This is a genomic window from Caballeronia arvi (assembly GCF_001544695.2).
GTDB lineage: Bacteria > Pseudomonadota > Gammaproteobacteria > Burkholderiales > Burkholderiaceae > Caballeronia > Caballeronia arvi.
Genome location: NZ_FCOM02000006.1, coordinates 111995 through 168681 on the forward strand (window position 1 = coordinate 111995; position 56687 = coordinate 168681).

53 protein-coding genes (2 of these 53 running past the window's edge) are annotated in these 56687 nt (G+C 64.0%); 26 read left to right on the forward strand and 27 right to left on the reverse strand.

Annotated elements, in window-relative coordinates:
* The 3 genes from AWB74_RS09595 to AWB74_RS09605 all read right to left on the reverse strand — a co-directional run.
* On the reverse strand, positions 1–36 hold the beginning of the coding sequence (locus AWB74_RS09595) for a response regulator transcription factor (RefSeq protein WP_061146528.1). 627 nt of this gene lie to the left of the window's left edge; the window shows 36 of its 663 coding nt (coding positions 1–36); it begins with the start codon at positions 34–36; the stop codon falls past the left edge of the window.
* Positions 26–1876: a PAS domain-containing sensor histidine kinase gene (locus AWB74_RS09600; protein WP_061146529.1), complete on the reverse strand. Its 1851-nt coding sequence runs from the start codon at positions 1874–1876 to the stop codon at positions 26–28. Before AWB74_RS09600 ends, AWB74_RS09595 begins: the two co-directional genes overlap by 11 nt.
* A gap of 150 nt (positions 1877–2026) precedes the next feature.
* The gene (locus AWB74_RS09605) at positions 2027–2407 is read right to left on the reverse strand and encodes a response regulator transcription factor (RefSeq protein ID WP_061146530.1); all 381 of its coding nucleotides are present in this window, start codon (positions 2405–2407) and stop codon (positions 2027–2029) included.
* A 199-nt stretch (positions 2408–2606) separates the two neighbouring features.
* Here AWB74_RS09605 and AWB74_RS09610 point away from each other — a divergent pair, with 199 nt between their 5' ends.
* Positions 2607–3830, forward strand: a complete 1224-nt coding sequence (locus AWB74_RS09610; RefSeq protein ID WP_061146531.1) for an MFS transporter — start codon at positions 2607–2609, stop codon at positions 3828–3830.
* A gap of 92 nt (positions 3831–3922) precedes the next feature.
* Complete coding sequence (locus tag AWB74_RS09615; protein WP_061146532.1) at positions 3923–4873, forward strand: LysR family transcriptional regulator; 951 nt, start codon at positions 3923–3925, stop codon at positions 4871–4873.
* Here AWB74_RS09615 and pssA read toward each other — a convergent pair.
* Positions 4863–5471 carry a CDP-diacylglycerol--serine O-phosphatidyltransferase gene (gene pssA, locus AWB74_RS09620; protein ID WP_061124152.1) on the reverse strand — a complete coding sequence of 203 codons (609 nt, stop codon included), beginning with the start codon at positions 5469–5471 and terminating at the stop codon, positions 4863–4865. The genes AWB74_RS09615 and pssA overlap by 11 nt on opposite strands.
* Positions 5472–5643: 172 nt before the next feature.
* Between pssA and AWB74_RS09625 the strand changes: the two genes are divergently transcribed.
* The 7 genes from AWB74_RS09625 (at position 5644) to AWB74_RS09655 (ending at position 13346) form a co-directional block, all read left to right on the forward strand.
* Positions 5644–6132, forward strand: coding sequence for a MerR family transcriptional regulator (locus AWB74_RS09625; protein ID WP_061146533.1), 489 nt, complete (start codon positions 5644–5646; stop codon positions 6130–6132).
* On the forward strand, positions 6129–7685 hold the full coding sequence (locus tag AWB74_RS09630; protein WP_061146534.1) for an MFS transporter: 1557 nt from the start codon (positions 6129–6131) through the stop codon (positions 7683–7685). Before AWB74_RS09625 ends, AWB74_RS09630 begins: the two co-directional genes overlap by 4 nt.
* A gap of 51 nt (positions 7686–7736) precedes the next feature.
* Entirely contained in the window at positions 7737–9344 is a 1608-nt protein-coding gene (locus AWB74_RS09635; protein ID WP_061146535.1) for an acyl-CoA synthetase, read from the forward strand.
* Between the two features lie 7 nt (positions 9345–9351).
* Positions 9352–10173 (forward strand): cytochrome c, encoded by an 822-nt coding sequence (locus AWB74_RS09640; protein ID WP_061146536.1) that lies wholly within the window; start codon positions 9352–9354, stop codon positions 10171–10173.
* A gap of 83 nt (positions 10174–10256) precedes the next feature.
* Positions 10257–10961: a GntR family transcriptional regulator gene (locus tag AWB74_RS09645; RefSeq protein WP_061146537.1), complete on the forward strand. Its 705-nt coding sequence runs from the start codon at positions 10257–10259 to the stop codon at positions 10959–10961.
* Positions 10962–11017: 56 nt separating this feature from the next.
* Positions 11018–12448, forward strand: a complete 1431-nt coding sequence (locus AWB74_RS09650) for an MFS transporter (protein WP_061146538.1) — start codon at positions 11018–11020, stop codon at positions 12446–12448.
* A gap of 19 nt (positions 12449–12467) precedes the next feature.
* Complete coding sequence (locus AWB74_RS09655; protein WP_061146539.1) at positions 12468–13346, forward strand: isocitrate lyase/PEP mutase family protein; 879 nt, start codon at positions 12468–12470, stop codon at positions 13344–13346.
* 1 nt (position 13347) lies between these two features.
* Here the strand turns inward: AWB74_RS09655 and AWB74_RS09660 are convergent, their stop codons facing one another.
* The 4 genes from AWB74_RS09660 to katG all read right to left on the reverse strand — a co-directional run bounded on the left by AWB74_RS09660 (position 13348) and on the right by katG (position 17646).
* Positions 13348–13746 (reverse strand): RidA family protein, encoded by a 399-nt coding sequence (locus tag AWB74_RS09660; RefSeq protein WP_061146680.1) that lies wholly within the window; start codon positions 13744–13746, stop codon positions 13348–13350.
* Positions 13747–13773: 27 nt separating this feature from the next.
* On the reverse strand, positions 13774–14598 hold the full coding sequence (locus AWB74_RS09665) for an isocitrate lyase/PEP mutase family protein (RefSeq protein WP_061146540.1): 825 nt from the start codon (positions 14596–14598) through the stop codon (positions 13774–13776).
* An 84-nt stretch (positions 14599–14682) separates the two neighbouring features.
* Positions 14683–15162, reverse strand: coding sequence for a YbjN domain-containing protein (locus tag AWB74_RS09670; protein ID WP_143749180.1), 480 nt, complete (start codon positions 15160–15162; stop codon positions 14683–14685).
* Positions 15163–15372: 210 nt separating this feature from the next.
* Entirely contained in the window at positions 15373–17646 is a 2274-nt protein-coding gene (gene katG / locus AWB74_RS09675) for a catalase/peroxidase HPI (protein ID WP_061146542.1), read from the reverse strand.
* Positions 17647–18114: 468 nt separating this feature from the next.
* Between katG and AWB74_RS47195 the strand changes: the two genes are divergently transcribed.
* On the forward strand, positions 18115–18417 hold the full coding sequence (locus AWB74_RS47195; protein ID WP_061146543.1) for a toxin-antitoxin system TumE family protein: 303 nt from the start codon (positions 18115–18117) through the stop codon (positions 18415–18417).
* The gene (locus tag AWB74_RS09685) at positions 18414–18896 is read left to right on the forward strand and encodes an HVO_A0114 family putative DNA-binding protein (protein ID WP_061146681.1); all 483 of its coding nucleotides are present in this window, start codon (positions 18414–18416) and stop codon (positions 18894–18896) included. The genes AWB74_RS47195 and AWB74_RS09685 overlap by 4 nt, the downstream gene beginning before the upstream one ends.
* Here AWB74_RS09685 and fae (AWB74_RS09690) read toward each other — a convergent pair whose 3' ends face one another.
* Positions 18897–19430 carry a formaldehyde-activating enzyme gene (fae, locus tag AWB74_RS09690; protein ID WP_061146544.1) on the reverse strand — a complete coding sequence of 178 codons (534 nt, stop codon included), beginning with the start codon at positions 19428–19430 and terminating at the stop codon, positions 18897–18899.
* 333 nt (positions 19431–19763) lie between these two features.
* Between fae (AWB74_RS09690) and AWB74_RS09695 the strand changes: the two genes are divergently transcribed.
* Complete coding sequence (locus tag AWB74_RS09695) at positions 19764–21059, forward strand: MFS transporter (protein ID WP_061146545.1); 1296 nt, start codon at positions 19764–19766, stop codon at positions 21057–21059.
* Between the two features lie 397 nt (positions 21060–21456).
* Here the strand turns inward: AWB74_RS09695 and AWB74_RS09700 are convergent, their stop codons facing one another.
* Entirely contained in the window at positions 21457–21828 is a 372-nt protein-coding gene (locus AWB74_RS09700; RefSeq protein ID WP_061146546.1) for a BON domain-containing protein, read from the reverse strand.
* Positions 21829–21914: 86 nt separating this feature from the next.
* Positions 21915–23030 carry a porin gene (locus AWB74_RS09705; RefSeq protein ID WP_061146547.1) on the reverse strand — a complete coding sequence of 372 codons (1116 nt, stop codon included), beginning with the start codon at positions 23028–23030 and terminating at the stop codon, positions 21915–21917.
* Between the two features lie 303 nt (positions 23031–23333).
* On the opposite strand from AWB74_RS09705, the gene AWB74_RS09710 reads away from it, so the two are divergent.
* On the forward strand, positions 23334–26144 hold the full coding sequence (locus tag AWB74_RS09710) for a LuxR C-terminal-related transcriptional regulator (protein ID WP_061146548.1): 2811 nt from the start codon (positions 23334–23336) through the stop codon (positions 26142–26144).
* A 27-nt stretch (positions 26145–26171) separates the two neighbouring features.
* Here the strand turns inward: AWB74_RS09710 and AWB74_RS09715 are convergent, their stop codons facing one another.
* Together AWB74_RS09715 and AWB74_RS09720 are read right to left on the reverse strand one after the other, a co-directional pair.
* Entirely contained in the window at positions 26172–27323 is a 1152-nt protein-coding gene (locus tag AWB74_RS09715; protein ID WP_061146549.1) for an acyl-CoA dehydrogenase family protein, read from the reverse strand.
* Between the two features lie 8 nt (positions 27324–27331).
* Complete coding sequence (locus AWB74_RS09720) at positions 27332–28525, reverse strand: acyl-CoA dehydrogenase family protein (RefSeq protein WP_061146550.1); 1194 nt, start codon at positions 28523–28525, stop codon at positions 27332–27334.
* A gap of 230 nt (positions 28526–28755) precedes the next feature.
* Here AWB74_RS09720 and AWB74_RS09725 point away from each other — a divergent pair, with 230 nt between their 5' ends.
* Genes AWB74_RS09725 through AWB74_RS09750 form a run of 6 tightly spaced genes read left to right on the forward strand, consistent with a single transcriptional unit; the run spans position 28756 to position 34757 of the window.
* Positions 28756–30660, forward strand: a complete 1905-nt coding sequence (locus AWB74_RS09725; RefSeq protein WP_061146551.1) for a feruloyl-CoA synthase — start codon at positions 28756–28758, stop codon at positions 30658–30660.
* Between the two features lie 21 nt (positions 30661–30681).
* Positions 30682–31821, forward strand: a complete 1140-nt coding sequence (locus AWB74_RS09730; RefSeq protein WP_061146552.1) for an acyl-CoA dehydrogenase family protein — start codon at positions 30682–30684, stop codon at positions 31819–31821.
* 35 nt (positions 31822–31856) lie between these two features.
* Positions 31857–33044 carry a lipid-transfer protein gene (locus tag AWB74_RS09735; RefSeq protein WP_061146553.1) on the forward strand — a complete coding sequence of 396 codons (1188 nt, stop codon included), beginning with the start codon at positions 31857–31859 and terminating at the stop codon, positions 33042–33044.
* Positions 33044–33481 carry a MaoC family dehydratase N-terminal domain-containing protein gene (locus AWB74_RS09740; RefSeq protein WP_061146554.1) on the forward strand — a complete coding sequence of 146 codons (438 nt, stop codon included), beginning with the start codon at positions 33044–33046 and terminating at the stop codon, positions 33479–33481. The genes AWB74_RS09735 and AWB74_RS09740 overlap by 1 nt, the downstream gene beginning before the upstream one ends.
* 15 nt (positions 33482–33496) lie before the next feature.
* Positions 33497–33913, forward strand: a complete 417-nt coding sequence (locus tag AWB74_RS09745; RefSeq protein ID WP_061146555.1) for a MaoC family dehydratase — start codon at positions 33497–33499, stop codon at positions 33911–33913.
* A gap of 22 nt (positions 33914–33935) precedes the next feature.
* The gene (locus AWB74_RS09750; protein WP_061146682.1) at positions 33936–34757 is read left to right on the forward strand and encodes an SDR family NAD(P)-dependent oxidoreductase; all 822 of its coding nucleotides are present in this window, start codon (positions 33936–33938) and stop codon (positions 34755–34757) included.
* Between the two features lie 96 nt (positions 34758–34853).
* Here AWB74_RS09750 and AWB74_RS09755 read toward each other — a convergent pair whose 3' ends face one another.
* From AWB74_RS09755 to AWB74_RS09805, 11 genes are all read right to left on the reverse strand, one after another.
* Positions 34854–36524, reverse strand: coding sequence for a purple acid phosphatase family protein (locus AWB74_RS09755; protein ID WP_061146556.1), 1671 nt, complete (start codon positions 36522–36524; stop codon positions 34854–34856).
* Positions 36525–36625: 101 nt separating this feature from the next.
* Entirely contained in the window at positions 36626–37774 is a 1149-nt protein-coding gene (locus tag AWB74_RS09760) for a CaiB/BaiF CoA transferase family protein (RefSeq protein ID WP_061146557.1), read from the reverse strand.
* Positions 37775–37873: 99 nt separating this feature from the next.
* Complete coding sequence (locus tag AWB74_RS09765; RefSeq protein WP_061146558.1) at positions 37874–38563, reverse strand: GntR family transcriptional regulator; 690 nt, start codon at positions 38561–38563, stop codon at positions 37874–37876.
* Positions 38564–38613: 50 nt separating this feature from the next.
* Positions 38614–39849, reverse strand: coding sequence for a metal-dependent hydrolase family protein (locus AWB74_RS09770; RefSeq protein WP_061146559.1), 1236 nt, complete (start codon positions 39847–39849; stop codon positions 38614–38616).
* A gap of 15 nt (positions 39850–39864) precedes the next feature.
* On the reverse strand, positions 39865–40863 hold the full coding sequence (locus tag AWB74_RS09775; protein WP_061146560.1) for a 4-hydroxyproline epimerase: 999 nt from the start codon (positions 40861–40863) through the stop codon (positions 39865–39867).
* A complete protein-coding gene (locus AWB74_RS09780) occupies positions 40860–41762 on the reverse strand; it encodes a dihydrodipicolinate synthase family protein (protein ID WP_061146561.1) in 903 nt (300 codons plus the stop codon). The genes AWB74_RS09775 and AWB74_RS09780 overlap by 4 nt, the downstream gene beginning before the upstream one ends.
* 19 nt (positions 41763–41781) lie before the next feature.
* A complete protein-coding gene (locus AWB74_RS09785) occupies positions 41782–43029 on the reverse strand; it encodes an NAD(P)/FAD-dependent oxidoreductase (protein ID WP_087038922.1) in 1248 nt (415 codons plus the stop codon).
* Positions 43026–44336, reverse strand: coding sequence for an MFS transporter (locus AWB74_RS09790; RefSeq protein WP_061146562.1), 1311 nt, complete (start codon positions 44334–44336; stop codon positions 43026–43028). The genes AWB74_RS09785 and AWB74_RS09790 overlap by 4 nt, the downstream gene beginning before the upstream one ends.
* A 128-nt stretch (positions 44337–44464) precedes the next feature.
* Positions 44465–45109 (reverse strand): M12 family metallopeptidase, encoded by a 645-nt coding sequence (locus tag AWB74_RS09795; RefSeq protein ID WP_235024528.1) that lies wholly within the window; start codon positions 45107–45109, stop codon positions 44465–44467.
* A 162-nt stretch (positions 45110–45271) separates the two neighbouring features.
* Positions 45272–46654, reverse strand: coding sequence for a sensor histidine kinase (locus AWB74_RS09800; RefSeq protein ID WP_061146564.1), 1383 nt, complete (start codon positions 46652–46654; stop codon positions 45272–45274).
* Positions 46644–47321 (reverse strand): response regulator, encoded by a 678-nt coding sequence (locus AWB74_RS09805; RefSeq protein ID WP_061146565.1) that lies wholly within the window; start codon positions 47319–47321, stop codon positions 46644–46646. Before AWB74_RS09805 ends, AWB74_RS09800 begins: the two co-directional genes overlap by 11 nt.
* A 168-nt stretch (positions 47322–47489) precedes the next feature.
* Here AWB74_RS09805 and AWB74_RS09810 point away from each other — a divergent pair, with 168 nt between their 5' ends.
* Genes AWB74_RS09810 through AWB74_RS09820 form a run of 3 tightly spaced genes read left to right on the forward strand, consistent with a single transcriptional unit; the run spans position 47490 to position 50199 of the window.
* Positions 47490–48506, forward strand: coding sequence for an ABC transporter substrate-binding protein (locus tag AWB74_RS09810; RefSeq protein WP_061146566.1), 1017 nt, complete (start codon positions 47490–47492; stop codon positions 48504–48506).
* 10 nt (positions 48507–48516) lie between these two features.
* Positions 48517–49314: an ABC transporter ATP-binding protein gene (locus AWB74_RS09815; RefSeq protein ID WP_061146567.1), complete on the forward strand. Its 798-nt coding sequence runs from the start codon at positions 48517–48519 to the stop codon at positions 49312–49314.
* Between the two features lie 24 nt (positions 49315–49338).
* Positions 49339–50199, forward strand: a complete 861-nt coding sequence (locus AWB74_RS09820) for an ABC transporter permease (protein WP_061146568.1) — start codon at positions 49339–49341, stop codon at positions 50197–50199.
* A gap of 65 nt (positions 50200–50264) precedes the next feature.
* Here the strand turns inward: AWB74_RS09820 and AWB74_RS09825 are convergent, their stop codons facing one another.
* The 3 genes from AWB74_RS09825 to AWB74_RS09835 are packed head-to-tail and all read right to left on the reverse strand — an operon-like array spanning position 50265 to position 52171.
* Positions 50265–50588 (reverse strand): outer membrane protein assembly factor BamE, encoded by a 324-nt coding sequence (locus tag AWB74_RS09825; RefSeq protein ID WP_061146569.1) that lies wholly within the window; start codon positions 50586–50588, stop codon positions 50265–50267.
* 60 nt (positions 50589–50648) lie between these two features.
* Complete coding sequence (locus AWB74_RS09830; protein WP_061146570.1) at positions 50649–51413, reverse strand: phosphatase PAP2 family protein; 765 nt, start codon at positions 51411–51413, stop codon at positions 50649–50651.
* Positions 51414–51460: 47 nt separating this feature from the next.
* Positions 51461–52171, reverse strand: coding sequence for a 4'-phosphopantetheinyl transferase family protein (locus tag AWB74_RS09835; protein WP_235024529.1), 711 nt, complete (start codon positions 52169–52171; stop codon positions 51461–51463).
* Positions 52172–52436: 265 nt separating this feature from the next.
* Between AWB74_RS09835 and fae (AWB74_RS09840) the strand changes: the two genes are divergently transcribed.
* From fae (AWB74_RS09840) to AWB74_RS09855, 4 genes are all read left to right on the forward strand, one after another.
* Positions 52437–52946 carry a formaldehyde-activating enzyme gene (gene fae / locus AWB74_RS09840; protein ID WP_061146572.1) on the forward strand — a complete coding sequence of 170 codons (510 nt, stop codon included), beginning with the start codon at positions 52437–52439 and terminating at the stop codon, positions 52944–52946.
* Positions 52947–52958: 12 nt separating this feature from the next.
* The gene (locus tag AWB74_RS09845; RefSeq protein ID WP_061146573.1) at positions 52959–53996 is read left to right on the forward strand and encodes an aldo/keto reductase; all 1038 of its coding nucleotides are present in this window, start codon (positions 52959–52961) and stop codon (positions 53994–53996) included.
* Positions 53993–55432: an NAD-dependent succinate-semialdehyde dehydrogenase gene (locus tag AWB74_RS09850; protein WP_061146574.1), complete on the forward strand. Its 1440-nt coding sequence runs from the start codon at positions 53993–53995 to the stop codon at positions 55430–55432. Before AWB74_RS09845 ends, AWB74_RS09850 begins: the two co-directional genes overlap by 4 nt.
* Before the next feature lie 117 nt (positions 55433–55549).
* On the forward strand, positions 55550–56687 hold the 5' portion of the coding sequence (locus AWB74_RS09855) for an MFS transporter (RefSeq protein ID WP_087038934.1). Its footprint extends 224 nt past the window's final position; 1138 of the gene's 1362 nt are visible here — the first part of the coding sequence; the start codon lies at positions 55550–55552; its stop codon lies beyond the right edge, outside the window.

Sequence of the window (56687 nt, forward strand, 5' to 3'; positions counted from 1 at the left end):
CACGTAGACCATTGCGCCGTCCTTCTCAAAGCTCATCGTCGTCCCCTTCGTTTTCGGGCAGCACGAAACACAGGCGTGCGCCGCCTTCATCGGGCGCTTCCGCCCAGATCCTGCCGCCATGCGACTCGATGATCGATCGGCAGATCGACAAGCCCATGCCCATGCCTTCGGCCTTCGTCGTGAAGAAGGCGTCGAAGAGCCGCCGCGCGTTGTCTTCGCTGATACCGGTGCCTGAATCCTGCACGGTGATCTGCACATGACCGGCGTCGCTCGCGCTCGCGCCCGTCGCGATGCGCAGCACGCGCGGCCCGTCCACGCCCGACATCGCCTGTGCAGCGTTCATGATCAGATTGATGAGCACCTGCTGCAACTGCACGCGATCGCAACTTACCGTCGGCGACGGCGTCGCGAGATCGGTGCGTACGTCCACGCGATGACGCGCCAATTCGCGCCGCACGAGCTCGATCGTCTCGCCGACGATCTCGTTCACGTCGAGCATCGCGGGCTGGCTGTCGCGCTTCTTCGCCATCGCGCGGATTCGTGCGATGACTTCGCTCGCGCGCTTGGCGTCGCGGATCATCTGCGTGATCGATTGCTGCGCCTCCGCGATCTCCGGCTGCGCGCGGTCGAGCCAGCGCAGCCCGGCGCCGCCGCTCGTGACGATCGCGGCCAGCGGCTGCGTGACTTCATGCGCGATCGACGCGGCCAGTTCGCCCAGCATCGTCACGCGCGTCACGTGCGCGAGCTCGGCGGTCGAGCGCGCGAGCGCTTCCTGCGCCAGCTTGGTTTCGGTGACGTCCATCAGCGCGCCGACGTACTCGTCGCCGTCGCTTTCCGTCGATGCGCGATGCGCGACGAAATGCACGTGCTTCACCGAACCGTCCGGCAAAAGCAGCCGATGCTCCACGTCGATTTCGGACACGCCACTTTCCGCTGCCTGATGCGCGCCGCGCACGATCTCGATGTCTTCGGCATGGGCGCGCGCGAGAATCGCATCGATGGACGGCGTCATGTCGCGCGGATAATCGAAGATGCGATACGCCTCGTCGGACCACCACATCGTGCCGGCGGGCAGGCGCGTCGCGATGCTGCCCGTGCGCGACAGGCGCTGCGCGTCGAGCAGGAACGCCTCGCTGCGCTTCAACGCATCGCGCTGGCGCTGCAATTCGGCTTCCATGCGCTTGCGTTGCGTGATGTCGTTGCTCGTCGCGAGCACCGCGCGCGGCAGGCCTTTCGCGTCGCGCAGCAAGGCCGCGCGGCTCGCGATCACGATCTCGCTGCCGTCGTGGCGCACGCGCGTGATCTCGCCGTCCCAGCGGCCCGAGCGCAACAGTTCGGCGTGGATCTGCGCGTGCGGCACAGGCGATGTCGATTGCGTCATGCGCTGGATCGGCTGACCGATCGCCTCGTTCGCCGGGAAGCCGTAGAGCGCTTCGGCGCCGCGGTTCCAGAACGTGATGCGGTCATTCATGTCGTGCGCGACGATCGCGTCGTGCGCGAGATTGAGCAGTTCGAGCTGCTCCTGCATCTTCGTCGTCGTGGCCTGATTGCGCAGCGAGAGGACGGCCGTCGTGCCGATCGCGAGCAGGCTCACGGCGCATCGCGCGAGCGCGCCGCCCGAGACGTTCTCGTCGTGCGAAAGAATGAAGCCGACGAGCGTGAGAATCACGCAGCCCCACGCCGTGGTGACGGTCGCGGCGCGATTGCCCGTCGATGCCACCAGCAGCACGACGATGACATACAGCACTGCGATGGCGATATCGAGTGGTGTGAGGGCGTCGATGAGAAACACGACGAGCGCGATGGCCGCCGCGAGCATCGACACGATGCGGATATCGTGACGCACCGGACGCGGCGCGCTTTGGAATGTCTCCATCACGGCCGGTCTGACGCCGGCGGGTGGAAACGAACGATGAACGAAACGAGCGGCAGGGTCATGGGGCGTTCGAAAAAGCGTTCGTTGAGAACATCGCGGCTTCTCGCGCGGCAGACGAACAACCGTGCGGGCCGGATGACGCACTGCATTCTAATCCTTCAAAAAGCTTGCCCTGATGCGTTCAAGGCAATCGGCGACGGCGGTTCCATCGACGGGCTTGCCGAGAAAGCAGACCGCGCCGCCGTCGATGGCCTGACGGCGCGCGGCATCGGACGCGAATGCGGTGATGAACATGACCGGCAAGTCCGGTTTCACCGCGCGCAGGCGCTGCTGGAGTTGCAGGCCGGACATGCCGGGCATGTTGAGATCGGTGATGACGCACGCGAGGCCGTCGAGCGAATCGGCATCGAAAAAGGACTCAGCCGACGGATACAGGCTGACCTCCCAGCCGAGCGAGCGCAGCAGGCTGGAAGAGGCGACGCGGACGGATTCGTCGTCGTCGATCACGGAGACTCTGGAAGGCGATTGCAAGGGCGTTGTCCTGAATTTCGGCGGGCATGAGACTGATGCGCCGCTGGATGAAGTCATATTACGCATGCGGCCGCGGCGGGAAAATCATATGTACGTATATGTGGGACGTTTCGTATGGCGGAATCGCGTGCGCGCGTGCGCTTCGAGCGCGTTCTGCGCGGGCAACGTATAGTCGCGGACTGCTCCCAAGGAACTTCCAATGTCGACTTCAACATCGACCGCACTCGACGGCGCCCGGCACGTCCCGCTGACGCGCGGCCTGATCGCGCTCTTCGCGTTCTGCTGCGGCGCGATCGTCGCGAATCTGTATTACGCGCAGCCGATCACCGAGCTCATCGCGCCCGATCTGCGCATGGCGGGCGGCACGGCGAGCCTCATCGTGTCGCTGACGCAGATCGGTTATGCGCTCGGGCTGTTCTTCATCGTGCCGCTCGGCGATCTGCTCGAAAACCGCAAGCTCATGATCGCGACCGCGCTCGTTTCGATCGCGAGCCTCGCGGCGGCCACCTTCACGCAGACGCCCGGCTGGTTCCTCGTGATCTCGCTGCTGATCGGTTTCTCGTCGGTGGCGGTGCAGATTCTGATTCCGCTCGCGGCGCATCTCGCGCCGGACGAAGCGCGCGGCAAAGTGGTCGGCACCATCATGAGCGGGCTCTTGCTCGGCATTCTGCTGTCCCGGCCGATATCGAGTCTCGTCGCGGGCCATTTCGGCTGGCGCGCGATGTTCGGCGCCGCCGCCGTGCTGATGATCGGCATCACTACCGTGCTCGCGCTGACCATTCCGAACCGCAAGCCGGATCATCGGGCGACGTACTTCGAACTGATCGGCTCGCTCGGCCATCTGGTGCGCACGATGCCCGTGCTGCGTCACCGCTCGCTCTATCAGGCGCTGATGTTCGCGTCGTTCAGCCTGTTCTGGACCGGGATTCCCGTCGAGTTGACGCGGCATTACGGGCTCTCGCAGACGGCCATCGGCATCTTCGCGCTCATCGGCGCGACGGGCGCGACGTCCGCGCCGATCGCCGGGCGGCTCGCCGACGCGGGCCACACCGTGCGCGCGACCTTCATCGCGCTGATTCTCGCGGCGCTCGCGTACCTGCCGGTCGTGATCCATCCGGGGTGGGGCGTCGGCGCGCTCGTCGTGACGGGCATCGCGCTCGACTTCGCCGTGCAGATGAACATGGTGCTCGGCCAGCGCGAGATCTACGCGCTGCACGCCGCGAGCCGCAACCGGCTGAACGCGGTGTACATGACGAGCATCTTCGTCGGCGGCGCGTTCGGCTCGGCCTTGGCGAGCCCGCTGTACGAGCGCGGCGGCTGGACGCTCGTCGCGTGCGTCGCCACCGCTTTCCCGCTCATCGCGATGGCGCATTTCGTCCTGATCGGGCGGCGGCATTCCGCTCACACCTATACGCAAGGATGACCCGGCTGTATGCACGGCTGATGGCGTGAAGCGGTTCGCGAACGTATCTTGATTCCATCGAAGACATCGACGGAATCGGGAGACAAGCGGACATGGACAAGCTCTTCAGCATGCGCGTGTTTTCGCGCGTCGCCGAGACCGGCAGCTTCAGCGGCGTCGCGAAGGACATGGATTGCAGCGTGGGCATCGTGTCGCGCGCGGTCGTTTCGCTGGAAGACGAGCTGCGCACGCGGCTCCTGCAACGCACGACGCGCCGCGTCTCGCTCACCGACAGCGGCGCGCGCTACTACCGCAAGTGCAAGACGATCCTCGCCGAAATCGACGCCGCCGACGCCGAAGCCAGCGACGCCACCACGATCCCGCGCGGCCGGCTGCGCGTGCATGCGGCGCCCGATCTGGGCCTTGCGCAGTTGATGTCGACGATCGTCGAATACCGGCGCGCGCATCCGCAAGTGACGGTCGATCTGAAGCTGCTGCCAGGCATGCCCGATCTCGTGCAGGAACAGTTCGACGTTTCGGTGCTGTCGGCGGCGGCGCTGCCGGATTCGGGCAACGCGTACCGGATCGTCGGGCGGTTTCAGCGCGTGCTCGTCGCGGCGCCCGCGTATCTGAAGCGCAACGCGGTCGAATCGATCGGCGATCTGTCGATGCACGCGCTCACGCGCATCAACGCGCCGTTCGCGCATCCGTGCGACTGGCATGCAGAGTTGGCGTTCGGCGCGTCCGGCCACGCGCAAGCCGCCGATCAGATCGTGGTGAACGATGCGCAGGCGATACGCGTCGCCTTGCTGGCGGGCGCGGGCGTCTCGGCGATGCCGCATTATTTCGTCGCCGACGACATCCGCGCCGGCAGGCTCGTGCGCCTCTTTCCGGACTATCCGCTGCAAGGCGCGAGCGTGTATGCGGTGTATCCGTCGCGCCAGCACGTGGATGCGAAGATCCGCACGTTCGTGGAGTTTTTATCGGCGTCGCTGAAGGACAAGTTCGATGCGGCGCCTGCGACCAGCCCGCCGCGCGTCGTGGCTCACGAAGTCACGGCTTAGGAATGCGGATGCGGCTGATCATCAGCGAGCCGGAAATCGCATAGATCAGCACCAGCGGATGCAGCGTGAAACCGCCGACGCGCCACGCGCCGAGCCACATGCTTTCGCCGATCGCGCCGGACCAAGCGCCGATCGTCAGCAGCAGCACGATCACGAACGACGTGGGAATCGGCGTGCCCTCGAAGTGCGTCACCTTGCCGCTCGCGCCCGACATTTCTTCGGTCGTGACGTTGTAGCGCGCGAGCCGCGACACGCCGCACGCGACGAAGTACGCCAGGATCACGCGGTCGTAGAGTCCGCGCATGCCGAATCCGTAACCGATGATCGCCGGCGCGACGCCGAACGAGATCACGTCGGCGAGCGAATCCAGTTCCTTGCCCAGCAGCGACGCCTTCTGCCGCCAGCGCGCGATGCGCCCGTCGAGCACATCGAAGACGAGCGCCGCGAACACGAGCGCGCAGGCGAGATAGATATGCAGCACGTCGGAGTCGTCGAGATAGGACATCGACGAGAAAAGCGCGCCCGTGCCGCACACCGCGTTGCCCAGCGTGAACCAGTCGGCCAGGTGGAAATCGCGGATCATCGAGAATCGTTTCATTCGTTTCGGTTTTCGTGACGTTCGGGCGGCGCCGAAGACCGGCGCCGCGAATCATTCGAGTCTATCATCGCGCCCTCTTTCGCCAGCACGCCGCATGCCCGGCAAACCTGAACGCGAACGTACAGGTTTGCGTTATACTACGCGGCATCGATCTCGTGCTTCCGTGCCCGCCATGCCAGCCACCAAGCCTGCGCTCCTCACCATCCGCGACGCCGCCGAACGGCTGCAAGTCACGCCGCGTACGCTCAAATATTACGAAGAGCGCGGACTTGTCACGCCAACGCGCAGCGAAGGCCGTTACCGGCTCTACAGCGAGCAGGATCTGGAACTGTTCGCGCGCATCTTGCGCCTGCGCTCGCTCGGGTTCTCGCTACAAGGCATCGTCGAAATGCTGAAGCGGCCAATGGAAACGCTCGGCGAAGGCCGCACGGGTTACTCGGCGGCGTCCTTGCGTGAAATCGAGGAGGCGTTGTCGCAACAGGTCGAAGCAGTCGACGCGCGCATCGCGGCCGTGCGCCGTGAGCTGAAGGAAGCGCAGGCGGTGCGCACCGAACTGGCGAGCGATCTCGATTATTTGCGGCGCAGAATCGCGGGCGAAAGCAAGGAAACGCTGCTGCAGGAACGCATGGCCGCGCGCAAGCCGCGCAAGGATGTCGAATGACTTCTGCATCTTTTCGTTATCCGAAACAAATTGTCAAACGTTTGCGCGGCGATCTGTTTCCGTGGGCCATCGCGCTCGCCACGGGCCTCGACTACTTCGACAACTCCGTCTTTTCGTTCTTCACGGGCACGATCGCGGGCGGCATCAATGCATCGTCCGATGAACTCGTGTGGGCCTCGAGCGCCTATGCCGTCGCTTCCGTGCTCGGCATCCTGCAGCAGCAATGGTGGATCGAGCGGCTCGGTAATCGACGGTATATCGCCGGATGCCTGTTCTTGTTCGCAGCGGGCGCGGTGGCGGCCACGTTGTCCGAATCGGCCATTGAACTGGCGCTCGCGCGCGGCTTTCAAGGCTATTTCATCGGCCCGATGATGAGCGCCGCGCGCATCCTGATCCAGACGCGTTTCACGCCGCAGGAGCGTCCCACCGCGACGCGCCGCTTTCTGAACATGATCCTGCTCGGCACGGCGCTCGCGCCCTTGTGCGGCGGCTATCTCGTCGCATGGGTCGGCTGGCGCGCGCTGTTCTCATGCACCGCGTTCGCTGGCGTCGCGCTCGGCGTGCTCGCGTTCTTCGCCGTGCCTTCTTCCGGGCGCGTGCAACCCGAAGCGCGCGGCGACACGCATTTCTGGCCGTACATCATCTTTGCGTTCGCGCAGGGCGCGTTGCAGATCGTCATGCAGCAAGTACGTTTCGAACTCTTCAGCACATCGCCGGAACTGGTCGTGCTGACCGTCGCCGGCCTCGCCGCGCTCGGCTGGTTCGTGTGGCAGCAGTGGCATCATCCGAAGCCGCTGCTGCGGCTTCATGCGTTGCGCGAGAAGACGTTTCAGGTCGGCATCGTGCTGTATATCGCGTTCTATTACATCAACAACGCGATGAGCTTTCTCGTCTCACGCCTGCTCGAAGGCGGGCTGAACTATCCGGTGGAGAATGCGGGGCGGCTCGTCGGCTTCACGTCGATGGCGTCGCTGGCGATGGCCGTCGTCTATTTCCGCTTTTCGTCGCGCATCAAGCACAAGAAGTGGCTGATCATGACGGGCTTCCTGGTCGCGGCGTTCATCGGCACGTGGATGATCGACATGCCGCCCGATGTCAGCATGCCGTGGCTCATCGCGCCGATGGTCTTGCGCGGCATGTTGCTGCTCTTCATCGCGCTGCCGGTCGCGAACCTGACGTTCCGCGTGTTTGCCATCGATGAATACAGTCATGGTTATCGCTTCAAGAATATCGTCAAGCAACTGACTTACTCGTTCTCGACCGCGACGATCATCATTCTCGAACAGCATCGCGTGGCGCTGCATCAGACGCGGCTCGCCGAAGCGGTCAATCCGTTCAATCCGGTCTTTCAGAGCACCTATCAAGGCTTGTTCGATAGCTTCGCGCGCATGGGCCACAGCGCAGCCGAAGCGAAGAGTCTTGCGTTCGTCGAGATCGATCGCCTCGTCGTGCAGCAGGCGAGCTTTCTCGGTTCGCTCGACGGGTTTTACTTCATCATCGGCGTCGCGCTGTGTGCGAGCGTGTTCGCGGCGTGGCAGAACAGGATCGATTGATTCGTCCCGAAGTATGATGATCGAACGATCAACCCTTCCGCACTCACGCCCATGCTCCCGCCAGGCAATTCGTACGAAGCCGTCGCAGGTCGATTCGAATGGCGCATTCCCGCGCGCTACAACATCGCGCAGGACGTATGCGATAAATGGGCCGACGGCTCCAACCGTCTCGCGCTGATCGTCGAAGCCGCCGATACATCGCAGAAGCGCTACACCTTCGACGACCTCAAACGCCTGTCCAACTGCTTCGCCAACGCGATGAAAGCGCAAGGCGTCGTGCGTGGCGACCGCGTCGCGATTTTCGTGCGGCAGTCGGTCGAAGCGGCGATCGCGCATCTCGCCGCTTATCGCATGGGCTGCATCGCGGTGCCGCTCTTCGCGCTCTTCGGCACCGATGCCATCGAGTTCCGCCTCGCGCATTCGGGCGCGAAGGCCGTCGTCACGGATGCGCAAGGCGCTGCGAAAATCGCGCAGATCCGCGACGCGTTGCCGGAGCTGCATCGAATATTCGATACCGACGCCGACTTCTGGCCCGCGATCGAAGCCGCATCCGACGACGAAACGCTCGTCGACACCGCCGCCGACGATCCCGCTGTCATCATCTACACGTCGGGCACGACCGGCAAGCCGAAGGGCGCGCTGCACGGGCATCGCATCCTGCCGGGGCATCTGCCGGGCGTGGAGATGTCGCAGCAATGCTTTCCGCGCGACGCCACGCTGTTCTGGACTCCGGCAGACTGGGCGTGGATCGGCGGACTGTTCGACGTGCTCATGCCGTCATGGCATCACGGCGTGCCGGTCCTCGCGCGCCGCTTCGACAAGTTCGATGGCGCTGACGCGTTCGATCTGCTCACGCGCAACGCGGTGAGTCACACGTTCCTGCCGCCAACCGCGCTCAAGATGATGCGCGCGACGCCGCACGCGAAACGCGAAGGTCTCGCGCTGCGCTCCGTGGCGAGCGGCGGCGAATCGCTCGGCGCGGAGTTGCTGTCGTGGGGACGCGCGATGCTCGGCGTCACCATCAACGAGTTCTATGGGCAGACCGAGTGCAACATGGTGCTGTCGTCGTGCGAGCAGTGGTTCGAGCCGCGCAACGGATGCATCGGTAAAGCGGTGCCGGGGCATCGCGTCGCGATCGTCGATGACGCCGGCGTGCCTGTGCCCAACGGCACGCAGGGACACATCGCCATTCAAAGACCCGATCCGGTGATGTTCCTCGGCTACTGGCGCGACGAAGCCGCGACCGCGCAGAAGTTTCGCGGCGACTTCCTGCTGACGGGCGATCTCGGCACGCTCGATGACGACGGCTTTTTCCGCTTCATCGGCCGCGACGACGATGTCATCACGAGCGCGGGCTATCGCATCGGGCCGGGTCCGATCGAGGATTGCCTCATCCGGCATCCGGCGGTGCGCTTCGCCGCGGTCATCGGCGTGCCGGATGCGAAGCGCACGGAGATCGTCTGCGCGGTCGTCGTGCTCAACGACGGCTTCGAACCCGGCGATGCACTCGTGCGCGAATTGCAGGAACATGTGCGCATACGGCTCGCGGCGCACGAATATCCGCGCGAAGTGCGCTTCGTCGCCGAATTGCCGATGACGGCTACCGGCAAAGTCATCCGCAAATCGCTGCGCACGCAGTTCGGCGCGGATAACGGCTAGTACGAAGATGAAACCCGGACTGAAACACGTGCTCGCGCTCGCGAGCCTGATGCTGGCGTGCGCGTCATCGATGGCCGCGAGCCTCGTCATCAACGTCGGCGGCGAGCGTTCGCTCTCGGCCGAACAACTGCTCGCGCGTCCCGACGCCGCGACGATCCGCGTGCCGAACGACGTCACGTTCCGCCGCACGATGACCTATCGCGCGGTGCCGTTGCGCGCGTTGCTCGGCATCACGGCGATGCCCGCCGACAAGGAGCTTCAGATCACCGCCACCGATGGCTTCGTCACGCACTTGCCGGCGAAGCTGCTTTTCGGCGAAGCAAGGAAGCGCGCCGAACCGTGGCTCGCGATCGAGACACAGGACGAGCCGTGGCCGCAAGTGCTGAACAGTGGCGATATCGGTCCGTTTTATCTCGTGTGGGTCGATCCGGCTGCGTCGGGTATTTCGAGCGAGCAGTGGCCCTTCAAGATCGATGCGATCCGCATCGCACCGACGCTCGCCGCGCGCTGGCCGCAAATCGCGGTCGGCAAGAACGTGCCTTCGAATTCGCCGATTCGACGCGGCCAAAGCGTGTTCGCGACGCAATGCATGGTCTGCCACAAGATCAACGGCGCCGGCGATGCATCGATGGGTCCGGACCTCAATCGCCCGCACAATCCGACCGAATATTTCCGGCCGTGGGTGCTGAAGTCTTTCATCCGCGATCCGAAGTCAATCCGCGCCTGGGCCGACATGAAAATGCCCGGCTTCGACAAGAACGCGATCAGCGACAGCGATCTCGACGCGGTCATTGCCTATCTCGGCTACATGGCCAAACAGAAAAAGTAAGCGGACACTGAGGGAAATCCCCACGTCTCATCGCGCAGACTTTGCATACAATGTTCCCGTCAGCCTAGAGAAACGGGGCCGCGATGCCGCAGAACCAACCCGCTTTGCATACAATTCTGCCCGAACCGGCGCGCTCGGCAGACGACGTCTATCTCGCGATCAAGGACGCGCTCGCCAGCGGACAGTACGGCGCGGGTCAATATCTGCGCGAGGAACAACTCGCGAAAGGCCTCGGCGTGAGCCGCACGCCGGTGCGCGAAGCGCTGCGAAAGCTCGATGCCGAAGGCTGGGTCGAAACGCGTCCGAACTACGGCGTGCGCGTGAAGGCGTGGACGTTGCAGGACGCGCGCGAGATCTTCGAAGCGCGGTTGCTCGTCGAGCCCTATCTCGCCGGACGCGCGGCGCTTTCGATCGGCGAATCGGATATCGCGCGCCTCAAGGCACTCGCCGACGCGATGCTCGCGATCACGCAACATCCATCGACACCTGAATCCTGCGAAGCCTGGTTCACCGCGAACGGCGAGTTTCACGCGATCATCACGGCCGCCGCGAACAACGCGCGCCTCGACCGCTCGCTCAGGTCGATGAAGGAAACGCCGCTCATCAAGTGGACCTTCGACACCTATAGCGACGAAGACCGCGAACGCAGCGCGCGCCAGCATTTCGAAATCGTTCTCGCGCTCGAACAGCGCAACGCCGCGTGGGCGGAAGCCGTCACGCGCTGCCATATCCTCGCCGCCGAAAAGGCGGTGCTCGACCGATACGACAGGGAGCATCGCGCGCCCTGAACGCGCGGCGGTCCGGGCCGCAACAGCATTACGACAAAGTCGACTGGAGACACGACATGCTGAGCACCGATAGCACCACCGTAAGCACCATGAGCACGATAAGCACCGTGAGCGCCGGCGCACGCCTCGACCGGTTGCCGATTTCCGGCTTTCACAAGCGCGTGCTGTGGCTGATCGGCGCCGGCATGTTTCTCGATTCCTTCGATATCTATCTGGCAGGCGGCGTGCTCGGCGCGCTCGCCAAAACCGGCTGGTCGACGATGCAGCTGAACGCAGCGTTCCTCTCGTCGACATTCATCGGCATGCTGATCGGCGCGTTCACGGCGGGCGTACTCGGCGACGCGAAAGGCCGCAAGTTCACGTATCAGTTCAATCTCGCCGTGTTCGGCCTCGCGTCGCTCGCGGGCGCATTCGCGCCGGACATGACGTGGCTCATCGTCTGCCGCTTCTTCATGGGGCTGGGGCTGGGCGCGGAGATCGTCGTCGGCTATGGCTCGGTCGGCGAATTCATGCCGCCCGCGGTGCGCGGAAAATGGTCGGCGTATCTGTCGCTGATCACGAACTCGGCGCTCTTTTTCTCGACGTTCCTCGGCTATCTCATCATCCCGTCGATCGGCTGGCGCGCGATGTTCGCGATCGTCGGCATCGGCGCGCTGATCGTGTGGGTCATCCGCAAGAAGATGCCGGAGTCGCCGCGCTGGCTCGAATCGAAAGGCCGTTACGAGGAAGCCGAAGCGATCCTGCGCGCCGCCGAAGCAGAATCGGCGAAAAAGGCGCCGCTGCCGCCCATCGACGACGCGCCGCGCATCGTCACGAAGAAGACCACGCTGCTCGAACTCTTCTCGCCGTCGCAGATTCGCCGCACCTTTGTCGCGATCGTCGTGCAGATCGCGATCAACATGGTGATCTACGGCTTCATCGTCTGGGTGCCGACGTTCCTGATGAAGCAAGGCATCGGCATGGCATCGTCGCTCGGCTATTCGACGTTGATGTCGCTGGGCGGACCGGCGGGCGCACTCGTCGGCGTGCTGATCGCCGACAAGGTCGGCCGCAAGAACGGGTTGATCGCGGTCGCGGTGCTGGCGGCAGTGATCGGCTGGCTGTACGGGCATTCCACCGGCGTCGCGATGGCGACGCTACTCGGCTTCCTTCTTTTCACGCTGACGTATCTGATGGTCGCGCTCGGTGTTGCGACGTATGTGCCCGAGCTTTTCGCCACCGAGAACCGTATGCGCGGCAACGGCATCGCCGGTTGTGCGGGGCGCATCACCGGCATTTTCGCGCCGCAGCTCGTGGTCGTGATGTACGCCACGGGCGGCGTGAAAGACGTGCTCTCGATGACCATCGGCGCGCTCGCCGTGATGGCCGTCGTGCTGGCGGTGTTCGGCATCGAGACGAACAAGCGCTCGCTGGAAGACATCGCACCTTCGCCCGATGCCGATGGCGCGCTCGCGGCGTCGGCGTTGACGCGGGAATCGCATCGTTGAAACTTTAGAGGACAGGGTTATGAGCGTTTCACATCAGGACAAGCGTCAGGCGTTGAAGGCGCGTTTCGCGCGCAAGGAGATCGTCACCGCGCCCGGCATCTTCGACATGATTTCCGCGAAGATGGCCGACTCGATGGGCTTCGATTGCCTCTACATGACGGGCTTCGGCACAGTTGCGTCGCACCTCGGCCTGCCCGACGCGGGGCTCGCCACTTACACCGATATGGTCAATCGCGTCACGGCATTCTGCGGCGGCACGAACACGCCGATGATCTGCGACGGCGATACGGGCTACGGCGGCCTGCTCAACGTCGCGCATACGGTGCGGGGTTATGAGCAGGCGGGCGCGGCGGGCATACAACTGGAAGATCAGGAATTCCCGAAGAAATGCGGCCATACGCCGGGACGCCGCGTGATTCCGCTCGAAGACATGGTGCGCAAGATCAAGGTCGCGGCGGAAAGCCGTAGCGATGCGGGTTTTCAGATCGTCGCGAGGACGGATGCGCGGACATCGCTCGGGCTCGACGAAGCGTTGCGTCGCGGCGAGGCATACGCGAAGGCCGGCGCCGATGTGTTGTTCATCGAATCGCCGGAGAGTGTGGAAGAGTTGGAGAAGATCGGGCGCGCTTTCGACATGCCGCTGCTCGTGAATGTCGTCGAAGGCGGAAGGACGCCGCAGTTGCCGCCCGCGGAATTGCAGAAGCTCGGCTTTTCGCTGGCGATTTATCCGGCGTCGGGATTTTTGGCCGTGGCGAAGGCGCTCAAGGATATGTACGGCGAAATACTCGCGCAGAAGGGCACGGAAGGCGCTTCGGGCGCGATGTATCCGTTTGCCGATATGTGCACGCTGATGGGGTTTCCGGAGGTTTGGGCGTTCGATCGCGCGCACGCCGACTGATTCACCCGGCCGCCGCCACGCAATCGATCTCGATATCGAACCCGCCCGGCCACGCCGGCACGTTGATGAAAATGCGTGCCGGCGGATTCGGCCCGAAGAACCGTGCGTACACCGCGTTGACGACAGGAAACGCATCGACCGACGTGCAGTACACATTGCACTTCAACACCTGATCGAGCGACGATCCCGCCGTTTCGACACACAGCTTCAACTGCTGAAGCACCAGTTCCGTTTGCCGTTCGATGGTCGCATTCGCCACGACTTCCCCGGTCTGCGGATCGAACGGCGGAAAGCCGGATACGTAGACTGTATCGCCGTGGCGCGTGACGGCGGAAGTCGGCGCCTTGAATCGTTCGAGATACGTGGAAAGCGGTTCGACACGGATGGTTTCGCGGGCCATGTTCATCGTCTCCTTTGAAGTGAAAAACTACGCGCGGTCCTCGAATATTCCATTGAGATCATTGCCCGCCGCCGCATCCTTGAATCCGTCGAAGCGACCATCGACGAGACCTTGCGCCGCGCGCATGAACCCGCCCCACGCCGCGCGCGCGAGCCCTCCGCCGACGCTCACGCGGCGCACGCCGAGCGCGGCCACATCGCTCAATGTGAACTCGGACACACCGCCGATCAGCAGATTCACCGGCTTCGGCCCGACCGCCTTCACCACCACCTCGATCTGCTCGCGCGTCTTGATGCCGGGCGCATAGAGACAATCCGCGCCCGCATCGGAATAGGCCTTGAGACGCGCAATCGCATCGTCGATATCGGGCTTGCCTGCGAAGAAGTTTTCCGCGCGGCCGACGAGCAAAGTATCGCCGCCGGTTTCATCGATCGCGCGCCGCGCCGCCTTCATGCGCGCCACGGCGACATCGACGGCAAACAAGGGCGACGCTGCATCGCCTGTCGAATCTTCGATCGACAAACCCGCGACGCCCGTCGCCACCGCGAGCTTCACGCTTTCCGCGACTTCGTCCGGCGTCGCGCCGAAGCCGCTTTCGAAATCCGCATTCACCGGCAAGTCGGTTGCTTCGACGATCTCGCGTAAATGCGCGAGCACGGCATCGCGCGTGACGTGATTGTCCGCGTAGCCCTGCGACCATGCGAAGCCCGAACTCGTCGTCGCGAGCGCCTTGAAGCCGAGCGTCGCGAGATAGCGCGCGGAACCGGCATCCCAGGGATTCGGCAACATGAAGCAACCAGATTCGTGCAGCGCGCGAAAGGCGGCGCGTTTCTCGGCGACGGTGCGGGGCATGGCGTGTCTCCTGTCGATGAACGAGTCGGAAAGGAGACGATACGCGATTCGCCGGAATCGCGTATGTCAGCCGAATCAGCCGCATCAGCCCAGCAGCCGAAGGTTCGCGATGCGCACGTCATCGTCGCCGGTCAGGTGCGGCGTCTGCCCGAACGCGACGAGCCCTTCGTCGTTCTTCGCAGCCATCACGTGCTCCAGCATCGACGCGTACCGATGCAGGATCGCCATGAACTGTCCCGCGATCAGGCCGAGCCGATAGCTCATCAGATATTCAGCGACGAGATCATCCTCGCCGTCGATCCAGAAAGAGCCCATGAACACTTCCGAGTTCAGCCGATGCTCGAAGTCGCGCTTGCGCCAGCGCATGGCTTCCCGCGCCGCGGGCAGATACGTGACGAAGCGAACGAATTTCCTTTCGCGTTCGAGCGACAAGAGATAACCGATTCCCGAATGTGTATGCAACACGATTTGCTGCGTTTCGGTGACACATTCCAGACCCGAGTCAGCAATATGTGTTGCAAGGCAATCAAGCGTGATTTCGTCTTCCGTCCACGTCTTTTTCATTTTGCTCTCCGATTGAATCTTGTTCTTAGCCGCGCCATTCCGTTTATTTTTTTCGAGTTCGCGCGGGCGCGCTCTCGTTCGGAACGGCTTGCCTGCATCAAAGCATTTAGCGTCGATGACCGCAATAGGCGAGAGCGATAAGCCCTGCCAAAAAAAAATGCGGCTCCGGCAGAACCGGAGCCGCATTGGCTGCCGTCGAAAGCGCGGCGGTTACTTCGTCTTCAGATCGAAGCGATCGAGATTCATCACTTTGGTCCAGGCCGCGACGAAGTCGTTGACGAACTTCGCCTGCCCGTCGCTGCTCGCATAGACTTCGGAAAGCGCACGCAACACGGAGTGCGACCCGAAGATCAGATCGACGCGGCTGCCGGTCCACTTCCTTTGCCCCGTCTTGCGATCGCGCCCTTCGAACAGATCACGGCTCGACGACACCGGCAGCCATTCCGTGTTCATATCGAGCAGATTGACGAAGAAGTCGTTCGTCAGCACGCCCGGCCGGTCGGTGAAGACGCCGTGCGCATGCGCGTTCGCTCCGGCCGACACCTTCAGCGCGCGCAATCCGCCGACGAGCGCCGTCATCTCCGGCGGGGTCAGGGTCAGCAGTTGCGCCTTGTCGATCAGAAGCGCCTCGGGCGGCACGCGCACGTTGGTCTTGACGAAGTTGCGGAAGCCATCGGCGACGGGTTCGAGCGCCGAGACCGAAAGCACGTCGGTCTTGTCCTGTGTCGCGTCCATGCGGCCCGGCGTGAACGGCACGGTCACTTTCTGGCCCGCCTTCTCCGCCGCCTGCTCGATCGCCGCGCCGCCCGCCAGCACGACCAGATCGGCGATCGAAATCTTCTTGCCGCCGGATTGCGCGCCGTTGAACCCGCTCTGAATGCCTTCCAGCGCCTTCAGCACCTTCGCGAGTTTTTCGGGCTCGTTCGCTTCCCAGTCCTTCTGCGGCGCAAGGCGAATGCGCGCACCGTTCGCGCCGCCGCGCTTGTCGGAGCCACGGAACGTCGATGCCGACGCCCACGCCGCCGAAACGAGCTCGGTCACCGACAAACCCGACGCCAGCACTTTCTGCTTGAGCGCCGCGACATCCTGATCGTCGACGAGCGGATGATCCACTTCCGGAATCGGGTCCTGCCACAGCAACTCTTCCTGCGGCACTTCCGGGCCGAGATAGCGCGCTTTCGGACCCATGTCGCGGTGCGTCAGCTTGAACCACGCGCGAGCGAAGGCATCGGCGAACTGATCCGGGTTTTCCCAGAAGCGTTTCGAAATCTTCGCGTATTCCGGATCGAGGCGTAGCGACAGGTCCGTCGTCAGCATCGTCGGCTTGATTTTCTTCGATGGATCATGCGCGTGCGGGATGGTTTCGCTCGAATCCTTCGCGACCCACTGATTCGCGCCCGCCGGGCTTTTCGTCAATTCATACTCGTAACCGAAAAGGTTCTCCCAGAAGCCTTGGCCCCACTTCGTCGGCGTCGTGGTCCAGGTGACTTCCAGGCCGCTCGTGATCGTATCCGCGCCCTTGCCGCTGCCGTAGCTGTTTTTCCAGCCGAGGCCCATGTTTTCCAGATCGGCGGATTCCGGCTCGGGACCGACGTTGTCGGCCGGGCCCGCGCCGTGCGTCTTGCCGAACGTGTGGCCGCCCGCGATCAGCGCGACGGTTTCCTCGTCGTTCATCGCCATGCGCGCGAAGGTCTCGCGGATATCGTGCGCCGCCGCCAGCGGATCGGGATTGCCGTCCGGGCCTTCCGGGTTGACATAGATCAGACCCATCTGCACCGCGCCGAGCGGGTTTTCCAGATTGCGGCCGTTGTCGGTGCGGCTGACTTCTTCGCCGTGCTTCTGTTCGTCGGCAGTGATGACGCCCTGATCTTCATCGTTGCCGGCGGCGCCTTTGCCGTAGCGGACATCGCCGCCCAGCCAGGTTTTTTCATTGCCCCAATAGACGTCCTGATCCGGCTCCCACGTGTCTTCGCGGCCGCCCGCGAAGCCGAAGGTCTTGAAGCCCATCGTTTCCAGTGCGACGTTGCCGGCCAGAATCAGCAGATCGGCCCAGGAAATATTCTGACCGTACTTCTGCTTGACGGGCCAGAGCAGACGGCGGGCCTTGTCGAGGCTGACATTATCCGGCCAGCTGTTGACCGGCGCGAACCGCTGCTGGCCGCGCCCACCGCCTCCCCGGCCATCGCCGATGCGATAGGTGCCGGCGCTGTGCCACGCCATGCGGATGAAGAGCGGGCCGTAATGACCGAAGTCGGCAGGCCACCAGTCCTGCGAGTCGGTCATCAGCGCCGCGAGATCTTTCTTGACCGCGGCGAGATCGAGGCGCTTGAACGCCTCGGCGTAGTCGAAGCCGGGGTCGAGCGGATTCGACTTATTCGAATGCTGGTTCAGAAGATCCACCCGTAGCTGCTTCGGCCACCAGTCACGGTTGGTCGTGCCGGTGCCGGCAGCATGAGTGAATGGACATTTCGATTCGCTTGACATGCGTTATCTCCTTGCGAGGACGTACCCACTAGTTGTTCTGCTACTGACTACCAAAGAGAATTCGCGGCGTGCATCGGGCGATGCGTGAATCGTCGAGGCAGGCCTTCCGCAATTTAAAAAATACGCGAGAGCAACCCTCAATAGAATGCGATTTTTGCAATGCCGCCGATAGGAGACGGCTATAAGACGGAACGCGCCTGCGTCGTGCTCGCGGTTGCTGCAGTGCAGAATGACGGGCGACGTGTCATCGCGCAATCGGCGAGCGCGTGTGACTTCGATTCGTCATCAAAGCTTCTTGCGGATCGTAGGTGCTTCGCCGGCGAGACAGGGTCTTTCAGTCTAGCAGCGTCTTGCACGCTTGGCAGATGAAATGCGCGGGCGGGTCACCGTGTCAAGTCGTCCGTTCGGGAAATGGTGGCCGGCAATGAGATGTTGGAGCATTTGACAACACACTAGGGTGTTGTCAAAATGTCCAACAGGAAAGCTATCAAGATTATCGGCTTACGCGAGAAAGTGTATCCCGGTGCGTTCGTTGAACTAAGTATATGGCAGGTTCCCGAACCCGTCTCGGGATGTACGCATCCGTATAAGTACAGGCTCGCGTACGTCATAGACGGCGAGTGCGTGCTGCGTTATGACAACGAGCGGGGAAAGGGCGATCACCGGCACTTTGCGAACGTCGAGACGCCTTACACATTCAGATCGGTCAGTCAACTGTACGCGGACTTCTACGCGAACGTGCAGGTATGGAACAGATGGAGGTCAACATGAACAAGACCGTCACAATCGACGTATGTCCGCTCGAAGATTTGAGCGCGCGAGTCGAGGTCCAACTCAAGAGCGGCAGGTTTCAAGGACAATACTTCTCCTACGCCACGCCCGAACTGCTCTTCGACACCTTTACCACGCCGCGCTGGCGGATCATCCGGGCAATGACCGGCGCCGGCCCCATGTCGATCCGCGAACTGTCGCGACGCCTCGCTCGCGACGTGAAAGGCGTGCATCGCGATGTCAAGGCGCTGCTCGAGGACGGCCTGCTCGAACACGACGAACACGGCGCCATCGTGTTTCCCTACGACACCGTGCACGTCAATTTCACGCTGAAGGCGGCCGATCTCGCGCTGCCGGGCGTGGCGGACCGCGCCGAGCCCGACGCCGCTATCGAAAGGGAACGCGCCCAACCAACGCGCAGTCCGCGCCGACGCGCGGCGCCGCGAAAACGCGAACCGGGTTCGGCGGGAAGCCGCTGATCAGCTCCAGTCGTCCATATCGTGCTTGATGCCGTGCCGGTTCGCGATCAGTTCCTCGACGCTCGGCTCGTTCTTCATCGCGCGCTGAATGGCGAGCTTCGTCGCCTCGTAATTGGTGCGGTACATGTCCTTCTTGTCGAGGTTCGCGTCCGTCGCGCACCGCGGATCGATCCACACGAGGCTGATGATGCACAGCTCGTTTGCCTGATCCTTCGGCAAGATACCTTCGATCAGACAATCGACGACGGCGTCGGCGGTCGCCGACTGCACCACGCCGCCGAACAGGTCGATGTTCCCCATGTCCTTCAGCGTCACCTTCGGAACGATCATCGTCGCGGGGCGGACCATCTGATTGCACGCCCGAATCGCGAACATGGCGGTGTGTCCTTTCGACTGCGCCATCATGTTCGCGAACGCGTGGCCGACCGGCCCGTCGACGCGGCCGATCAGAATCTCCGGCATCGCATCGGTCGCTTGGCCCGGCGCGGCCAGCACGGTTGCTTCGCCTGCGCGGAACGTCAGATCCAGACTCATGAGCACTCTCCTTCAGATTGAACGATGGTTCGAAAGACCGAAGGGACATCCACACGCAAGGACGATGCCATTCACGCAGACGAGCCCCTGACGCCGCATCCTCCGGTCGCGCGAAGACACACTGTCCGCGCGGCGTGACACATTGCGCGGCACGGCGTTTTCCCTGTCCTCCCTGTTTCGGGTGGGGCTCGAGCTCACGCAGCGCACTTAACGTGACAAGCGAGCGGCCTCGTTTCGTGCGAGCGAGCGCGGCCAGACTTTCACCCCGCGGCGTGAAAGAAGCGTGACATGAGCGTGGAATAAGCACGCCGCATCCTTGAGCCGACCCAGACCATGAATTCACTCGACGGTTACAGGCCACGCGCGGCGTGGATGACGACGCTGATGCTGATGGCGCTCGCCCTCATCAATTTTCTCGACAAGATCGTGCTCGGCATGGTCGCCGTGCCGCTGATGCGCGATCTGGGCCTATCCCCGGCGCAATTCGGCGTGGTCGCAGGAAGTTTCTTCTGGCTCTTCGCCGTATCGACGGTGCTGGTGGGATTTCTGTCGAACCGGATTCAGACACGCTGGCTGCTGCTCGGCATGGGCGTCATGTGGGCGGTCCTGCAGGTTCCGCAGGCGATCTTCAGCAGCATGGCCGCATTTCTCGTGTGCCGCGTCGTGCTCGGCGCGGCGGAAGGTCCGTTCTATCCGGTCTCCGTGCACGCGCTCTACAAATGGTTCCCCAACGAGAAGCGCAACATGCCGGTCGCGCTGGTGAATCAGGGCGCGGTCGTCGGACTGTTGCTCGCTGGCCTGCTCATTCCGGTCATCACGCATCACTGGGGATGGCGCACGAACTTCGTCGTGCTCGGTGCGATAGGCGCCGTGTGGAGCGTGCTGTGGCTGTGCGTCGGTCGCGAAGGCAATCTCGTGCAACATCCGCGAACGCTGACGGGCGCGCCCGATACGACGGTTCAGAGAGTGCCGTATCGCAAACTGCTGAGCAATCCGACCGTGCTCTGCGTGTTCTTTCTCGGCTTCGCCGGCTACTGGATGATGGGCGCGAACATGACCTGGCTGCCGACGTATCTGGAGAAGGCGCTCGGCTTCTCGGGCATCGTTTCGGGCCGCTGGTTTGCGCTCGTGATCGCCGCGGCGGCCCCGTTCAGCCTCGGGCTCAGCTGGCTGTCGCAGCGCATGCTGGTGCGCGGGGCGTCGTCGCGTAACGCGCGCGTGCGCTTGCTGTGCGCGGCGTTCATCGGCGGCGCGTGTCTGTTCTTCGTGTTGATGTTGCCGGGCCTCGCGCCGGTGCAGAAAGTCGTCGTGTTCGCTCTCGCGAGCGGTTTGCCGACCGCCTGCTTCGCGCTCGCGCCAGCGCTGCTCTCGGAACTCGTGCCGGATACGCAGCGCGGCGCGCTCATCGGCATTCATACGGCGCTCGCCAGCACCGGAGCAGCCATCGCGCCGATGCTGATCGGCCGGATCGTGCAGGCGAACGGCGGCGTGAGCGCACACGCTTACGAGCTCGGCTTTGCGACGAGCGCGATCATGCTGATCGTCGCCGCACTCGTCGCGCTGCGCTGGCTGCATCCCGAGCGCTCGCAGCGCGGCGCGGGAGAGCACGTAGCGACGAGCGCCGCCTGAGCGCGGCTGGCGTTCCATAGTCGTCAAACAGCGGTATGAGCCGGACGCGCGTAAGCGGCGCGTCCGGCTTTTTCATTTGCTTCACTCATTAGGAACTCCCCGGCGACGAGCGCGCCGTGGAGCTGCGAGCAACGATCATTGAAGACTGTCGGGTCTCATCGTTGTTCAATGGGCGGATGCTGTGTCGAGCCAGCCGCGGACGCGCGAGGCGTTCTTTGCACCGGTGTTCATGATGACCTCGCATACGACCGATACAGCCCGTAGTCGCACCGTTCATGTAGTGTTGGCACGCGGCGTGTCGCGGATCGAAACGAGGCCGACCGCGGCCCGTATATAAAGACAATCGCCCCGCGCCGATGTCAACCGGCGCGGGGCGAAGAAAAGACGAATCAGAAGCTCAGAAGGTCGAAAGAATCAGCGTATTGCGCACCGTTTTCACGCCTTGCACGCCTTGCGCCACGCGCGTCGCCTGATCCACTTGCGCCTGTTCGGGCACCCAGCCTTCCAGCAGCACATCGCCACTGGTCACGCGCACCGTGATGCCGCTTGCGCGCATCCCTTTTGCATCGGCAAGTGCGGTGAGGATGCGCCGGCGCAATGCGCGATCGGCGGCTTTCGCGGACTTGGCAGCGCCTGGCGTCGTCGATGCCGCCGTTGCCGCAGGCGACGCACCGACAGGCGCCGACGCACCATTCTGTGCACAAACATGAAACGAAGCGCTGACGGCAGCGACGCCGATCGTCAGTCGTACGGTGCGAATAAATTTCATAGTGTTGTTTGCTGCCATGATCGTTGTAGTCTGAACCACGCACTCCGCCGCGCCCGAGAGCCGCAACGAAGTGCGCACGATGCAACTCAGAAGCGATGCGAGACGCCCGCGCCGACGAGGATCTGCTTCTCGCCCGGCCCGACCGCCGTGAGGCCTGGCCAGGACGTCGTCGCGAGGCCGTTGTTCTTCATGTAGCCCGCGCGCGCGTAGAGGGACGTGCGCTTCGAAAGGGCGTGATCCGCGCCCAGCTCGATGCCCCAGGTGTTGTCGTGCACGCCGCGCGCGAGGCGCTGGAAGCCGGCGATTTCGATGGCGTCGGCGGGCGTCGCCTGGATCGTCGCGCCGAGTTCGGCGACGCTGAACGGATGCGCCGCATTGAGGCGCGCGGCGACCGAGCCCGCGGCGGGATCGTGCGGCTTGTGATACGCGTAGTTGAACTGCAGATTCACGATGCCGATGCGGTATGCCAGCGCGCCCGTGAAGTGCTCGACGGACACCGTGTTCACCGCGGCTGGCAGCCCCGGAATGCTCTTCGAGCCCGGATGCTGGAACTGATACGACATGCCCACGTAGAGCCCGTAACCCGCGTAGGTTCCGGCGATATCCAGCAAATTGCCGGCTGTCTGCGGATAAGGCTGCGTGACCGTCGCCGCGAGCGCATACATGCTCTGAAACTGGAAGCCGCTGATATTGGGCGACTTGTAGAGGATCGCGTTGCTGGAGCGTCCGCCGGGGGTGGCCGTGGCTATCGTATTGCGGTCGATGGTCGTCGCCATCGCCGCGAGCGGCGAAAGCACCTCGTTCGCGCGGAACGGATCGGACGGGTAGATCGCCCAGAACGTCGGCTGATATTGCCTGCCGAGCGTCAGCGAACCGTACTTCTCGTGCGCCAACCCGACCCACGACTGGCGATAGAACATCGCGGAGGAATCGGCGAGGAACGTGCCGTTGTTGAGGTTGTAGCCGCCTTCGAGGTTGAACACGGCTTTGAGGCCGCCGCCGAGGTCCTCGGTGCCCTTCAGGCCGAACATCGAGCCGGTGTTGCCGCCGCTGCGCATCGACCAGGACTGGGTTCCGCCGTTGTTGAACCACTGAAAGAATGTATCGGCGACGCCATAAAGCGTGACGCTCGATTGCGCCGCCGCACTGCCGGCCGCAATCGCGAGTGTCGCGCCAACGACGCCTTTCCTGATGAAACGCATGAGTGTCTCCTCGTTGTGGGAATCTGGTGTGTCCGGTGCGCTCGATCGACGCACGCCGACGCCGCACCGCCCCTTCCGATGCAGTGTTGCAGGCGATCCCGAACGCACCACTACCCGAAGCGAGTAGGCACGGGAATACCCGCATCGCGTTCGGTATCGCCGCCCATCTACCACTCACGCGAATGTCTGGCAATTGCTTTATTCCGAATTATTTGGACACACACGTACACATGTTCCCTAGCGGGCGGTTTGACTGCTGAACGTTAAAATCAGTGAAGCTCCATTGAATGACGCAGGTGTGTGATGACTGAAACGATCGTCCTTGGCAATCCGAATCATGTCGATCCTGACGCAGCGGCGGCGGCCGGCTCGCACGCAACCGGGTTCGCGTGCGCGTCACCGCGCGCGTCGACGCTCGTCCTGGGCCGCGAGCGGCTCGTCGCGCAGCTCGTCGAGGCGCGCCGCAAGCGCTGCATCGTCATGCAGGGTCCGGCGGGCTATGGCAAGACCACGGCGCTCATCGCGTGGCGCGAGGCGCTCTATCCGCTCGCGTTCCAGGTCGCGTGGCTCACGCTCGCCGATGAAATCGACGACCCCGCGCCCTTTCTCGACGCGCTCGCCGCGAGCCTCGCGCAAGTCGATCCGTCGATCCCCCGCGACGCCGCGCTGCTCGGCGGCCGCGGCACCGACGACGAAGCGATCGAGCGCACGATCATCGCGCTCGTGCGCGGCATCGCGAGCCGTCAGGGCGATCTCGTGCTCGTGTTCGACGATCTGCACCGGCTGACGGATCGTCGCTGTCATCGATCGCTGCAATGGCTGCTCGATTACGCGCCGCCGAATCTGCACGTCGTGTTCGCGTCGCGCGGGGCGATTCCGCTGTCGGTCGGGCGCATCCGTGATGCGGGCCTGCTGCTCGAACTCGACATGCGCGATCTGCGTTTTTCGATGGCGGAATCGAAGGCTTTCCTGAAATCGCAGTTCCCCGAAATCGATTCGCGCGACGCTCGCCAGATGCACGAAATGACCGACGGCTGGGTCGCGGGCCTGCAATTGATGGTGGTCGGCGCGAAGCGCAGGAAAGCGGCGCCGGCGACACTCGCAGCGGGCGATGCCTTCGCGGGCATGCGACATCTCGACGCCCACACCTTCGCGGAATATTTCGAGCGCGAAGTGCTGTCGAGCCTTGCCGCGAACGAGGTCGAACTTCTCGTGCGCATGGCCGTATGCGAGCGGCTATGCGCGCCGCTATGCGTTGCGCTGCTCGGCGGCACCGATCACGCGGACAGCGTGCTCAGGCTGATCACGCGTCTCGAAAGCGATAATCTCTTTCTCGCGCCCGCGGGTCACGATGCGCGCCACGCGTGGTATCGGCTCAATCCGCTCTTTCGCGAAACACTGCTGGAACGCTTCCGCAAGCGCAGCGCGACGCAGCAGCGGCAGGTGCATTACGCGGCGTGGCAATGGTTCCGCGAGCACGATCACGCCGATGAAGCCGTGCGCCACGCCGTGCTCGCCGGCGAGCCTGCCGCGGCGGCGGATCTCGTCGCGCGGATTGCGCGCAGCCTGCAATTGCGCGGCGACTTGCGCAAGGTCGTCGCGCTGATGCGGCTGTTGCCGCCGGCCGAGATTCAGGCGCGCATCGGCCTGCGGCTGTGGATGATCCATCTGCATCTGTACGCGCGCGAGTTCGACGCGTGCGCGGACGCGATCGAGCGGCTGCGCGGCGATCTTTCCCGCGACGATACGAATTCCCGCTATCGGCTCATGCTGCTGGAGGGCGCGCTCGCGGTCCAGCGCGACGATCTCGACGCCGCCTGCAACCTGTTGCCGCGCATGTGCGCGCTGCCTCACGACGCGCAGGGCGTGGTCGTCGGCGCGCGCAACAATCTGCTTTCGTGGATCCACGCGCAGCGCGGCGATTTCGACGAAGCGCGCCGCGTGCAGACGGATCGCGTGCCCGCGCTTGCCGATGGCACGCCGATCATGGGCACGTCCGCGGGCGTGTTGAGCGGGCGCGCGCTCGCCGGATTCAGCCATCTGCTGCAAGGCGATCTCCTGCAAACCGAGCGCGTCTGCCGCGACGTGCTTTACGAAGCCGATCAGCGCGGCAGCGCGGCGGCCGAAGCGTCGGCGCTTGCCGCGGCGCTGCTCGGCGAAGTGCTCTACGAATCCGGCGAAACCGACCAGGCGCGCAAGCTGCTCGAAGAACGTCTCGACGTGATCGAGCGTGTATCGTTTCCCGACACGGTGATGAGCGTGCTGACCGTGCTGTCGTCGGCGCACTGGCAAGCGGGTCATCGGCTCGATGCGCTCGCGTGCCTGCATCGGCTCGAAGACTACGCCACGCGGCCCGAGCTGCGCCGCGTGCTCGCGCATTGCCTGGCGCAGCGGGTGCGGCGCGATCTGCAACGCAGCCAGTTCGACGCCGCGCGGGCGCACATCGCGCGCATCGACGCATTGGCCGCGCGCGCGGGCGTGCAGGCGTCGGCGGATTTTCAGGTGATCTCGCAACGGGCGCACATCGACTGGCGCCTCGCGCATGAAGACTATGATGCGGCGGCGCACGCGCTCTCGCCGCTCATCGATCTGTGCCGCGCGCAAGGCTGGCAGCGGCGTCTCGCTTACTTCGAAACGCAAAAGGCCGTTACGGCGCATGGCCGCGGCGATGCCGTGGCCGCGCGCAAGCTGATGCGTTCGGCGATGCGCCTCGGGCATCGTCTCGGGCTCGTGCGCACGCTCCTCGATGCCGATCCTGCCGCGCTGGACCTGATCACGAGCGTGGCCAGCGACGAGTCGAACGATGCTGTGCTGCAGTTCTACGCGGATCGCCTGCGCGATGCGCACGCGCGCGCCACCGCGACGCCCGCCGCAACGAAACCCGGCGCGCGTTCGGCGGACGGCAAGTCTCAGGACATCCTGAGCGCGCGGGAATCGAAGGTGCTGAGCCTGCTCGCGCAGGCGCTGCCGAACAAGAAGATCGCCCGGACGATGGGTATTTCGCCCGAGACGGTCAAATGGCATCTGAAGAACATCTACAGCAAGCTCGGCGTGTCGAGCCGCGACGAGGCCGTTGCCCGCTCGCGCGACCTCGCCCTGGGCGACGGCGCGTGAACGCACGCGCCGGTCGCGTCTCGCGTATCAGGCGACGAGCGCGCGCGTGCCCAGGTCCATCGGCAGGTTTGCGAGCACATCGGCGTGATAGTCCGCATCGCCGAGACGCAGCGACGACGCCGTCAGATACTTGAAGTAATCGCCGACCGCCAGCTCCGCCGTGACGCCCATGCCGCCGTGCAGCTGCACGGCCTGCTCGCCGACGAAGCGCGCCGCGCGGCCCACCATCAGCTTGGCGGACGAGATCATGCGACGCCGCTCGGTTGCGTCGCCGACATCGATCGCCGATGCGGCCAGATGCGCCATCGACAGCGCGAGCTCCTTCTGCACGAGCATGTCCGCCACGCGATGACGCAACGCCTGGAAGCGGCCGAGCGGCTGGCCGAACTGCTTGCGCGTAAGCAGATACTCGCCGGTCATTTCGATGAGACGCGCCATCGCGCCCGCGCTCGAGGCGCACAGCGCGGCAATGCCACGTTCGAGCGCCGCTTCGAGCATCGCTTCGCCGCGCGCGCCATTACCGAGCATCGCGCTTTGGGGCACGCGCACCGCTTGCAACGTGACCTCGGCCGCACGTTCGCCGTCGAGCATGGGATACGCGCGCACCGACACGCCCGCCGCCGACGCCGGCACGATGAATAGCGACAGCGCCTCCGCCGACGCGTTCCACGCCGACACGATCAGCGTATGCGCGGCCTCGCCGTGCCAGACGTGCACCTTGCGGCCATCGAGCACGAAGCCGTCCCCGTTCGCCCGCGCGGTGACCGACGGGCGCGCGAAGTCATAGCGGCTTTCCTGTTCCTGAAAGGCGAGCGCCACGATCTCGCGGCCCTCCGCGATCGCGGGCAAGCACGCTTGCCGCTGCGCGTCGGTGCCTGCAAGCTCGATCAGGCCGGCTGCCATCACCGCGCAGGGAATCAGCGGTTCGCACAGCAGCGCGCGGCCGGCTTCGAACTGCACGGCGAACGTGTCGGTTGCGTTGCCGTCGAAACCGCCGTACTCCGATGAAATCGTCAGCCCGAGCAGGCCGAACTCCGCGTAGGCGCGCCAGGCGTCGCGGCTGAAACCGTCCGGGGCGCGCAGCGCCTTGCGGCGCGCGTCGATCGGATAGCGCTCGTCGGTGAAGCGCCGCAGGCTGTCCGCGAGCTGGCGCTGCTCATCGCTGTATGAAAAGTCCATCTGCCACCTCACATGTCGAGAACCGCTTTCGCGATGATTTCCTTCTGCACTTCGTTCGTGCCGCCGAAAATGGTCGGCTTGCGCATGTCCAGATAAAAGCTGCCGATGCTTGCGCCATAGCCGGGTTCGGGCGTCCAGCCGTCGAAACCGTCCGTGAGCCAGTCGGGCGAAAACGGCAACGCATTCGGCCCGGCGATATCGATATGCAGCGCCGACAACGCCTGCTGCAATTCCGAGCCGCGGATCTTGAGAATCGACGACTCCACGCCCGCGCCACGCTGCCCCACATCCGACGCAACGCGCAGCAACAGCATTTCGAGCGCCATGACTTCGGCCTCGATGCGCGCGATCTTTTCTCGCACGCGCACGTCTTCCACAAGCGGCTTGCCGTTTCTGCGCTCGCGCTGCGCCAGCGCCTTCACGTAACGCAGCTCGCGCCGGCAATTCCCGATACCGGCGATGCCCGTGCGTTCATGGCCGAGCAGATATTTCGCGTAAGTCCAGCCGTGGTTCTCCTCGCCGATGAGATTCGCGGCGGGTACTTTCACGCCGTCGAGCCAGACCTCGTTGATATCGGCGACGCCTTCGAGCGTGGGAATCGGGCGCACGGTGATGCCGGGCGACTTCATGTCGATGAGCAACATGGAAATGCCGCTCTGCTGTTTCGCCTCGGGATCGGTGCGGACCAGACAGAACATCCAGTCGGCGTGCTGCGCCAATGTGGTCCAGGTCTTTTGCCCGGTCACGATGTAGTGGTCTCCTTCGCGCACCGCCCGCGTCTTGAGCGAGGCGAGATCCGAGCCCGCCCCCGGCTCGGAATACCCTTGGCACCACCAGTCCTCCAAGGTGAGGATGCGCGGCAGAAAACGCGCCTGCTGCGCGGCGCTGCCGAACTTCATCAGCACCGGGGCGATCATGGTGAGGCCGAAAGGAAGCTGGCGCGGCGCGCCCGCGATGCCGCATTCGATGTCGAACAACAGCCGCTGCAGCGCGGTCCATCCCGTGCCGCCGCACGCCTGCGGCCAGCCGGGCGCGCCCCAGCCGCGCGAATGCAGGATGCGCTGCCAGCGCACGTGATCGTCGCGCTCCAGATGACGATGATTCAGCACCTTGTCGCGCAGATCGTGCGGGAGTCGGTCCCGCAGGAATGCGCGGATTTCATCGCGAAACGCGAGATCTTCGTTCGAATAGCTCAGGTTCATTGACTTCCTCGTTAATGACGGGCCCCTTCACAGCTTCACCATACGCGGCTCTGCGCACCGAACCGCCACCCACCTCGGGTGGTCACGCACCGGTGCGCCTTCCCCTATTCTTGGTCCAAGGGCAAACGATCTCGCCGTTCGGTGAAATCGACAAATCAAGAGCCGGAGGATGGCGCGCGGCTTCGCGGTCGCATCCGGCAACACACATCCATGCTCGGGAGACAGATGTAATGAGCACGCTCGAAGCAAGCGGCAAGGTGGCACCGTCTTATCGTCCTGTGCGGTTTCCCGAGCGAAAGACGCTCGTCGAGCGCCGCGCGGACGGCACGCTGATTCTCCGTAGCGCTCGCGCGCTGCCGTGCATCGAACAGCGTTCGTTTGCGGACTTCGTGCCGCTATGGGCCGCAAACCGCGGCGACACGCCCGCGTTTTGCGAACGCGACGCAAACGGCGAATGGCGCTCGCTCAGCTGGAGCGAACTGTGGCGGCAAGTACAGGCCGTGGCGGGCGCGCTGCTGGAGATGGGGCTGAACGCAGAGCGTCCGCTCATCCTGCTGTCGGGCAATTCGGTCGAGCAGGCCGTCGTGCTTCTGGCGGCGGAATACGTGGGCGTTCCCACCGCGCCGGTCTCGCCCCCTTATGCGCTGATGAGCAAAGATTTCGCGCGCCTCAAGGCGATCCGCGAACTGGTGCCGCCGGGCGCGATATTCGTGCAGTCGGTCACGCCGTATGCGCGTGCCCTCGCGGCGCTCGAACTCGGGAATTTGCCGGTCATCGCCGTCGACGATGCGCAGCCAGGACACTTCTCGTGGCAAGCGCTCACTCGCCATCCCCTCGATGAAGCCACGCTGCGCGCGATCGACCGCGCGCACGCCGCCGTGCGCAACGAGGACATCGCCCGCGTGCTCTTCACGTCCGGCTCTACCGGTCTGCCGAAAGCGGTCCCGCTCACGTACGGCAATCTCGGCGCGGTCGCCGCGTATTTCTCGGACAACCTGGCGTGGTTGAGCGACGCACAGCCGGTGTTTCTCGACTGGCTGCCCTGGCACCACGGTCTGGGCGGCGTGCTGAACTTCGGCCGCGCGGTCCAGTTCGGCGCGACACACTACATCGACGACGGCCGGCCCATACCCGGCATGATCGAACGCACGGTGCGCAATCTGCACGAAGTATCGTCGACTATTTTCACGACGGTGCCCTCCGCGTGGGCCGTGCTCGCCGCCGAATTCGAGCGCGACCGGAAACTCGCCGAGAACGTCTTCTCGAACGCGTGTTTCTTCGGCTACGGCGGCGCGAGCCTGCCGACGGAAGTCTGGAAGCGCATCCAGACCGTCGCGGAGCAGACGATCGGCGAGCGCATCATGTTCTGCACCGGCCTGGCATCGACGGAAACGACCGGTATGGGCACGCATTGCGGTTGGGCGACGGATACGCCGGGGAACATCGGCACGCCCGTGGCCGGCACGGAAGTGAAGCTCCTGCCGCTCGAAGGCGGCGACGGGCGCTATGAATTCCGTATGCGCGGTCCGCACGTGTTCGGCGGTTATATCGGCCAGCCGGAACTGACCGTGGCCGCGTTCGACGAGGAAGGCTTCTTCCGCTTCGGCGATGCCGTGCGTTTCGCCGATCCCGCCGATCCCGAGCAAGGCATGATCTTCGCCGGACGCACGGCCGAAGATTTCAAGCTCGCGAACGGCTCGTGGGTACGCACGGGCGCGCTGCGGCTCGGGCTCATCGACTGCTGCGCGCCGCTCCTGTCCGACGCCGTGATCTGCGGTCACGACCGCCATCATCTGGCCGCGCTGGCGTGGCCGAACGTCCCGGCGTGCCGGCGCATCGCGCCCGAGCTCGAATTGCTCGACGCGAGCGCGCTCGTCACGCATCCGCTCGTCGTCGCCGAACTGAGCCGGCGTCTCGGGCAGCAAAAGGCCGGCGGCGCGACGCTCGTCATCGAAAGGCTGATGCTGATGGCCGAGCCGCCCTCGCTCGACGCCAACGAAATCGCCGATAAAGGCTACGTCAATCAGGCCACCACGCGGGCACGCCGCGCGCATCTGATCGACGCGCTCTATCACGCGGATCCGGCTTCGCATGTCGCGTGTATCGGCGCTTCACCGCGCCACACGAACACCTAAGACCCAACCCAGGAACCTGCAATGCACATCGATCGCACCGTCTTTCGAGACGATCATGAAATGCTTCGTACTACTGCTCGCCGCTTCTTCGAGCGCGAATGCGTTCCCCGCCAGGCGGAGTGGGACAAGGCCGGCTGCGTGGACCGCGAAACGTGGCTGAAAGCCGGCAAGCAAGGCTTGCTGTGCGTATCGCTGCCGGACGAATACGGCGGTGGCGGCGGCGATTTCGGACACGTGGCCGTCATCAACGAGGAAATGACGCGCGCGGGCGTAAGCGGCCCGGGCTTCGCGGTGCATTCGGATATCGTCGCGCCGTATATCGCGCGTATCGGCAGTGAAGAGCAAAAGCGGCGCTGGCTGCCGAGCATCTGCACGGGCGAGCAGATTCTCGCCATAGCCATGACCGAGCCCGGCACCGGCAGCGATCTCAAGGCGGTGCGCACCACCGCGCGCCGCGACGGCGATCACTACGTCATCAACGGCAGCAAGACCTTCATCACGAACGGGCTCAATGCGAATCTCGTGATCGTCGTCTGCACGACGGACCCGTCGGCGGGTGCGAAGGGCGTGAGCCTGATCGTCGTCGAAACGACGCGCGACGGATTCCGGCGCGGCCGCAAGCTCGAGAAGATCGGTATGCATGCGCAGGACACGGCGGAACTCTTCTTCGACGACGTGCGCGTGCCGATCGAGAACCGTCTCGGCGACGAAGGCAAGGGCTTCGCGTATCTGATGGCCGAGTTGCCGCAGGAGCGCCTGAGCATTGCGATCGGCGCGGCCGCGCGACTGGAGACGTGCCTCGAACACACGCTGAACTACGTGAAGGACCGCCGCGCGTTCAATCAGACCGTGTGGGACTTCCAGAACACCAAGTTCAAGCTCGCCGATATCAAGGCGCAGGCCATCGCCGTGCGCCTCATGGTCGATCACTACCTCGACGCGCACATGCGGCGCCGCCTGACGCTCGAGGAATCCGCCATCGCAAAGCTCTTCGCCACCGAGTCGCTCGGCAAGGCGCTCGACGAGATGGTCCAGTTGCACGGCGGCTACGGCTACATGCTCGAGTATCCCGTCGCCCGCGCGTTCGTCGATGCACGCGTATCACGCATCTACGGCGGCGCGAGCGAGGTCATGCGCGATCTCATCTCGCGCAAGCTGTAAGGCAATCGAATCCTCAATCACTGAAGGAGAAGGACATGAGTCGCAAGGTGTTTGTCGCGGGTGTGGGCATGATTCCGTTCAAGAAGCCGGGTGCGAGCGAAACGTACGACGTGATGGGCGAAACCGCCATCCGCGATGCGCTCGCCGATGCCGGGCTCGATTACAAGGCCATTCAGCAAGCGTATGCCGGCTATGTCTACGGCGACTCGACGAGCGGACAGAAAGCGATCTATCGCGTCGGCATGACGGGCATTCCGGTCATCAACGTCAACAACAATTGCGCGACGGGTTCCACCGCGCTCTATCTCGCGCGGCAGGCGGTCGAATCGGGCGCGGTCGAATGCGCGCTCGCCGTGGGCTTCGAGTTCATGCAACCGGGCGCATTGTCGGCGAAATGGACGGATCGCGCGCCCGCGCTCGAACGCGCGCTCGATCTGACCAACAAGCTCGTCGGCCATACCGAGATTCCCACTGCGATCCGCCAGTTCGCGGGCGCGGGTCTCGCGCACATGCGCAAGTACGGCACGAAGCTCGAAACGTTCGCGCGCATCCGCGCCAAGGCCAGCGAGCATGCGGCGCGCAATCCGCTGGCCGTGTTCCGCAACGTCGTGTCGACGGAAGACGTGATGAACGCGCCCGTTCTTTGGGAAGGCGTGCTGACGCGCCTGATGGCGTGCCCGCCGACCTGCGGCGGCGCGGCGGCCATCGTCGTGTCCGAAGCCTTCGCGCGCAAGCACGGATTGCGCACCGATGTGATGATCGCGGGCCAGTCGCTCGCCACCGATTTGCCGAGCACGTATGAGTCGGCGGACATGATTCGCGTCGTCGGCTTCGACATCACGCGCACTGCGGCGCAGCAGGCTTACGAGCAGGCGGGCGTCGGCCCCGAGGACATCGACGTGGTCGAGCTGCACGACTGCTTCGCGCAGAACGAGCTCATCACGTACGAAGGGCTCGGCCTGTGCAAGGAAGGCGAAGGCGAGCGCCTCGTGCTGGATGGCGACAACACCTACGGTGGCAAGTGGGTGACCAATCCGTCGGGCGGCCTGCTGTCGAAGGGGCATCCGCTCGGTGCGACGGGTCTCGCGCAATGCTACGAGCTGACGCATCAGCTGCGCGGCACGGCGGGCGATCGCCAGGTCAAGGGCGCGAAGCTCGCGTTGCAGCACAACCTCGGCCTCGGCGGCGCGGGCGTCGTCACCATCTTCAAGCGGGCTGTGTGATGAGCATCGACAAGAAGCATATCGGCATGCGCCTGCCGGTGTACACGGCAAGCGCGGACGCGTGGCGCCTGCGCTTCTTCGCGAAGGCGACCGGCGAGACGAATCCGGTCTATTTCGACGAAGCGGCCGCGCGCGACGCGGGTTATCCCGCGCTGCCGCTGCCGCCCACGTTCCTGTTCTCGCTGGAATTCGAGCAGCCGTCGACGGCCTGGCGCGACGAGCTGGGCATCGTGCCTTCGCGCATCCTGCATGGCGAGCAGTCGTTCACGTATCACCGCATGGCGTATGCCGGCGATGTCCTGCGCTACGAAAGCCGTGTCGCGGATATCTACGACAAGAAGAACGGCGCGCTGTGGTTCATCGTCCGCGAGACGCGCGTGACGAACCAGCGCGGCGAGCATGTTGCGGATCTGCGCAGCATCATCGTTCAGCGATAAGCGGGGGACACGCGAATGAACATCATCAGTTTCGATTCGATCAAGGTCGGTGACACCTTGCCGCCGCTCACGCTGCCGCCCGTGAACCGCACGACGCTCGCGCTGTTCGCGGGCGCGTCGGGCGATCACAACGCGGTTCATATCGACACCGACTATGCGCGGCGCGCCCGCGTGCCGGACGTGTTCGCGCACGGCATGTTGTCGATGGCGTGGCTCGGGCGTCTGCTCACGTCGTGGGTCGAGCAGCGGCAGTTGCGCGCGTTCGGCGTGCGCTTCGTCGGCATTACGCAGCTCGGACATGTCATTACGTGCACGGGCAAGGTCACCGAAAAGTTCGAGGCGGAAGGCGAGCGCCGCGTGCGGCTCGAGATCCAGACCGTCAATCAGTATGGCGAAGCGCGCGTGCTCGGCGACGCCGTCGTCGCGCTCTGACTTTATCTATCAGGACATCATCATGGGAAAGCTCGAAGGAAAAGTGGCATTGGTAACCGGCTCGGGACGCGGCATCGGTCAGGCGATCGCGCTCAAGCTCGCGAGTGAAGGCGCGCGGCTCGTCATCAACGATCTCGACGCCGAGCCCGCGCAGGAAACCGTCGAATTGCTCAAGAAGCAAGGCGCGGAAGCGGTGACGTGTGTCGGCAACGTGACGGCGGCGGACTTCGCGGACCGGCTCATCGGCACGGCGATGAACACGTACAAGGGCATCGATATCATCGTCAACAATGCGGGCTATACGTGGGACGATGTCGTGCAGAAGATGACCGATGAGCAGTGGTACGCGGTCATCGACTGTCATATGACGGCGCCCTTTCGCATCCTGCGCGCCGCGTATCCGCACATCAAGGCGTTGCATGCGGCGGACAAGGAAGCCGGGCGCGAGAGCTATCGGAAGATCGTCAATATTTCGTCAGTGTCGGCGCTGAATGGCAACGCCGGGCAGATGAATTATTCGTCGGCGAAGGCGGGTGTCATCGGCATGACACGCGCGCTGGCCCGCGAATGGGGACGCTTTAACGTCAATGTGAACTGCGTCGCGTTCGGGTTGATTCATACGCGCATGACGGTGAGCACCGAAGCGGCTGAGTCCGTGAAGATCGACGGGCGCGATATTCGTGTCGGCCTGAATGCCGACATGCTGAAGGCGCACGCGCAGCGGAATCCGCTGGGCCGCGGAGGTACGCCGGAGGAAGCGGCGGGCGGTGTTTATCTGTTCTGCTCGCCGGAGTCGAATTACATCACCGGGCAGACGGTGGCGGTGGCGGGGAATCTGCAGTAAGGCTTTTTGAGTTGTTCCTTTGAGTTGGTCGTTTGGCTTGTTTGATTTGGCACGCCGCAGCGCAAGCTGGGCGTGCCGTTTTTTTTCAGGCATCTTTCACCTGCGACACGCCTTCTCCAGCACGACGGTCTCGAACAACTCATAGTCCGCGTTCGGTGTCTGATCCGCACCGGTTGCGTGGTAATAGCTCATCGTGATGGACGTCTTGCCGCCATGCTCGCCGGGATCGACATCGAAGACGGCGATGCCGTAGCCCGTGCCCGTATCGCGCTGCGCGGACCAGATCGCGTCCTCGACCGCATCGGCGACGGGACGCACGAAAGTGCCCGTCGTCGTGCCCGGCACCGGGCGGTTGGGCTTCGTGAACACTTGCGCCTGCGGCAAACCGTTGCCTGGGTCCGTGCCGTACACATCGAGCGGCGCGCTGGTCCCGCCGCCACCGAGAATCAAATGGATCGTGCCATGCGATGTATCGATCGGATCGTTCGCGCGCTGTGCCGTCGTCACAGGACGCGGCTGCAAGGTATCGACGCGCTCGCCTGTGAGCGCATCGCGCCCCGCGCCGTGATTGCAGCCGCGCACCGGATGACTGCGCTCGTAGTCGTGATCGTGGCCGCACAACACGAGATCCACGCCATAGCGGTCGAAGAGCGGCAGCCATGCTTCGCGAATGCCCTTGTCGGAACCGTTGCCCGTCTTCGATGAGCTCAACGCGTCCTGATGCATCTGCACGACGATCCAGTCGATATCGTCATCCTGCGATGCATGACGCAGCGTCTTTTCGAGCCAGCGCGTCTGCTCGCCGTTGCTGTATCCACGGATATAGAAAGACGTGCCCGGCGCAATCGACGGATTGCCCGTGCTCGCGGCAGGCACGAGCGGCGACGGTCCGGCGACGAATGCGGCGCCGTCCTGATAAATGACGTCGTCGGCATCGAGCGAAATGAACAGCACCGAACTCACGCGAAAGCTGTACCAGCGGCCGGGAAAATGCGTGCCGTTGTCGGGCAGTGTGTAGCGCGTGAGATAGGAGTCGAAGCCTTGCCTGCCATTGTTGAACTCGACTTCGTGATTGCCCGGACACGGCATCCACGGACGGTTCGCGGCCGACGTCTGTGCGTTGTTGCCGAAGTCGCGCCAGACTTCCGGCTGCTGCGCCGGATTCAGGTTCGCATAGCAGAGATCGCCGTTCAGCAGATGAAAGAGCGGCGCGAAACGTTCGACGGCCTTCACCGCAAAGCGGCTTTGCGGCGACGACAACACCCAGCCGGTGTTCGGCGTCGCGAGATCGCCGTAACTCGTGAAGCGGAACTTGCGGCGTCCGCGCGGCGCGGTGCGAAAGCTCGCGCTGAAGGGCTGGCCGGCTTTGCCGTCGTTATCGGCGGTGACTTCGTATCGATACTCGGTGTCCGGCCGCAGCTCGTGAAGACGCGCGTGATACGTGCAGACGATTTCTCCGTTCAGCCCGTCGGTATAGGTGCGCTGCACGGCATGCGCGACATGCGCGTGTCCATCGTTCGTGCTGATGCGAACGCGCGGCTTCACGGCTTGCGCAACTGACGCCCAGCTCACGATGACTTCGCTCGTCGGATCTTCGCCCCACGTGAGATGAATTTGCTCGGGCGTTCCATCGCGCTCCGTCGATTGAGCATGCGCTGGACCGCTTACGGCATGCGCCGCGGTCGCGAGCCCGGACGCGCCCGCGAACTTCAGAAAGCCACGGCGTGATGTGAGCGATGCATCGTCCTGCTGATTGTTCGAGTTCATGGACCGTTGTCTCGTTGTGGGGAAGCAAGGAGACGATATGGATGGTCGATGACCTCGACATGACAGCGCGAGATTGACGGACGAAGCTTACGATGCTGTCATCAGCTGTGCACGGCAAGCCCTAGCAATCCCGCGATCCGTTCGTCGTCAAACCCCCAATCCCGCAACGCATCCCGTCCGCCCTCGCCCCGCTGCGGCGCTGGCCGCGATATCTCCGACGGCGTAGCCGAAAAACGCGGCGCCGGCGCGGGCTGCACGACGCCATCGTATTCGACGAAACTCCCGCGCGCACGATTCTGCGGATGTTCCGGCGCCTCCGATAACCCCAGCACCGGAGCGACACAGGCATCGCTACCGTCGAACACGCGACACCACTCATCGCGCGTCCGCTCCGCAAATACCGCCGCAAAGCGTTGCCTCAGAACCGGCCATCCTTTCCGATCATGCTGCGCGGGCAGATCCGCATCGGCCAGTCCGAGCTTCTCCAGCAGCTCCGCATAAAACCGTGCCTCGACCGCGCCGACAGCCATGTAGTGTCCGTCCCGCGTGCGATAACTGTCGTACCACGGCGTGCCGCCATCGAGCAGATTGCTCTCGCGCGCCTCGCGCCAATTCCCCGATGCGACCAGGCCCCAGATCGTCGTGCCGAGTTGCGCGGCGCCTTCGATCATCGCGGCATCGACCACTTGCCCGGCACCGCCGCGTTGCACGTTGACCAGCGCCGCGACGACGCCGAGCGCGAGCAGCATGCCGCCGCCGCCGTAATCGCCGACGAGATTGAGCGGCGGAACCGGCGCCTCGCCTGCGCGCCCGATCGCCGACAGCACACCCGACAGCGCGATGTAGTTCAGATCGTGCCCTGCGCGCTGCGCGAGCGGCCCCGTCTGCCCCCAGCCCGTCATGCGTCCATAGACGAGCTTCGGATTGCGCGCGAGCGCCGCGTCCGGACCGATGCCGAGCTTCTCCATCGTGCCCGGCCGAAATCCTTCGATGACGATATCCGCCTTCGACATCAGTTCGAGCGCGATATCGGCGGAATCGGGATGTTTCAGATCGAGCGTGATGGAGCGCCGTCCACGTCCCGTCACGTTCTTGTGCTTGCCGCTGATCTTCGGCCCGAGATCGCCCGCCGCGACCGCCCGGTCGACACGCAAGACATCCGCGCCCATGTCGGCCAGCAACATGCAGCCGAACGGCGCAGGACCGATCGCCTCGAACTCCAGAACCCGAATTCCGCTCAGTACGCCCATGACGGCTTGCCTCCGGTTTGATAGATCCGTCAGTAAGCCCGATTCGTCACGACGCGGGACCACCCCGCGCGGGTGGATGGAATGAAGCCGTTCCGAGTTTCATCGTGCCATGATGGTCTCGACGACCGATATGATCTGCTGCCCCGCCGTCTTCACGTGCTGTTCGAGCAGCTTCGCGCCGAGCTTCGCATCGTGCTTGCGGCATGCATCGATCAGGCTCATGTGTTCGTCGTGCGATTGCTCGCGAATCGGCACCTGCACGACCTGAAAGCGGAAATAGCGGTCGCTGCGATCGTGCAGCACGCGCAGCATCTGCAGCGTGATATCGCGCCGCGCGGGCAGATAAAGCGTTTCGTGCAGGCGCCAGTTCAGTTGACCCCAGAGTCCTGATTCCGCGTCGTCCATTTCGCTCACGAGCCTTTCGGCTTTCGCGATTTCGGCATCGGTGATATGCGGAATCGCCTGCGAAAAGAGCCACGGCTCCAGCCGCAAGCGAATCTCGAACGTCTCCTGCACTTCCTCTATCGAAAGCTCCGCGACATACGCACCCTTGTGCGGCTCTTTGGTCAGCAAGCCTTCGCCGGTCAGCCGCGTGATCGCTTCGCGGATCGGCACGCGGCTCACGCCGAGCTCATCGGCGAGCGCTTCCTGACGCAGCACTTCGCCGGGCGCGAGATCGCCCGACAAGATGCGTTGACGAAGCGCCGTCGTGACGAGCTCGACCGTCGTCGTGCGCACGATCTTGTGCTTGGAGTCGCTTGGGCTCGGATTCGTGGCGACCGGAGGCATGGGTTGTTTCAGCGCTTGTCAGAAAGGTTGCGGCATCGTAGCACGCAGCTTCAAAGCAAAGTCTGACGCACCCACGCGCCGTTCTTCATCACGCCCGCGATGCGTTCGCCCTGTCCCGTCAGCACGCGAATATCCTTCAGCGGATCGCCATCGACGACGAGCAGATCCGCATACGCGCCCGCTGCGACGACGCCCAGCTTCCCCTTCATGTTGACGATTTCCGCGCCCAGCGCTGTCGCCTGACGAATGACTTCGAATGCGCCGACGATATCCGCGCGGATGGACAGTTCATCGCTCTGATACTGATGCATGTCGCCGAGCAGATCGGTGCCGAGGCCGATCTTCACGCCGCGCGCGTGCAGCATCGCGAGCGCTTCGAGGCCGCGCTTGCGCACCGATTCGTTCTTGTCGAGCGTGTCTTTCGCGAGCCCCATCTGCGCGCCGACTTTCGACATCGCGTCATACGTGACGAGCGTCGGCACGACATAGGCGCCGTGCTCGGCCATCACGTCCGCGGTTGCTTCATCGATGAGATTGCCGTGTTCGATCGTGCGTACGCCGAGCCTCACTGCCCGCGCGATCGCCTTCGGCGTGTACGCATGCGCCATCACATACGTCTGATGCGATTCCGCTTCCTCGACGGCGGCCTTCACTTCATCGACGGAGAATTGCAGATTGCCGATGGGATCGGTCGGCGACGCCACGCCGCCCGACGCCATGATCTTGATGTGATGCGCGCCCGCGCGCATTTCCTCGCGCACGGCACGGCGCATTTCATCGACGCCATCGACCACGCGCCCGATCGCGCCCATGTTGCGATTGCAGCCGCACGGGTCGGGGTCCGAGTTGTCGAAGCGTTCGCGAAAATCGCCGTGGCCGCCGGTCTGCGAGAGCGCCTTGCCCGCGACGAACAAACGCGGCCCCGCGATCACGCCATCCTCGATCGAACGCGAGAGCGCGTAGTCCGCGCCGCCCGCATCGCGCACGGTCGTGAAGCCGCGATTGAGCATGCCCGCGAGTATCGGTACCGCGCGCAGGATGGCGAACGTATTCGGCAAGCGGCTGTTGTTGCCGAGATGCGCGACCGATGCGATCACATGCGCGTGGCAATCGATCATGCCGGGCATCACCGTTTTGCCGCCGACGTCGATGACCTGCGCGCCGTCCGCGTGCACCGGCTCGCGCGTGACTTCGCGGATCGTGTCGCCGTCGATGACGATGGAATAGCGGCCGTCGTCGCGCTCGTGATCGGCGTCGAGCACGCGTGCGTTCTTCAGTACCAGCATGACGTGAATCTCCCTTTATTTCAGCAGGAATCCGTGCGCGAGCGGATCGCGGTCGTCGACGAAAATCGTGTTGTGGCCAGTCACGCGCGCCCATCCTTCGATCCCCGGCACGATCGCGTCGTATTCGCCGACGCGCGCGGCTTCCATCGGCACGCCTTCGAACAAGGTGCCGATGATGCTCTCATGCACGAAGCGCTCGCCGATTTTCAGTTGCCCCTTCGCGACGCGCTGCGCCATGCGCGCCGACGTGCCCGTGCCGCACGGCGAACGGTCGATGGCCTTGTCGCCGTAGAAGACCGCGTTGCGCGCGCTGGCGCCATCGACGGTCGGCTCGCCCGTCCACATGACGTGACTGAGGCCGCGTATCGCGTCGTTTTCCGGATGCACGAAGCTGTACTTCTCGTTGGCCTTTTGCCTCAACAGCGGACTCAGGCGCTGGATATCCGATGGCTTCAGCGCATGCAGACCTTCGTAACTGCGCTGCGGTTCGACGATCGCGTAGAAGTTGCCGCCGTACGCGACATCGAAACGAATCTCGCCGATGCCATCGACGTCTACGACCAAGTCTTGCGAATGCAGAAACGACGGCACGTTGACGAGCTGCACCGAGTCCACATGCTCGCCATTCATCCGATACCGCGCAATAACGAGACCCGCGGGCGTATCGAGCCGCAGCACGCCTGGTTCGCGCGGCCGCACGAGTCCATGCTCGATGGCGGTCGTCACCGTGCCGATGGTGCCGTGCCCGCACATCGGCAGGCAGCCGCTCACTTCGATGAAGAGAATCGCCAGATCCCAATCAGGACGCGTCGGCGGATAGAGAATGCTGCCGGACATCACTTCGTGGCCGCGCGGCTCGAACATCAGCGCCGTGCGAATCCAGTCGAACTCGCGCAGGAAATGTGCGCGCCGTTCGATCATGTCGCGGCCTTCGAGCGTCGGCGCGCCGCCCGCGACGACGCGCACCGGATTGCCGCACGTGTGTCCGTCGATGCAGAAGAAAGTCGATTTCATCGCGCGAGCGCCCGCACGTTGGCGATCGCCTTCTCGACGATCTCGATGGTCCGCTGCCGTTCCTCGCCCTCGAGCATCAGGCGCGGCGCTTTCACATACTCCGGATAACCCGCCGTGATGTTCTCCGCGAGCTTGATGTATTGCACGAGCTTCACGTGCGTGTCGAGATGGAAGAGGTCGATCAGCGCGCGATACAGCGCGCGCGCCTTATCGTATTCGCCGTTCACCGCGTAATTCAGCAAGTCGACAGATTCCTTCGGCATTGCATTCGCCATGCCCGAGACCCAGCCCTTCACGCCGAGCGCGACCGACTCCACGATGAGATCGTCGACGCCGCAGAACACGACGAAACGATCGCCGAAGCGCATATAAAGATCGGTGACGCGCGTCGTGTCGTAGGTCTCTTCCTTGATCGCGACGACGTTCGGCTCATCGGCGAGCTGCGCAAGCAGATCGGGACGCATATCGACGCCATAGCCGCGCGGGTTGTTGTAGATCATCAGGCCGAGCTTGGTCGAACGCGCAATCGACCGATAGTATTCGACCGTTTCGCGATCGTCCGAGCGGTACGTCAGGCCCGGAAACACCATCAAACCCTGAACGCCAATTGTTTCGGCATCCTTGGCAAATTGCGTTGCGTTCGCCGTGTTCAGTTCCGCGAGACCGGAGATCACCGGCACGCGCCCGTTCACGGTTTCGACGGCGATCTTCAGCACGGTGCGCTTCTCTTCGGGCGTGAGCTGCGCGTTCTCGCCGACCATGCCCATCATCACGACGCCGCCGACACCGTTGTCGATGAGCCGGTTCAAGCCGCTCACGATGGCATCGCGGTCGAGCGAGCCGTCCTGTTTCAGCTTCGTCGTGACCGCGGGAAATACGCCATTCCAGTTCACTTGCATGATTGCTCCTTCAAGGGGTTCAGTTATCGAAGCGTGCGATCGAATACGGTGCGAGCGGCACGCGCGGCGTGCGGCCCGCGAGCACATCGGCGACGAGCGCGGCGGTCGTCGCCGATTGCGTCAGGCCGAGATGGCCGTGGCCGAAGGCATAGACGACGGACGGCGCGCGCGGCGATGCGCCGATCACCGGCAGCGAATCGGGCGTCGCGGGACGATGACCCATCCACTTCGCGGCATCGGTATCGTCGATGCCGGGAATGAAGCGCTTGCCGAGCGCGAGCAGCGCGTCGCTGCGACGATAGTTCGGCGGCGCATTGATGCCAGCGAATTCCGCCGCGCCGCCGATGCGCAAGCCCACATCCAGCGGCGTCGCCACGAACTTGCGCTCCGCGAAGATCACTTCGCGCGTCAGTTCGATGCCGTGTCGCGGCAGCGTCGCGTTATAGCCGCGCTCGCTTTCGAGCAATACGTTGTCGCCGATCGATTTCGCCAGCGCCGCCGACCACGCGCCCGCCGCAATCACGATGCGACGCCCTTGCACGCGCTCATCGTTCGCGAGTAGAACCGTATCCGGCGATTCGACTGCGCGCGCGATGCCCGTCACGAAGCGCGCGCCGAGCGCAAGCACGCGCTCGCGCAACAGCGTGACGATGCGGCGCGGATCGCCGATATGCGACCAGTCGTCGAGAAACACGCCATGCCTGAACACCGGTGCAAGCGACGGTTCGCATTCGCGGACCTGCTGCGCGTTCAGCGCATGCCAGCGCGCGCCGAGCTCGCGCTTGAACGCCCATTCGGGCTGATCGGCGGCGAAGGCCTCATCGGTTTCGTAGACGGTGAGCGCGCCACGCCGATAGTGCATCGCGCTCGCACCGATATCGTCGAACATGGGCACGATATCGTCGTACACGCGGTTGTTCAGCAGCGCGAGCGCGTGCGAGATCGCGTGAAAGCGCGCCGGCTCGCTCGCGCGCCGAAACGCCAGGAACCACGGCAACGCCTTCGGCACGTGCTTCCAGTCGAGCGCGAGCGGACCGAGCGGGTCCATCAGCCATTTCGCGGCCTTCGTGAACATGCCGTGCACGGCGATCGGCGTGCTCTCCGTCACCGCGATGCCGCCTGCGTTGCCATGCGATGCGCGGTCGCCTTCGAAATCGCGATCGATTACGGTCACGCGCGCGCCGTCACGCAAGGCGGCCCACGCGCACGCCAGTCCGACGATGCCCGCGCCGACCACCACGACATCCGCCATTGCTTCGTTGCTCATTGCAGCGGCGCGTGCGCCGTCTCCTTGATGGTGAGGACCGTGAGCGTCGAAAGCAGCGCGGCGAGCATCACGAAATACGCGGGCGAGAGCGGCGAGCCGGTCGCCTTGATGAGCGCGATGGCGATCATCGGCGCGAAACCGCCGAATATCGCGTTCGCGATGCCGTAGCCAATCGACATCCACGTCGTGCGGATTTTCGTCGGGAAGAGCTCGGAGAGCACGGCGGGACCGACGCCCGAGAAGATGCCGATGATCACGCCGCCCAAGACCTGCACCGCACCGACCATCGCCGCCGATTTGTATTCGAGCATCAGATGGAAGATCGGATACGGCAGCGCCAGGAACGCGATACAACCGATGGCGTAGATCGGCTTGCGTCCGAAGCGGTCCGAGGCGGCGCCCCAGAACGGAATCGATACCGTCATCACGATGAGCCCGGCCGTGTTGAGCCAGAGCGCCGTCGACGTGTGAATCCCGACGTACTTCGTCGTGAAAGACGGCAGGTAGTTGAGCAGCACGTAGAGCGAGACGGTCCACACGATCACGAGACCGCACGCTTGCAGGCCGAGCAGCGCGGGCGCGCGGCCTTTCGTCTTGGGCGCTTCGTCGGAGGCGCTTTGGTAGACCGGCGTTTCCTCGCTGCGCTTGCGGATGATCCAGCCGATCGGCCCGATCACGATCGCCCCGACGATGAACGGCACGCGCCAGCCCCAGTCGAGCATCGCTTGCGGGCTGAGCAGCGTCGTCATGAGCGCGGCCGCGCCGGAGCCTAGCAGCATGCCGCCGAGCGTGCTGCACTGCTGGAAGCTGCCGTAAAAGCCGCGCTTGTTCGGCGGCGCCCATTCGACGAGAAACGCGACCGCGTTGCCCAGCTCGCCGCCGACCGAGATGCCTTGCAGCATGCGCGCGGCCACCAGCAGGATCGGCGCCATGATGCCGATGGACGCATACGTCGGCAGCAACGCCATGAAGAGCGTGGCGGCGGCCATCAGCGGCATGACGAAGGTGAGCGTCCACTTGCGGCCTTTCTTGTCGCCGAGCCAGCCGAAGATGATCGCGCCGAGCGGACGCGCCGCGAAGCCTAGCCCGAACGCGCCGAAGGTGCCGAGCATCGCGGCGAAGTCGTCGCCGGTCGGGAACATCACTTTGGCGATGACGGTCGCGAGGAACGCGTAGGTGCCGAAATCGAACCATTCGAGAATGTTGCCGACGACCGCGGCCGTGACGGCGCGGCTGGATTTGGACGAGACGCGGGGTTCGTCGCTTGCGGCGTAGGGGTTTGGAACGGTGGTGGCGCGGTCGGTCATGGTGGCTCCCTCGGGTGACGGTGGGATGCTGACCGGCCGATTGTGCGCTCATCTCAAAATTGAATCAAGGATTTTGGATCCAAAAATTGCGAACGGACGATCACCTGACCGTCGCTTGCCCCGCGTCCTTACTGCGCGGCCTGCGCGGAAACCTGAACGCGCGGAGCGCCGTAGAACATCTGCACCATCACGATATCCTCCGCGCTGAGCTGACCATTACCGTTCCAGTCCGGATTGCAGTAATTCATGATCGACGCCAGATCCCACGCGCCGATCATCATGTCGCCATAAGTGCCTTGTGCGGGCTCGTCACACGTCGATGGCGTATCCGGTCGATTCTGCTCATGCGCAAAACCGAGCGCGTGACCAAACTCGTGCGCGGCGACATTGCGGATGCAATACTCTTCGCGGCCCACGCAACTGGGACTCCAGTTCCGGAAGGTGAAGTCGAGCACCATGCCGCCCACGACGTTGTTCAGATTCGTCCCGAGGCCTTGCGTGTGCGGGCCGTTCGCGGCGTTGTCCTCGATCGAGATCCGTATGCCGTAGTAGTTCGGATCGTTCGTGCATTGCTGCCAGCCGGAAAACGTGGCGCCGGAATGCGCTTCCCAACTCGCCTCGACCGCGAGGCGGCTCCAGTTGCGTTGAGTGGCATACGTCGCGAAATCGGCATTGCTCATGTCCCAGCAGACGCCGATGGGAACCTGCTTCCACATGACAGTCGACAACGCATAACCCTTGACTGTGGTTCTGTCCTGAGCGCTGGAATTCACTGCATCGGTGTCGCTATCGCTTGCGCCGCACGCGCTCAGCAGCATTCCTAACAATAATGCAAATATCCCAAGCCCGAATCGCGCCATTTTCTTCTCCGCGGTGATCACCATGCATCAACAGAGAAGTATATTTTCTAATGCGCCACGAGAATGGAATGGTCATTACATAAGACCGTCGAAAAAAGTCGCCGTGACGATCACGCCGCGCTTCGGCGGCTCGCGATGCTTAAGCGCGATCTCCCCCCGATGCGCCTGCACGATTTCCTTCGCGATCGCGAGCCCGAGTCCCGTCCCTTCGGTATCGGAGGAGGCGCGATAAAACGGCTCGAACACGCGACTGCGCGCTTCGGCGGGAATGCCGGGACCGTCGTCGGTGACGGTCAGGGTCACACGTTGCGCATCGCGCGCGACGCCAACGGTCACATGCCCGCCCGGCTGCGTATAGCGAATCGCGTTCTCCACGACATTGAAAACCAGCGCCGACAACAACCCCTCATGCCCGATGATCCACGCCGATTCCACCAACTCCGCGCCGAGATCGATGTCCCGCTTCTGCGCGAACATCGCCAGATCTTCGATCACCGCCTGCGCGATCGAAGCCAGATCGACCTTCTGCCTCGCAAGCTGGGTATAGTCCGCCGCTTCCGCCTGCGCGAGCAGCAACAGCTTGTTCGTGAGGCCCACCATCGACCGGTTGCTTCGCTGCATGGCCGCGAGCGCTTCGGAAAGCGTCGGCTCCATTTCGCGATGCTGCCGCGCGAACTGCAACTGCGTCTCCAGCAGCGTGAGCGGCGTGCGCAACTGATGCGCCGCATCCGCGATGAAGCGCCGCTGCGCCGCCACCTGAAGCCCGAGCCTCGCGATGCACTGATTGATCGCCTCGACGATCGGCCGCAGTTCCGTATGCAATCGCTCGACGCGCAAGGGTTCGAGCTGCATCGGATCGCGGTCCATCACTTCTTCCTTCACCTTCAGAAGCGGCCGCAATTCGAATGTCAGGCCGATGCACGTCAGCGCCACGGCAAGCAACACCATCTCGATCTGCCGCACGAGTTGCGGACGCCAGAGCTCGCGCAGCATCGCATCGCGCGAGGCCTGCGTCTTGCCGACCGATACGAGCACGCGCCGGATCGCGCCGGTGTCGTACATCTGGCGCACGATGCCGACCGCGCGTATCGGCTTGCCGTGCAGATCGGCGTCGTAGTAGACCGGCGCGTCGTGGCGAGCCGACATCTCGCGCGTCGGAAAATCCGGCACGCCCGCCAGCAGACGGCCATCGTCGACGCTGACGTTGTAGAACACCTGATCGCCCTGCGGCGATGCGAACACTTCCAGCGCGGCCGGTGGAATATCGACGAGCAGGCGGCCATCGGACCATTCCACTTCGCCCGCGATCATCCGCGCGGACGCGAGCAGCGTGTTCTCCTGCACGAGATCGGCGGTGTGCCGTGCGTTGTCGTAGGCCGCCTTGCCGGTCACGAACACGTAGATCGCGAGCGGCACCAGCAGCCACCACAGAAGACGGACGCGCAGACTATTGGTCATCGTCCTTCTTGCGCAGCAGATAGCCGAGCCCGCGCAGCGTGACGATCGCCGCCGAACTGCCATCGAGCTTCTTGCGCAGCCGCGACACGTAAATTTCGAGCGCGTCCTCGCTGGGCTGATCGTCATGCGTGAAGATCGCGTCCAGAAGCGATGCTTTCGACACCGTCTTGCCGAGCCGCAAGATCAGCGCTTCGAGCACGCTGCGCTCGCGCGGCGTCACGTTGAGCGGCGCGCTCTTGAGTGTGAACTGGCGCGTGTCGATATCGAAGACGAGATCGCCGCACGCCACTTCATTGGCCGTCGATGACGTGCGCCGCCGGATCATCACCTTAACGCGCGCGACCAGCTCGCGCACTTCGAACGGCTTCACGAGATAGTCGTCCGCGCCCGCGCCGAGCAATTCCACTTTCTCGTCGATGGAACCGCTCGCGGTCAGGATCATCACCGGCGTCGCATCGCCGCGCTGCCGCAGGCGGCGCAATACGTTCTTGCCGGACAGACGCGGAAGGTTGAGATCGAGCAGCACGACATCGTATTGATTCGTGCGCAGCAGTTGATCGGCGGACTCGCCATCCTGCACGGCTTCGAGTGCGAACGACTCCTGTTCCAGCATCTTCGCGAGCCAGAGCGAGAGCGTCGGATTGTCTTCGATGAGAAGCAGCTTCATGGTGGCGCGATTGTATGGGCTTCGACGAACGATGAAGTATCGGGTTAACACCCATGATTTGCCATCGGTGCAGAAAGCTGACAGAAGGTTTTCCGTTCTTATAATCGCCGCACACATTCGAAAAGCGGGCCTTTCGTTATTCAACGGCCCACACCAAGGAGACTCCCGATGCGTACCCTGCGCCACATCGCCGCTTTGTCCGGTATTGCCTTCGCACTCGCCGCCGCTTCCGTATCCGCGCACGCGGAGAAGATTTCCATCATGGTTGGCGGCGCGACCAAGATCATCTATCTGCCCGCGAAGCTGACCGAGCAGCTCGGCTATTTCAAGGACGAAGGGCTCGACGTCGAAATCCTCTCGCAGCCCGCCGGCGTCGATGCCGAAAACGAGTTGCTCGCCGGCGCGGTGCAAGGCGTCGTCGGCTTCTACGACCACACCATCGACCTGCAAAGCAAGGGCAAGGAAGTGCAGGCGCTCGTGATCTTCGGCCAGGTGCCGGGCGAAGTGGAAATGGTGTCGACGAAGCAGGCCGACAAGCTCAAGAGCATGGCCGACGTCAAAGGCAAGACGCTCGGCGTGACGGGCCTGGGTTCATCGACGAGCTTTCTCACGCAATATCTCGCGCAGCGCGCGGGCGTGACCTCGAAGGAATACACGCTGCTGCCGGTAGGCGCGGATGCGAGCTTCATCGCGGCGATCAAGCAGGAGCGCATTGACGCGGGCATGACCACCGAGCCGACCGTCTCGCAACTGCTCAAGACCGGCGAGGCGAAAGTGCTCGTCGACATGCGCACGCTCGAAGGCACGCGCGCCGCGCTCGGCGGCACGTATCCGGCATCGAGCTTCTACGTGCAGCGCGCCTGGGCCGAATCGCACAAGGCCGACGCCGCGAAGCTCTCGCGCGCGTTCGCGAAGACGCTCAACTTCATCGCGACGCACAGCGCCGAAGAAATCACCGAGAAGATGCCGAAGGACTATTACGCGAAGAACAAGGACTTGTACGTGGGCGCGCTGAAGGCCTCGCTGCCGATGTTCACGAAGGACGGGAAGATGCCCGCCGATGGTCCCGAGACCGTGCTCAAGGTGCTCGCCGCGTTCAATCCGTCGGTGAAGGGCAAGCATATCGACCTCGCGCGCACGTATTCGAACGAATACCTGTCGGGCACGGCGACGGCGTCGAAGTGAGGCTCGCACGATGAATCAATCCACACAATCGGCTCAGCCCGCGATCGAACTGCGCAACGTGTCGTGCCGCTTCATTTCACCGGACGGCCGCGCGACCGTCGCGTTGCGCGATTTCAGCATGTCGGTGGCACGGGGCGAATTCGTCGCGATCGTCGGTCCGACGGGCTGCGGCAAATCCACGACGCTCAGCATGATCACCGGTCTGCTCAAGCCGACGACGGGCACCGTGCGCGTGATGGGCCAGCCGGTCGATGGCATCGATCCGCGCATCGGCTTCGTGTTTCAGGCCGATGCCGTGTTCCCGTGGCGCTCCGTGCTCGACAACGTCGCGGCCGGTCCCATGTATCGCGGCCGCTCGAAATCCGCCGCCTACGACGAAGCCAACGAATGGCTGCGCCGCGTCGGCCTCGACAAGTTCGGCAAGCACTATCCGCATCAGTTGTCGGGCGGCATGCGAAAGCGCGTCGCGTTGGCGCAGACGTTCATCAACAAGCCCGAAATCCTGCTGATGGACGAGCCCTTCTCCGCGCTCGACATGCAGACGCGCACGCTGATGCAGGACGAGCTGCTGCAGTTGTGGTCGGCGAATGCGGGTTCGGTGGTCTTCGTCACGCACGATCTGGAGGAAGCGATCGCGCTGGCCGACCGCGTGTTCGTGCTGACCGCGCGGCCCGCCACGCTCAAGAAGGTCTACGAGATCGACCTGCCGCGTCCGCGCATCACGTCGGAAATCCGCTATCACCCGCATTTCATCGAAATTTCGCGCGACATCTGGCACGACCTGCGCGAAGAAGTGCAGATCGGTTGAACTTGCCCACGAGGAACATCGAATATGTCTACGCCTCAACAAGCGATGCCCGCGGGCATCGATCCGGCCGCGCTCGCGCAGGTCGAACGTGAAGCGCAGAAGCGCATCAAACAGCGTCACGCGCTCGTGATCGGGCTGCGTATCGCCGTGCTCGTCTTCGTGCTCGGCGGCTGGGAACTCTCCGCACGCCTGCACTGGATCGACCCGTTCTTCTTCTCGATGCCGTCCGCGATCTTCGAGCAGATCGTCGAATGGTTCGTGGAGGGCACCTCGCAAGGACCGTTGCTCACGCAAGTCTGGGTGACGCTGGAGGAGACGATTCTCGGCTTTCTCATCGGCTCGGCGGGCGGCATCGTCTGCGGCATCGTGCTCGGCCGCAACAAGCTGCTGTCGGATGTGTTCAGCCTCTACATCAAGATCGCCAATTCGATTCCGCGCGTCGTGCTCGGCTCGGTGTTCGTGATCGCGCTGGGTCTCGGCATGGCGTCGAAAGTGGCGCTCGCCGTCGTGATGGTCTTCTTCGTCGTGTTCGCGAATGCGTTCCAGGGCGTGCGCGAGGCGGATCGCTACATGATCGCGAATGCGCAGATTCTCGGCGCGTCGCGGCGGCAAGTGACGACGTCGGTGGTGATTCCCTCCGCGCTGTCCTGGATTCTCGCGAGCCTGCACGTGAGCTTCGGCTTCGCGCTGGTCGGCGCGGTGGTCGGCGAGTTTCTCGGCTCGAAACAGGGCATCGGCCTTTTGATTTCGACGGCACAAGGCGCGTTCAACGCGAGCGGCGTGTTCGCGGCGATGATCGTGCTGGCCGTGGTCGCGCTGGCGGCGGATTACCTGCTCACGGCGGTCGAGCACCGTTTGCTGAAGTGGCGGCCCGCGGCGCATTGATGCGCCGAATCGTTCGCCCAAAGAAAAACCCCACGCGAACGCGTGGGGTTTTTCGTTTCTGGCGCTCAGCGAAGGCCGACTTCCTTCGCTCGCGTGACGTTGCAGCCCGCATGTTCGGTAAAGACCACGCGGCTTTGATTGTTGTAATACACCGCGTAACGATCGACGCCGTTCTTGCCGAACGCGTATTCCGTGCACAGCGAATGCCACGGACCCCAGTTGCCATCGGGCGGGCCGAGATTGTCTTCGACATCCGCGCGCGTCATGCCAATCTTCACGCGGCTCATGTATTCCTGCGGGTTCGGGTCCGGGATGAAGGCCGAGCAGCCGTTCAGACCGAGCAGGACAGCAAGCAGTCCCAATGCCAGAAACAGTTTCGATTTGATCATCGCTTCAGCCTTTCGCAAAAGGGCTAAAGCTACGGGCATCGAACGTAAGGTTCAATCGAACTAGTCCGAAAGTGCGCCCGCACGTCGTCGGCGCACCCATTCCGCCGCACCGATGCACGCCGCGAGCCACGCGCCGCCTGACGCGAAGCCGCCGATCACATCGCCGGGAAAATGGACGCCGAGCACGACGCGGCTCGTTCCGATCGCAAGCACGATGAAACACGCCATTGCAACGATGACCGGATCGCGGCGCGTCGGCGCGAGACGCAGCAGCACGTACGCGCACATGCCGTAGCAGACGATCGATCCGAACGTGTGCCCGCTCGGAAACGCGAAGCTTTCGGGCAGCGGCACGGAAGAGCCTGTGGGGCGGTCGCGATGCATCATCGCCTTGAGCGCCCGATTGAGCAGACCGCCCGCGCTCGTCGCCGCGGCGAGGTACACGGCGAGACCGAAGCGGCGCGCGATGATGAGCGCGGCGCAAGTGAGCGCGCACAGCAGCGTGAGGAACCACGGGTCGCCGAGATGCGTGAGAACGGCGAACCCTCGCGCGAGCGGAGCGGGCGTGCCGTCGCGCACGGCGTCGACCAGCCGCTGATCCGCCGATGAAAACGCGGTGCCATGCGCGATGCGCGTCGCAATCGCGATGAACACGGCCGCGCCGAGCACGACTGTCGACAGCGCCGCGACGACGACCGTCGAGCCGGATGCGCGGCGTTCACGCGCCGCCAGCTTCCACGCGCAGGCCGCGATCGAAGGAATGACGAAAAGCACGATCGCGATGATCGCGACCGCATGGCGTTGCGCGAGCGCCGTGTAATCCATGATGTCCTGTTTCTCCCGCTGTCCCGTTTTGCCCGCCGCGTGCGGGCTCAGGACGCTTGCGCGCTGCTCTCCGCTTCGAGCGGCCGTTCCCAGCCGAACGCCTGCACGCGCGCGACGGGCGCATCCATGACGAGCACGCCGCAGAAACCGCCGGGCATCGGAAGTGTAAGGCCGTGCCAGTCCGGCTCCGGCGCATCCTCGCCCGCGTCGGCGCGTTCGCCGCGTTCGGCGCGTTCGGCGCGTGTCCTGCCGATATGCGCCGCCTCGTCCCACATGGCTTTTCTGGCGGCGGCATCGTGCGTGCCGGTCGCCTCGACGGTGAGCCCGAGCCCTATTCTCGCCGATGCGACCGCAATCACGATCCAGACGCCCGAATACGCGACATCGACGTGAACCGTGCGTTCGCCGGACGAATGCGTAACGACGATGCGCTCGTCGGGCTCATCGTTCATGTCCACGTCTTGCGGTGCGCAGCCGAGCATATGCGACAGCACGAGACGCAGCGTCGCGCGCGCGACGCTGAAGCGCCGTCCGAGCGCGGAATTCGGATGCAGTTTCGCGCGCCGGCGTTCGGCGGCACTCAGCCAGTTGCCGATATTCGATGCCGACGCGAAGCGGAATTCCGTCGGCACGAGCCAGAGACAGACCTCGCCCGGCGCGGGCGGTGCGTGAATCTGCACGCGCGCCTTGGCGAGATCGAAATAGCGCCACGGGGCGTCGGCGGCCTGCGGCAGGGAAATGGGCTCTGTGGCGGGCATGCGCGTCGGCGGAGACGTCGGCGCGCGCCGGAATGCTCCGCATTCAGGGACAAAACGCCATTCTCGACATCCGAACCTTATGAATCGCTTAAGAGATCAAAAACTGCAAGCAAACCGCAACATTCCGGCCTACGGGTGATCCCCGAGTTGAGCTTTCATCAACGCCACCCTCAGAAATCGTCGATTCCTCCTCGTGCGAAGCACGCCGCAGAATGCCCGACATCCACCGCATCGGTGGCGCAACCGGACACAAGGAACGAGACAAATGGAAAAGACGCTTTTCATCGGCGAAGGCTTCGAAGGGCCGGGCGTGAACCTCGCCCACATCAACGTGCTGGTCGGGCCGCGCAACGGTCCCGCGGGTCAGGCGTTCGCCACCGCGCTCGCGACGCCGTCCGCCGGTCACGCGCCGTTCGTCGTGATCGCGCAGCCCGGCGTGCCGACCAAGCCGCTCACGCTCTACGTCAACAAGGCGCAGATCGACGGCGACTTCCACGGCAACGCGACCTGGGGCGCATCGCAGGCGGGCATCGCGAAGGCAGTGGCCGAATCGCTCGAACACGGCACGCTGCCGCCCGAGGCGGAAAACGACTGGGTCGTCGTGTCGGCGAACTGGGTCAATCCGAAGACCGACGATCTCGACGCTGTATACGAGAACAACTATCGCGCGTGCAGGAACGCGATCATCGCCGCGATGGAAGGTTTGCCGCGCAAGGAAGCCGTGTTCAAGGCCGCGCGCGACGTGTCGAACCCGTTCTACACGCCGAAGAAGTAAGGAGACTGGCAAATGGAATACGTGCGTCTCGGCCAGTCCGGCCTGAAGGTTTCGCGCCTGTGCCTCGGCACGATGAACATGGGCACGTCGCAATGGAAGCCCTGGATTTTCGATGAAGCGCAAAGCGAGCCGATCGTTGCGCACGCCATCGAGCGCGGCGTGAACTTCATCGATCTGGCGGATTTCTATTCGACGGGCGTCGGCGAGGAAGTCGTCGGCCGCATTCTGAAGCGCGTCGCGCGCCGCGAGGAAGTCGTCGTGACGACGAAGGTCGGCTACGACATGGCGAGCCATCCGAACGCGGGCGGCCATTCGCGCAAGCACATCATGGACGGCATCGACGGGTCGCTCACGCGTCTCGGCATGGATTACGTCGATATCTACATGCTGCATTACTTCGACGTGAACACGCCTGTCGAAGAAACGATGGGCGCGCTGGACGATATCGTGCGCGCGGGCAAGGCGCGCTATATCGGCGTATCGACGATGTACACGTGGCAGTTCGCAAAGATCATGCAGGCGTGCGAGAAGTACGGCTGGCACAAGCCGATCAACATGCAGTTGCAGTTGAATGTCGCGTATCGCGAGGAAGAGCGCGAGATGGTGCCGTACTGCATCGATCAGGGCGTGGGCGTGTCGGTGTTCAGCCCGCTCGCGCGCGGTCTTCTGACATCGGACGCGAAATCCACGCGCAATCAGACCGACTTCTTCACCGCGCAAATGTATGGCGATCGCGCGTCGCTGGAGATCGCGGCATCGGTGGCGCGCGTGGCGGCGCGGCGCGGCGTGCCGGCGGCGCAGATCGCACAGGCGTGGGTGCTTTCGCGTCCGGGTATTTCGTCGATGCTCGTCGGCGCGGATTCGGTGGCGCAATTCGACAGCGCGCTCGCCGCGCTCGACACGAAGCTCGACGACGACGAACTGCACGAACTGGAGCGCAATTACACGCCGTGCGATCTCATCAACGATTACACGGCGGGACGGCGCATCGCGCGCGAGGCGCGTGCTGCACAAGGCGTCTTCGACAACGCACTGGAGCGCGCGGCATGACGAATCTGCTCCAATCGAATCACTATATCGACGGTAAATGGCGCGAAAGCGCGAGCACGTATGCTGTGCGTAATCCCGCGACGGGCGACGTGATCGCGAATGTCGCGCGCGGCGGCAGCGAAGAGACGCGGCAAGCGATCGACGCGGCGAAGCACGCGTTCCCCGCGTGGCGCGCGCTGACCGCGAAGGAACGCGGCGCGCGCGTGAAACGCTGGGGCGAACTGATGCTCGAAAAGCGCAACACGCTTGCGGAATTGCTCACGCGTGAGCAAGGCAAGCCTTTGGCCGAAGCGCTCGGCGAGGTCGCGTATGCGGCGAGCTTCTTCGAATGGTTCGCGGAAGAAGCGAAGCGCAGTTATGGCGACGTGATTCCGAGCCCGAAGCCGAACTCGAAGATCATCGTGACGCGCGAGCCGGTGGGCGTCGTCGCGGCCATCACGCCGTGGAACTTCCCGCTCGCGATGATCACGCGCAAAGCCGGTCCCGCGCTCGCGGCGGGCTGCACGATGGTGCTGAAGCCATCGGAAGAAACGCCCCTTTCCGCGCTCGCGCTCGCGGTGCTGGCCGAAGAAGCGGGCATTCCGGCGGGCGTGTTCAACGTCGTGTCCGGCGATGCTGTCGCCATCGGCGCGGTGCTGACCGAATCGCCCGATGTGCGCAAGCTGTCGTTCACGGGCTCGACGCGCGTCGGCAAGCTGCTCGCGAAGCAATCCGCCGATACGCTCAAGAAGCTCTCGCTCGAACTCGGCGGCAATGCGCCGTTCATCGTGTTCGATGACGCCGATATCGACGCCGCCGTGCAAGGCGCGATGGCGTCGAAGTTCCGCAATACCGGACAGACGTGCGTCTGCGTGAATCGCTTCTACGTGCAGGCCGGCGTCTACGACGCGTTCACGCAGGCGTTGACGCGCGCGGTGCACAAGCTGCGCGTCGGGAACGGTCTAGAAGGCGAGTTCGATCAGGGACCGCTCATCAACGAGGCCGCGCTGAAGAAGGTGCGGACCCATGTCGCCGATGCCGTGAGCAAGGGCGCGAAGGTGCTGACGGGCGGCAAGCCGCACGCGCTCGGCGGCACGTTCTACGAGCCGACCGTGCTCGCGGATGCAGCGCCGTCCATGTTGATCGCCGATGAAGAAACCTTCGGTCCGGTGGCCGCGTGCTTCCGCTTTGAAACGGAAGAAGACGTCATCGCCGCTGCGAACGACACGCCTTTCGGCCTTTCCGCGTATTTCTACACGCGCGATCTGGGCCGCGCGTGGCGCGTTGCGGAAGCGCTGGAGAGCGGCATGGTCGGCATCAACGAAGGCATCATCTCGACGGAAGTCGCGCCCTTTGGCGGCGTGAAGCAATCGGGACTGGGCCGTGAAGGATCGAAGTACGGGCTCGATGAATACATGGAACTCAAGTACATGATGATGGCGGGCCTCGGCCGCTGATTCATCGATTCACCGCGCACGCACGAACGATAAAGCCATCGCGTGCGCGGTTTTCAGGCGGCGTACGATGCGCCGCTCCACTCGGAAGTGGAGGAGATACTCTTGGATACGCAAAGCCTGGGCGCGCAAACGCTCGCCCCGCGCACCGCCGCGCCCGTCAATGCCACGCATGAGCGCATTGCGCTCGACGACGTGCCGCTGAACCGCTTTCACGTAAAAATCGCGGGCCTGACTTTCGGCGCGCATTTCACCGAAGGTTATGCGCTCGGCACGATCGGATATGCGCTGTCGTCGCTGAATAAACAGATTCCGCTCGATGCTTTCTGGATGGGCCTGCTCGGTTCATCGGCGCTGATCGGCATTTTTCTCGGCAGTCTCGTGTTCGGCTGGCTGTCCGACAAAGTCGGCCGGCAGAAGATTTTCCTGTTGAGCTTCATCATCATCACGGCGGCCGCGTTCGCGCAGTTCTATGCGACGACGCCCGCGATGCTCGTCGCGTTGCGCGTGCTGATCGGCTTCGGCATGGGCGGCGATTTCGCCGTCGGTCATGCGATCCTCGCGGAGTTCTCGCCGCGCAAGCATCGCGGCACGCTGCTCGGCTCGTTCAGCGTGATCTGGACGATCGGCTATGTGATCGCGAACGTGCTCGGCATGCATTACGCGGACGCATCGCCCGATGCGTGGCGCTGGCTTCTCGCATCCGCTGGCGTGCCTGCGTTTCTCGTGCTGATCTTGCGGATGGGCACGCCGGAATCGCCGCGCTGGTTGCTGGGCAAGGGCCGCAAGGATGAAGCGATGCGAATCGTGCGCAAGCACTTCGGCCCGAACGTGACGCTCGATGCCGATACGGGCGAGCACTTCGCCGGCAAAGGCGGCTTTGCACGGCTTTTCGAGCCGGATCTGATTCGCCGCACGGTCTTCAATTGCGCGTTCTTCGTGTGCCTCGTGATTCCTTACTTCGCGATTTATACGTTCCTGCCGAGCATTCTCACGGCGATTCGCTTGCCCGAAGGCTCGGGCGCGGATCTGCTGCTCAACGCCTTTCTCGTGCTGGGCGCGCTGCTCGGCATCTGGCTCACGATCAGGCTGTCGCGCCGCTCGTTTCTCATCGGGTCGTTTGCGGTGTGTTGTCTGTCGCTGTTCGCGCTGAGCGTGCTGCCGTCATCGGCGAATGTCGGGATGATCGTCGCGTTCGGCATCTTCACGCTGACGATGTCGGCGTTCTCGAATCTCGTCGGCGTCTTTCCACCGGAGT

Coding starts and splice junctions, on each gene's coding strand:
- AWB74_RS09600 (WP_061146529.1), bottom strand. CDS start 1,876: ATGGAGACATTCCAAAGCGCGCCGCGTCCGGTGCGTCACGATATCCGC.
- AWB74_RS09610 (WP_061146531.1), top strand. CDS start 2,607: ATGTCGACTTCAACATCGACCGCACTCGACGGCGCCCGGCACGTCCCG.
- AWB74_RS09615 (WP_061146532.1), top strand. CDS start 3,923: ATGGACAAGCTCTTCAGCATGCGCGTGTTTTCGCGCGTCGCCGAGACC.
- pssA (WP_061124152.1), bottom strand. CDS start 5,471: ATGAAACGATTCTCGATGATCCGCGATTTCCACCTGGCCGACTGGTTC.
- AWB74_RS09625 (WP_061146533.1), top strand. CDS start 5,644: ATGCCAGCCACCAAGCCTGCGCTCCTCACCATCCGCGACGCCGCCGAA.
- AWB74_RS09630 (WP_061146534.1), top strand. CDS start 6,129: ATGACTTCTGCATCTTTTCGTTATCCGAAACAAATTGTCAAACGTTTG.
- AWB74_RS09635 (WP_061146535.1), top strand. CDS start 7,737: ATGCTCCCGCCAGGCAATTCGTACGAAGCCGTCGCAGGTCGATTCGAA.
- AWB74_RS09640 (WP_061146536.1), top strand. CDS start 9,352: ATGAAACCCGGACTGAAACACGTGCTCGCGCTCGCGAGCCTGATGCTG.
- AWB74_RS09645 (WP_061146537.1), top strand. CDS start 10,257: ATGCCGCAGAACCAACCCGCTTTGCATACAATTCTGCCCGAACCGGCG.
- AWB74_RS09650 (WP_061146538.1), top strand. CDS start 11,018: ATGCTGAGCACCGATAGCACCACCGTAAGCACCATGAGCACGATAAGC.
- AWB74_RS09655 (WP_061146539.1), top strand. CDS start 12,468: ATGAGCGTTTCACATCAGGACAAGCGTCAGGCGTTGAAGGCGCGTTTC.
- AWB74_RS09660 (WP_061146680.1), bottom strand. CDS start 13,746: ATGGCCCGCGAAACCATCCGTGTCGAACCGCTTTCCACGTATCTCGAA.
- AWB74_RS09665 (WP_061146540.1), bottom strand. CDS start 14,598: ATGCCCCGCACCGTCGCCGAGAAACGCGCCGCCTTTCGCGCGCTGCAC.
- AWB74_RS09670 (WP_143749180.1), bottom strand. CDS start 15,162: ATGAAAAAGACGTGGACGGAAGACGAAATCACGCTTGATTGCCTTGCA.
- katG (WP_061146542.1), bottom strand. CDS start 17,646: ATGTCAAGCGAATCGAAATGTCCATTCACTCATGCTGCCGGCACCGGC.
- AWB74_RS47195 (WP_061146543.1), top strand. CDS start 18,115: ATGTCCAACAGGAAAGCTATCAAGATTATCGGCTTACGCGAGAAAGTG.
- AWB74_RS09685 (WP_061146681.1), top strand. CDS start 18,414: ATGAACAAGACCGTCACAATCGACGTATGTCCGCTCGAAGATTTGAGC.
- fae (WP_061146544.1), bottom strand. CDS start 19,430: ATGAGTCTGGATCTGACGTTCCGCGCAGGCGAAGCAACCGTGCTGGCC.
- AWB74_RS09695 (WP_061146545.1), top strand. CDS start 19,764: ATGAATTCACTCGACGGTTACAGGCCACGCGCGGCGTGGATGACGACG.
- AWB74_RS09700 (WP_061146546.1), bottom strand. CDS start 21,828: ATGAAATTTATTCGCACCGTACGACTGACGATCGGCGTCGCTGCCGTC.
- AWB74_RS09705 (WP_061146547.1), bottom strand. CDS start 23,030: ATGCGTTTCATCAGGAAAGGCGTCGTTGGCGCGACACTCGCGATTGCG.
- AWB74_RS09710 (WP_061146548.1), top strand. CDS start 23,334: ATGACTGAAACGATCGTCCTTGGCAATCCGAATCATGTCGATCCTGAC.
- AWB74_RS09715 (WP_061146549.1), bottom strand. CDS start 27,323: ATGGACTTTTCATACAGCGATGAGCAGCGCCAGCTCGCGGACAGCCTG.
- AWB74_RS09720 (WP_061146550.1), bottom strand. CDS start 28,525: ATGAACCTGAGCTATTCGAACGAAGATCTCGCGTTTCGCGATGAAATC.
- AWB74_RS09725 (WP_061146551.1), top strand. CDS start 28,756: ATGAGCACGCTCGAAGCAAGCGGCAAGGTGGCACCGTCTTATCGTCCT.
- AWB74_RS09730 (WP_061146552.1), top strand. CDS start 30,682: ATGCACATCGATCGCACCGTCTTTCGAGACGATCATGAAATGCTTCGT.
- AWB74_RS09735 (WP_061146553.1), top strand. CDS start 31,857: ATGAGTCGCAAGGTGTTTGTCGCGGGTGTGGGCATGATTCCGTTCAAG.
- AWB74_RS09740 (WP_061146554.1), top strand. CDS start 33,044: ATGAGCATCGACAAGAAGCATATCGGCATGCGCCTGCCGGTGTACACG.
- AWB74_RS09745 (WP_061146555.1), top strand. CDS start 33,497: ATGAACATCATCAGTTTCGATTCGATCAAGGTCGGTGACACCTTGCCG.
- AWB74_RS09750 (WP_061146682.1), top strand. CDS start 33,936: ATGGGAAAGCTCGAAGGAAAAGTGGCATTGGTAACCGGCTCGGGACGC.
- AWB74_RS09755 (WP_061146556.1), bottom strand. CDS start 36,524: ATGAACTCGAACAATCAGCAGGACGATGCATCGCTCACATCACGCCGT.
- AWB74_RS09760 (WP_061146557.1), bottom strand. CDS start 37,774: ATGGGCGTACTGAGCGGAATTCGGGTTCTGGAGTTCGAGGCGATCGGT.
- AWB74_RS09765 (WP_061146558.1), bottom strand. CDS start 38,563: ATGCCTCCGGTCGCCACGAATCCGAGCCCAAGCGACTCCAAGCACAAG.
- AWB74_RS09770 (WP_061146559.1), bottom strand. CDS start 39,849: ATGCTGGTACTGAAGAACGCACGCGTGCTCGACGCCGATCACGAGCGC.
- AWB74_RS09775 (WP_061146560.1), bottom strand. CDS start 40,863: ATGAAATCGACTTTCTTCTGCATCGACGGACACACGTGCGGCAATCCG.
- AWB74_RS09780 (WP_061146561.1), bottom strand. CDS start 41,762: ATGCAAGTGAACTGGAATGGCGTATTTCCCGCGGTCACGACGAAGCTG.
- AWB74_RS09785 (WP_087038922.1), bottom strand. CDS start 43,029: ATGAGCAACGAAGCAATGGCGGATGTCGTGGTGGTCGGCGCGGGCATC.
- AWB74_RS09790 (WP_061146562.1), bottom strand. CDS start 44,336: ATGACCGACCGCGCCACCACCGTTCCAAACCCCTACGCCGCAAGCGAC.
- AWB74_RS09800 (WP_061146564.1), bottom strand. CDS start 46,654: ATGACCAATAGTCTGCGCGTCCGTCTTCTGTGGTGGCTGCTGGTGCCG.
- AWB74_RS09805 (WP_061146565.1), bottom strand. CDS start 47,321: ATGAAGCTGCTTCTCATCGAAGACAATCCGACGCTCTCGCTCTGGCTC.
- AWB74_RS09810 (WP_061146566.1), top strand. CDS start 47,490: ATGCGTACCCTGCGCCACATCGCCGCTTTGTCCGGTATTGCCTTCGCA.
- AWB74_RS09815 (WP_061146567.1), top strand. CDS start 48,517: ATGAATCAATCCACACAATCGGCTCAGCCCGCGATCGAACTGCGCAAC.
- AWB74_RS09820 (WP_061146568.1), top strand. CDS start 49,339: ATGTCTACGCCTCAACAAGCGATGCCCGCGGGCATCGATCCGGCCGCG.
- AWB74_RS09825 (WP_061146569.1), bottom strand. CDS start 50,588: ATGATCAAATCGAAACTGTTTCTGGCATTGGGACTGCTTGCTGTCCTG.
- AWB74_RS09830 (WP_061146570.1), bottom strand. CDS start 51,413: ATGGATTACACGGCGCTCGCGCAACGCCATGCGGTCGCGATCATCGCG.
- AWB74_RS09835 (WP_235024529.1), bottom strand. CDS start 52,171: ATGCCCGCCACAGAGCCCATTTCCCTGCCGCAGGCCGCCGACGCCCCG.
- fae (WP_061146572.1), top strand. CDS start 52,437: ATGGAAAAGACGCTTTTCATCGGCGAAGGCTTCGAAGGGCCGGGCGTG.
- AWB74_RS09845 (WP_061146573.1), top strand. CDS start 52,959: ATGGAATACGTGCGTCTCGGCCAGTCCGGCCTGAAGGTTTCGCGCCTG.
- AWB74_RS09850 (WP_061146574.1), top strand. CDS start 53,993: ATGACGAATCTGCTCCAATCGAATCACTATATCGACGGTAAATGGCGC.